The organism is Ruegeria sp. AH7 (genome assembly GCF_056541325.1).
In genome coordinates, this window is the sequence record NZ_JBQFYF010000003.1 from 336,277 (window position 1) to 392,796 (window position 56,520).

The following is a 56,520-nucleotide window of genomic DNA, read 5'->3' on the forward strand; positions in this document are numbered from 1 at the left end:
TCAGAACGGTGTTCTTGCTCGCCACCTCTTTCATGTGAAAGAGCGCATCGCGTTCCGTCATCGCCGGACCCCAGTCCAGCGGCTCTTTCTGGCGGATCGCGGGCGGGACGGTGGCGTCGATCAGCTGGTCCAGCGTCTTGAAGCCGATCACCTTGAGCATGTCGCGCATCTCGGTCGGGCTGGGCCCGATATGGCGGCGGTTGGCGAAGTCATAGGCTTCGTAATCGGTCAGTTTGAAGGCCATGTGGTGCGCTCCTCAAGGATAGATCAGGCCCGACGGAGACGGCAGGAGCCTCCGGCGGGTGTATTTGGAAAAAGATGAAGGGGCGGATCCGCGCAAGGATCCGCCGCTTGAATTACCCGATGAAGGCTTTGTAGCCGGCCTCATCCATCAGATCTTCCAGCTGCGCCGCGTCGGTGATCTTGATCTTGTAGATCCAGGCCTCGCCCTCGGGGTCTTCGTTCAGCGCGCCGGGATTGTCGGCCAGCGCTTCGTTCACTTCCGTGATCTCGCCATCGACCGGCGCATAAAGTTCCGAGGCCGCTTTGACGGATTCGATCACGCCGATCTCGCCGTCTTTCTCGAACTCGTCGCCCACTTCCTGCTGCTCGACAAACACCACCTCGCCCAGCTGTTCAGCCGCGTGTTTGGTGATGCCCAGCGTGGCGGTGTCGCCCTCGACCATCAGCCATTCATGCTCTTCGGAATAATAGGTTGCCATGTCTCTCTCTCCTGGCTTCAACGCTTGTAATTCTGGGTGACAAAGGGCAGCGCCACAATCTGCGCCGGTTGCGCCTTGCCCCGGATGATCAGGTTCACCTTCTCGCCCGGCTCACCGTGACCGGCGGACACGTAGCCCATCGCAACCGGGCCACCCACCGTGGGGCCAAAGCTGCCCGAGGTGATCCGACCGATGGTGTTGCCACTGCTGCACTGGATCTCAACGCCCTGACGCGCCGGGGCGCGGCCATCGGGTTTGATGCCCACCAGCTTGCGCGCGGCACCCTCGGCCAGTTCTTTCTGCACGCGATCGGCACCCGGGAAGCCGCCCTCTTCCTTGCGGCGCTTCTGAATGGCCCAGCCAAGGCTGGCTTCAATCGGCGAGGTGCTCTGGTCAATGTCATTGCCATAGAGGCACAGCCCGGCCTCCAGCCGCAGGCTGTCGCGCGCGCCCAGACCGGCCGGCTCACAATCCTCATGCGCCAGAAACGCCTTGGTGATCTCAATGGCCTTGTCCTCGGGGATCGAGATCTCATACCCGTCCTCACCGGTATAACCCAGCCGCGAGATACGGCATTCGACGCCGTTGATATCCGCCAGGGTGGTTTCCATGAACTTCAGGTCGCGGGCGGCGGGGCAAAGCTCACCCACCACGTCTTCGGCCTTGGGACCCTGCACCGCCACCAGCGCCCGGTCGAAGATCTCGGTCACTTCAACGCCGTCCAGGTTCGCCTGCATATGTGGAATGTCCTGATGCCGCAGCGCCGCGTTCACCACCACAAAATAATGATCCCCCGCGTTCGACACGATCAGGTCATCCATGATCCCACCGTCTTCGTTGGTAAAGAACCCGTACCGCGCCTTGCCTTCCTTCAGCGTCGCATAAGCCTGCGGGCACAAAGCTTCCAGCTTCTCACCCACATTCTCACCCCGCAAAATCACCTGACCCATATGAGACACATCAAACACCGCCGCCTTCTCACGGCACTGCTTATGTTCCCCCATAATCCCCAACGGATACTGAACAGGCATCTCCCAACCAGCAAAATCAACCAGCTTACCCCCCAACTCAACATGCAACGAGTGCAAGGGCGTGCGCTTCAAAGTGGTCATTTCTCTAACCTCTCAATCAACGGGATTGGTCGCGAACGACCATAACGGTGCAATGCGCGTTGCGCACGACACGGGCCAGGTTCGGGCCAATCTCATAATTCGGGAAGTCGCCCTTGGTCGACGCCATGACGATCAGATCAAAGCCTTCCTTGTAGGCAAGCTTCAGGATTTCGCGGTAGACGCTGCCTTCTTCGACGTGAATCGCCACACCGGGGGCGCTGCCGTGATCCAGAATGGCCTGAACCGCATTGCGCACATGGTCCTTGGCGCCTGCACCATAGTTGGCGGGCAGGTTTGGCAGCTGAATGATCTCGGGGATGACGGCCACTGTATGCAGTTCCGCCCCGTAGAACTTCGCCTGTTCTTGCGCCAGTGGCAGGGCGTTTGTCCACGACCGGTCATCGGTGTGATCAATGGGCAGCAGGATTTTCGTCGCCATCACGTCTCTCCTCGTGACTTAGAGTTTTGTTTCGAGGCCGGGGGGTCGGGTTGGCCCCCCGTTTTTCTCAGGGCCGGATTATTCGGCTGGCGAACCGCCCGGTTCTTCCGACTGTCCGCCCGAGGCGAAGAACTCTTTCGTCAGTTTGAAGACGATCGGGCTCAGCAGGGCCAGGGCAATCAGGTTCGGGATGGCCATCATCGCGTTCAGCGTGTCCGCCAGCAGCCAGATGAAGCCCAGATCCGCCGTTGCGCCGAAATAGATCGCAATGATCCACAGCACGCGGTAGGGCAGCAGGGATTTGACACCCAGCAGGAACTCGACACATTTCTCGCCGTAGAAAGACCAGCCCAGAATGGTGGTGAAGGCAAAGATCGACAGCGCGATTGCGATCAGGTGACCACCGCCCGGCAGGGAGTTGGCGAAGGCCAGCGAGGTCAGCGCCGCGCCCGATTCACCGGAAGTCCATGCACCCGAAGAGATGATCGCCAGACCGGTGATCGAGCAAACGATGATGGTGTCGATGAACGTACCCAACATCGCGATCAGGCCCTGGTTGACCGGACCTTTGGTTTCGGCCGCGGCGTGAGCGATCGGGGCGGACCCCAGACCGGCTTCGTTCGAGAAAACACCGCGCGCCACACCAAAGCGGATGGCGGCCCAGACGGCGGCACCCGCGAAACCACCTTCGGCGGCCGAGGGGGTGAAGGCGTGAGTGAAGACCAGCGACAAGGCGTGACCGATATTGCCGATGTTGATCAGCAGAACCAGCAGGCCGGCGATGATGTATGCAATCGCCATGAATGGAACCAGCTTGCCGGCAACCGCACCGATGCGGGTGATGCCGCCCAGAATAACAGCCGCTGTCAGGACCATTAGAACAACGCCAGTGATCGAGGTATTCACGCCGAAATTCGACTCCAGAACCTGTGCCACACCGTTGGCCTGTACGCCATTGCCGATGCCGAAGGCTGCGATTGCGCCGAACAGGGCGAAGGCGACGCCCAGCCAGGCCCATTTCGCGCCCAGACCGTTCTTGATGTAATACATCGGACCGCCGACAAAGTTGCCCAGCTCGTCCTTTTCACGGTATTTCACCGCGCAGACAGCCTCGGCATATTTGGTGGCCATGCCCACCAGGGCGGTCATCCACATCCAGAACAACGCGCCCGGACCGCCCAGGAAGACAGCAGTGGCCACACCGGCGATGTTCCCCGTACCGATGGTCGCCGACAGCGAGGTCATCAGCGCGTTGAACGGGCTGATCTGCCCTTCGCCCTGCCCCTCGCGGCCTTTGAACAACAGGCTGAAGCCCGTGCCAATGCGCAGGATCGGCATGAATTTCAGCCCGACCTGCAAGAAGAAGCCGACGCCAAGGATGAGAACCAGCATCAGCGGCCCCCACACGACGCCATTGATGGCTCCTACGATTGAGTTTAACGCTTCCATGGTATTCCTCCCTAGTGCGTCTGGTTATGCCCCGGCAGCAATTGCCCGCTGGCGGGCTTGCTTGAGGGCGGCAAAGTCTTCGTCCGCATGGAACGACGAACGGGTCAGCGGCGTGGCCGACACGTGCAGAAAGCCCTTGGAGCGCGCGATCTGCTCCAGCTGGGCGAACTCCTCCGGCGACCAGAACCGGTCGATCGGGTGATGTTTCGGGGTCGGTTGCAGGTATTGCCCGACTGTCAGGAAATCGACATTTGCGGCGCGCAGGTCATCCATCACCTGGCGCACGTCACTGAGGCTTTCGCCAAGGCCGACCATCAGGCCGGATTTGGTGAAGATCTCAGGGTTTGCGCGTTTGGCATCGTCCAGCAAGCGCAGCGACGCATAGTAACGGGCACCGGGCCGAACCGTCGGATAAAGATTCGGCACAGTTTCCAGATTGTGGTTGAAAACGTCGGGGGCGGCCGCAAAGACCAGATCGGCCGCATCCCCTTTGCCCAGGAAGTCGGGGGTCAGAACTTCTACCGTCGTGCCGGGATTCTGGTGCTGCACAGCACGGATGGTTTGGGCAATATGGTCAGCACCGCCATCGGCCAGATCATCGCGGTCGACCGAGGTGATCACCACGTGGCGTAGGCCCAGTTTCTTGACGGCGGCGGCAACCCGGCCCGGTTCAAACGGGTCCAGCGCATCAGGTCGACCGGTGGCAACATTGCAGAAGGAACAACCACGGGTGCAGACCTCGCCCATGATCATCATGGTGGCGTGACGTTTGGACCAGCATTCGCCGATATTCGGACAGGCGGCTTCTTCGCAGACCGTGGCGAGGTTATGCTCTCGCATCAAGCGACGGGTCTTATAATACTCGGCGCCATCGCCCTTTTTCTTGCGAATCCACTTAGGCTTGCGCGGAATGACGCTGTCGGCTTTTTTGGCCTTTTCGGGGTGGCGGGGGCGAAGCTGGATGGTCATCTGGTGGCTCCTTCTTACGCGTGGATCGCGCGATCCATGGCGTCGAGGCAGGCTTCTTTGACCGCCTCGCCCATGGCTGGGTGCGCATGACAGGTGGAGGCGACCTCGGACACGGTTGCGCCTTTGGTCATGGCCAGAACCAGTTCGGCAATCAGCTCACCGCCATGGGCACCGCAGATATGCGCACCCAGGATTTTGCCGTTCGGGTCCGCCAAAACCTTGACCGCGCCGTCGGATTCACCTGTCGACCGCGCGCGCGAGTTGGCCATGAACGCGAATTTGCCGACTGCGTATTCGGCACCGGCTTCTTTCAGCGCCTCTTCAGTCACACCGACCGAGGCAACCTCAGGGTCGGTGTAAACGACGCCCGGCACGGTGTTGTAGTCGACATGGCCGCCCTGCCCTGCCAACATCTCAACGCAGGCAACGCCATCTTCCTCGGCCTTATGGGCCAGCATCGGTCCGGGGACGCAGTCCCCGATCGCATAGATGCCGGGAACCGATGTGCGGAAGCTGTTGTCAACTTGAACAAAGCCGCGCGGGTCAAGAGCTATCCCCAATTCTTCCAGCCCCAACCCGCGCGTGACGGGCCGGCGTCCGACGGCGATCAGAACCTTGTCGGCTTCGATCACCTCTTCCTTGTCTTTGCCGACCCGGTCCAGAGTAAGCGTCAATCCGGTTTCAGACTTTTCAATGGCCTTCAGCGCGCGTCCCAACTGGAACTTCAGGCCGCGTTTGATGAGCGCGCGCTGCGCCAGTTTCGCAATCTCGCCGTCGATACCGGGCAGGACACGGTCCAGATACTCAACCACTGTGACCTTGGCTCCAAGACGCGCCCAGACCTGACCCAACTCAAGCCCGATCACCCCTGCCCCGACGACAACCAGATGATCCGGCACCGTGTCCAGCGCCAAGGCATCGGTTGAGCTGAGAACATCCTGCTCATCGATCTCAATACCGTTCAGCGGTGTCGGCTCAGACCCTGTGGCGATCAGGATATTCTTGGCCTCATAGATGTCGTCGCCAACCTGCACCTGCCCGTCGGCGGGAATGCTGGCCCAGCCTTCGATCAGCTCAACGCCGTTCTTCTTGAATAGAAAACCAATGCCTTTGGTCAGATCGCCAACGATCTTGTCCTTGCGCCCCATCATCGCGGGCACGTCGATGCTGGCCCCCTCAACCGCAATGCCATGGGAGGAGAGATGTGCAAGCTCGGCATATTTGGCCGAGGAGGTCAGCAACGCTTTGGAGGGAATGCACCCCACATTCAGACAGGTTCCACCCAGCGCCCCGCGCCCTTCCACGCAAGCCACTTTCATACCCAGTTGAGCCGCGCGGATCGCAGCAACATAACCGCCGGGGCCGCCCCCGATGACGATGAGATCGTAAATGCTCATTGGGTGTTCTTTCAGTAGATTGGATGATTGGCGCAGAGGGCGCGGACTTTTGCGCGGTTCTCGGCTTCGATGGTTGCATCGCCTTCAGAGGACTCACGCAGCGCATCGAGAACATCGCCGATCAAATGGCCAATCCGGGTGAACTCTTCAGGACCAAACCCGCGGCTACATCCAGCGGCTGTTCCCAGCCGGATGCCGCTCGTGATCGTCGGTTTTTCCGGATCACCCGGCACGCTGTTCTTGTTGCAGGTGAACCCGGCCCGCTCCAGCGCGGCCTCGGCGTCTTTTCCGGTCACGCCAATTGGCCTCAGATCGACCAACATCAGGTGGTTTTCCGTGCCGCCCGAAACGATGTCACAACCGCGCGCCATCATCACATTGGCCAGCGCCGCCGCACTGTCCACGACGCGCTGCATATAGTCCTTGAACTCAGGTTTCAGTGCTTCCCCGAATGCGACGGCTTTACCGGCGATCACGTGCATCAGTGGGCCGCCCTGAAGACCCGGAAACACAGCCGAGTTGATTTTTTTGGCCAGTGCTTCGTCATTTGTCAGGATGATGCCGCCGCGTGGGCCGCGCAAGGTCTTGTGCGTCGTCGACGTCACGATATGCGCATGGCCAATGGGCGAAGGATGCAGCCCAGCCGCAACCAGACCCGCGATATGCGCCATATCAGCCAGCAGCCATGCACCAGCTTCGTCGGCAATTTCACGGAACCGCGCGAAATCGATTTTTTGCGAATAGGCCGATGCGCCCGCGATGATGAGCTTCGGCTTTTCCGCCTTGGCCAGTTCAGCGACCTGATCATAGTCGATCAGGCCTTCACCGGTCAGACCATACAGGATCGGGCGGAACCATTTGCCAGACTGCGCGGGTTTCGCGCCATGGGTCAGGTGACCACCTGCGTCCAGCGACATGCCCAGAATGGTGTCGCCGGGTTGCAGCAATGCCAGTTTGAACGCACCATTGGCCTGAGCCCCGGAATGCGGCTGGACATTGGCATATTCGCAGCCGAACAGCCTCTTAAGCCGCTCAATCGCCTCAACCTCGACTTCATCCACATATTCGCAGCCGCCATAGTAGCGACGACCGGGATAGCCTTCGGCATATTTATTCGTCAGCACGGAACCCTGCGCATCGATCACGGCCTGCGAGACGATGTTCTCGGAGGCGATGAGCTCGATCTGCTGAGCCTGGCGCTGGCGCTCGCGATCAATCGAAGCGGCGATGATCGGGTCAGCATCCTTAAGCGATGTTGTGAACATATTTTCCTCTCTCGCGCTCGAATCTCAAGTACGAAACTTTGTTTCCTATAGGGGAATTTTGTAAAAGGTGGCAATACACATCTCAATTTTGTGAAGTTGTGTCAGGTCGTGGAAATCGTTAACCTACGGAAAACCAGGGGGGTTTCTATGGTCGATGACAGCCTGAATGACGCCGTCGGACCGGAGGAAGAGGATGACGGCGCAGCCTTGGGACGCACGATCCGAGACGCACGCCGTGCCAAAGGGTGGACGTTGGAGGAAGCCGGGCGCGCCGCGGGAATCGGTCGTTCGACGCTGTCCAAGATAGAAAACAACCAGACACGGCCAAGTTTTGAAATCGTGCGGCGATTGACTCAGGCGCTGGATATGAGCACCCCGCAATTGTTCCTGCAATCAGGTCAAACTGGGATCGCGGGTCGACGGGATTTCACCCCAAAAGGTGAAGGTGAGATGCGGGACACCCCCACCTATCTGCACGAGCTTTTGTGCCCGGAACTGACCAGCAAACGCATGCTGCCTTACATTGCGACCATCAAAGCCCGCGATGTATCCGAATTCGAGAACTGGATCAGGCACAGTGGGGAAGAGTTCCTGTATGTCATCAGCGGAGAGCTGACCTTTCTGTCCGAACACTATCGCCCCCTGCCGATGAAAGCTGGGGACTCACTGTATTACGACAGCGGCATGGGGCATGGCTGTATCTCGACCAGCGAAGAAGACGCTCGCGTTTTGTGGGTGTCCTTGGAGTAAGCCGCCCGGATCACCCCTGCGATTCAACAAGCACCTTCAGGTTCGACAAACCGCGCTCGTAGTCGCCACCGACCCAACTATCCATCATCAGGCCCATCCAGCGCGACATGGGATTGAGGCCCAGATTAGTTTCAAAACCCCAAGTGACCTGAGTCTGCCCACCTTCGGGCTGCAGGACAAACGCAGCCATTGCCGTCCCCATCGGGCCGAAATCAAGCGCCGTGCGGACGGTTTCGTTTTCAATGCTCTCAACAATCTCCTGCGATCCGGTGCCAACTTGAGGGTGGTCCGAACTCCAGTTCAGGGTGTTGCCAACTCCCGTCTCTGGACCGGAATAGGACAGTTTGGTTTCGGGATCGCGATGCAGCCACGGGGACCATTGTTCGGTCTCTTGCATGGAGTTCACGTAAGGAAAGATCGCCTCAGCCGGGGCGTCGATGGTGATTGAACGAGACACCTCGGCCTTTCCAGGCAGCAGATAAGAGACGCCCACAAGCGCCACGACAATCACAAGCAGAAAGACAAAAAGACGTTTGATAAATCTCATGGGTCCGATCCGATTCCAAAAATACTATTTGACGGGATCATATCAAAAAATGGCCCGGAATCAGAGGTCTGATCCGAGCCATGTTCAATGTTCCTGATGGGACAGCGTCGGAACTACGGCTGATAGGGCAGCGATGAGTGGTGCAAGACAATTCGCAGCACGCCATCGGCGTCTTTCTTGTAACCAAAACTTTTGTCGACCTGCGTCACGTTCCCGTCCTTATCGGTCAGGATGACGGCGCCCATCCACATGGCTACGTCGCCTTCCACAAAACTGGCCGAAGTGACGCTTTCCATCTCGCGCCAGCCTTTGATCCCAAAACCGCCGTCCAACGGGTAAGCGTCGTCATGACCAACGAAATAGGCCAGCGCACCGTGGCGTGTTGGGCGAAAGGTCTGGTCTCCTGATGCAAGTGTCGGCTTGAACAAAACCGGACCAAGATTGTAGCCATAGGCCGCATGCAGAACGGTTTCGGCAACCGGTCGTGCCGCGTCAATGCCACCTTCCTCGTAGGCTTTCGAGATTGCAATCAATCCATCGCCCCAGGCCACGCGGGCAGCAGTCAGTTCGTCAGCAGTGATCGACATAACTCGGTCCTTTTCCGTTGGTTTCGATGGTAAGTGTCAGCATGACGGTTTCATTTCAAGGGTGGCTGCGTCGATTTGCGCGCGCTTATTGCCTCACATCCGGAAACAAGCCTGAATTCACTGAAAATTCGAACCATTCTTGTGGCCTGGGGCAAGGTTTTGCAAAGGAATTCCCGACCAATATCTGGTCTACGCCGTGGGGGCGACAGAAGTAGGGTGAATGTGGTGGAAAAGATACTCACGCTTGAACATACAGAAACGGTGCGGCTGGACCCGGACAGGTTGAGCGGCCTGTACCGGCAATTGGGTGACAAGAACGCACTGGACGTTCTGTGCCGCACGGTCGAGGAACTGGCCGTGCGCCTGTCGAATTGCGAACGGTTCTGGCGGAAACGCGATTGGGACAATCTGCGCAAATGCTCGAAATCGCTGGTGGCGATTGCCGATCAGATCGGGATGACGGCGCTGGCAAGGGTTGCCGGCGATGTTACGCAATCGGTTGATGCCGGGGATGCGGTTGCCGCTGGGGCGACGCTTGGGCGGCTGATCCGCATCGGCGAACGGTCTTTGACCGCGATTTGGGATCAGCAGGACCTGTCTGTCTGACGGGGGTTGCAGGCGGATCGCGGGTGGCTAGTCTGGGCGCAAAGTCAAACAATCGAGACACCCATGCCCCTCAGCTTTGCCGAACCGACCGATCCTTTTGTCCCGCTTCATGTCATCGCCCAACCTGATCTGGACGCGTGGCTGGCGGATCAGCCCGAACATGTCGGCCGCTGGGTCGCGGCAAACGGGTTCACCGCTGCGCTGGGTCAGACATTGTTGGTGCCCGATGACGCAGGCGGGTCCACCTGCGCGCTTGCAGGTTACGGGACCGAGGCGAAACGTGCCCGCAAACGCTTTGCCTTGGCCACCGCAGCCGAGGCATTGCCCGAAGGCACCTATCAGATCGTATCTGGCCTTGATGCTGAGCGGGCTGAAATGGAATGCTTGGGCTGGCTGCTCACCGGCTACACATTCGACCGCTATGCAAGCCAATCCCCCGCCAAAACAAGTCTGATCGCGCCAGAGGGCGTTGATGCCGCGCGTATTGAGGCAATGGCCAATGCCGAGGCTTTGACCCGCGATCTGGTCAACACGCCCGCCTCGGATATGGGACCCGAACATCTGCAACAGGCCATTGAAACACTGGCGGAAGAATTCGGCGCATCCTGCAAGACCATCCTGGGTGATGCGCTGCTGGAACAGAACTTTCCCATGATCCACACTGTGGGGCGCGCAGCGGATCAGGCCCCGCGATTGATCGAGATGAATTGGGGATCGGCTGGCCCAAAGCTAACGCTTGTCGGCAAGGGCGTGTGCTTTGACACGGGTGGGCTGAACCTGAAGCCCGGCGCCTCGATGGGTTTGATGAAAAAGGATATGGGTGGCGCGGCCAATGTCTTGGGTCTTGCCCGGATGATCATGGCGCTGAACCTGCCCCTGCAATTGAGGGTGCTGATTCCGGCGGTCGAGAACGCGGTGGCAGGCAATGCCTTCCGGCCCGGCGACATCCTGAACTCGCGCAAGGGGCTGACGGTTGAGATCAACAATACCGATGCCGAGGGGCGGCTGGTGCTGGCCGAAGCGCTGGCGCTGGCGGATGAGGGCAACCCCGATCTGGTGATCTCGATGGCCACCCTAACCGGAGCAGCGCGCGTTGCATTGGGCCCCGATCTGGCCCCGTTCTATACGGATGACGATCAGACCGCAGCGGCACTGTCGGACGCCGCGCAACGCTCGGCCGATCCGGTCTGGCGGATGCCCTTCCACACGCCGTATGAGGCGATGATCGAACCCGGCATCGCCGATCTGGACAACGCGCCCTCGGGCGGGTTTGCGGGGTCCATCACCGCTGCCCTGTTCCTGCGCCGCTTTGTCGAGAACAGCGCCTACATGCATTTCGACATCTACGCATGGCAGCCTAGCAAATCGCCCGGACGCAGCAAGGGGGGGCTGGGCCAGGGCCCCCGCGCTATCCTCGGCGCACTGCCGGAGATATTGGGCCTATGACCCGGCTGCGCGTCATCCAGCCTGTGATCGACCTGCTGCGCCAGCCAGACGGTCCACGCGACCGGCAGTTGCTGTACGGCGACACGGTCGAGGTTACGGACGAGAAAGACGGGTGGAGCCGGATCACAGCGGATAAGGACAACTATTCCGGCTGGGCCCGCTCAACGCATCTCGGCCCGAATGTCCCGCATACTCATATGATCACAGCCCCCGCAACTCATGCCTATGAGCAGGCGGATATGAAGACGCGCGATTTGACCTCGCTGAGTTTCGGCAGCACTGTGCAAGCCCTGTCAGAAACCGAGAGGTTTGTGGAAACCGAACTGGGGTTCGTACCAGCGGTGCACACCACCCCAATCGCTGAGGTGCAACCCGATCCGGTGGCAGTGGCCGAGCTGTTTCTGGGCACGCCCTACCTATGGGGAGGCAACAGCCGGCTCGGGATCGATTGTTCGGGTCTGGTTCAGGCCGGGTTGCTGGCCTGTGGTATCCCCTGCCCAGGCGACAGCGGGGATCAGGAACAGGCTGTGGGCACTGCTCAGCCAGAGGATACAGAGCCCTTGCGCGGTGACTTGCTGTTTTGGAAAGGCCACGTCGCCTGGGTATCAGGACCCAATACGCTGCTTCATGCGAATGCGTACCATATGGCGGTGGCCTATGAGCCAATGGATCAGGCGATTGCGCGCATTCTGGCGCAAGGCGACGGACCTGTGACCGCTCATAAACGGCTCTAATCCAGAGAAACCGAGCGGATCAACTTACGCTCCAACACACGCAACACCGTACGCAAGTCGTGGCCGCGTTTCAGGATGCGCCCGTCCATACCAACGACAGAATACATCCCCTGTTTCTGCCGCAGGCGCGGGTGTTTTTCGATGCGGTAGATCGGGTGTTCGGCTGTGCGCCGGAAGATCGAGAAGATTGCCGTATCGCGCAGGTTGGATATTCCGTAGTCGCGCCATTCTCCAGCGGCGACCATCCGACCATAGACAGACAGGATATGGGACATCTCGCGCCGGTCGAACGCGACGGGCATCTGGGCCGAGTTTGCAGAGAACCGGCTGGGAGGCTGCATATTCATACTTCAAGCCTTGCCGGAAATCGCGCCCGAATCAAGCCTGATGCGCATCAACGCTGTATTTCCCTATCGCCGCCCGATCTGTCGACAGATCAGGATCACCGGCAACAAGCCAACGGCCAGAATGACCAGCGACGGCACGGCAGCCCCTTCGAGCCGTTCGTCCGAGGCCAAGCGGTAAGCCTGCACCGCCAGTGTATCAAAGTTGAACGGGCGCATGATCAGGGTCGCGGGCAACTCTTTCATCACATCGACGAAGACGATCAGCAAGGCGGTCAGCAATGAAGGCGTCAGAATGGGCAGATGGACCCGCCGTAGCGTTCCCAACGGAGTTTGGCCCAAAGACCGAGCGGCGGCGTCCATATTGGCGTGAACCGTGCTCTGCCCACCTTCATACGCGCCCAGTGCGGCAGCCAGAAACCGCACCATATAGGCCGCGACCAACAGCCAGATAGATCCCGTGACCAACAGACCGGTCGAGATATCAAAGGTTTGGCGCATCCAGGCGTCCAGTGCGTTGTCAAACGCAGCGAAGGGTACAAGCAACCCAACAGCGATCACGCCGCCGGGCACCGCATATCCCAGCCGCGCCAGATACGCCGCACTGGTCGAGGCGCGCCCGGGTCTGAGACGCTGAAAGAATCCAACGCTGACCGCCGCCGCTACAGTAACCAGAGCCGCGGTTCCCGCCAGGATCAATGAGTTCTGGATGAACCCAAGGTACCGGTCCGACAGCAGGTTCTGTTCAGACTCCAATCCCATATCGACCAGAATGAGAACCGGAAACACGAACCCAAACAGAACAGGCACTGCGCAAAGAAGAAACGCTCCAAGGGCGCGCCACCCGGTCAGATGCGCGGCGGGGTGCGCCACATGGTGTTTGCCGCTTTGATGATACTTTGCATTCCCGCGCAACGTCCGTTCGGCCACGGCCAGCATCAAGGCAAACCCCAGCAAACACAGCGCCAGTTGCGCGGCCCCGGCGCGATCACCCAGCGAAAACCAACTGGTGTAAATGCCGGTCGCAAAAGTCTGAACGCCGAAATAAGAGACCGTTCCAAAATCCGCGATGGTCTCCATGATTGCCAGCAGCACCCCGCCCGCAATCGCCGGACGCGCCATGGGCAACGACACACGCCGAAACGCCAGCCACGGATTGTTCCCCAGGGCGCGCGCCGCCAAAAACGCCGTTGCGCTTTGCTGCAGAAACGCGGCGCGGGCCAGCAGGTAGACATAAGGATAAAGTACAAGGATCAGCATCGCCGCCGCACCCTCGGTCGAGCGGATCTCGGGGAACCAATAGTCGCGCGGGCCCCACCCGGTCACATCGCGCAGGGTGGTCTGTACGATGCCTGGGTGATCCAGAACAAAGGTGTAGGCATAGGCAAGCACATAGGCCGGAAAGGCCAACGGCAGGACCAGCGCAATCTCCAGCAACCGTACACCGGGAAACCGAGTCATTGTCACCAGCCAGGCGGCGCCGGTTCCGATGCAGAACGTGCCGATAGCCACCAATATGACCAGAATAATCGTGGTGACTGTGTACCTGGGCAATACCGTCTCGGCCAAATGCGTTATTGCATCGGTCCCACCGGTCAGCGCAGCCAGAACAACCGCGATCATCGGCAACAGGCACGCCCCGGCCACGACGTAGGCCAGCCCGGCCAAAAGCCGGGTCCCGCGCACGCCGCGGTTTCGCGATCCGTTTTCAGAATAGTCGATCTGGGTCATTGCCCTGCTGCGTTGATGCCGAAGACTTCGCCTTTAATCGACCAAAACGCTCGGAAACACCAGTGTGCGGGCAACAAATCTGCGACACATACTGCCGCAGACCTTACTCATAAACCCGCTGGTCCTCGATCACTAAGCCGTCTTTGGGCAGGGAACCGGGCGCGACTACCTCGATCGCGCCTTTCAGCTTCAGCACTTCGGCCACGGATTTGGCATAGGCCATGTCATCGCCACCCGAGCTTTCGATCTGGACAGTCATGGTATCCATCTCTCCCTGCCGCGCGGCAATCACGCGGGCTTTGACGATCTCGTCATGCTTTTCGACCAAAGCGGCGACCTGTTCAGGGCGAACAAACATCCCCTTTATCTTGGTGGTCTGGTCGGCACGACCCATCCAGCCTTTGATCCGCAAATTGGTCCGCCCACAGGGCGAGACACCCGGCATCAGGGCTGACAGATCCCCGGTGGCAAAGCGGATCAGGGGATAGTCGGGGTTCAACGAGGTCACGACCACCTCACCCACCTCACCCATGGACACAGGAATGCCAGTTCCTGGGGTCACAATCTCGACGATCACATGCTCGTCGATGATCATCCCTTCCATCGCGGCGCTTTCATAGGCGACATTGCCCAGATCTGCTGTGGCATAGCATTGCAGGCAGGAAATCCCGCGATCCGCATAGTCCTGACGCAGTGACGGGAACAGCGCACCGCCGCCCACGGCAGCTTTGGAGAACTTGAGTTCGACCCCCATCGCATCAGCCTTGTCCAGGATGACCTTCAGGTAATCGGGGGTGCCCGCATAGGCGGTACATCCGATGTCGCGCGCGGCGGTGACCTGTAGTTCGGTCTGGCCGGTTCCGGCGGGCAGGACGGCGGCACCAACCGCGCGCGCGCCGCTTTCAAAGATCATGCCAGCCGGGGTCAGATGATAGCCAAAGCAGTTCTGAACGATGTCGCCCGCGCCAATGCCAACCGCATTCAGGAAACGACCCATGCGCCACCAGTCGTGATCGGTATTGCCGGGCTCGTAGATTGGCCCCGGCGACTGGAACACGTGATGGAACTGATGCGCTGGCTTCACGGTGAACCCGCCGAATGGCGAATGGGCGGCCTGCGCGCGGGTCAGGTCTGACTTGCGTAGAACCGGCAACAGGGGCAAATCTTCGGCAGAATTGACCTTGTTAGTGTCTATTTCAGCAAGATGCTCCGCAAAACCGGATGCGGATGCCACCTGCACCAGCTGCGCCCGCAAAGCTGCGGCCTGATCCGAGGCGCGCTGATCGGCAGAGCGCGTTTCGAGTGTGTCGAAATAGGTCATCGCCATATCCTCCATCAGATCACAACCACCGCTTGCGGCGACGATAAGACCGCACGTCTCGAAAGCTCTTGCGGCCGTCCTCGGACATGCCGAGGTAGAACTCTTTCACATCGGGATTTTCACGCAGCTCAGCCGCTGGGCCATCCATCACGACGCGACCGGATTCCAGAATGTAGCCATAATGCGCAAAGCGCAGCGCAACATTGGTGTTCTGCTCGGCCAGCAGGAAGGATACGCCTTCTTTCTCGTTCAAATCCTTAACGATGCCGAAAATCTCTTCGACCAGCTGCGGTGCAAGACCCATCGAGGGTTCGTCTAGCAGGATGGTCTCGGGTCGCGACATCAGAGCTCGGCCCATCGCGACCATCTGCTGTTCCCCGCCCGAGGTATAGCCGGCCTGCGACCGGCGACGCTCTTTCAGGCGTGGAAAGTAATTGTAAACAAGTTCCAGATCCTGCTGGATCGCGGCACTCCCGTCCTTGCGGGTATAGGCGCCGGTCAGCAGGTTTTCTTCGACTGTCAGGTGTTCAAAACAGTGGCGGCCTTCCATCACCTGGATAACGCCCTTTTCAACCAGATCAGCCGGATCGCTTTCATGTACGCTTTGACCGCGATACTTGATCGTGCCTTTGGTCACCTCGCCGCGTTCGGAATGCAGCAGGTTCGAAATCGCCTTCAGGGTCGTGGTTTTGCCCGCGCCATTGCCGCCGAGCAAAGCCGTAATTCCGCCCTTGGGCACAGTCAGGCTGACGCCTTTCAACACAAGGATCACATGGTTGTAGATCACCTCGATATTGTTGACCTCAAGCAGGGTTTCCGCCTGTACATCTGTGGTTTGTGCCGCATCCAGCATCAGCGCGTATCCTCATGACTGCCCAGTAAGGGCGGTTCGTGAGGAGCGGCAAGCAACCCGCCGCTCCGTTTGTCTGGGGCGCCCCGAAAAACCCGGGGCGCGCGCTCAGTTTCTTACTCGCAACGCTGCGAGATGTTGTTTTCAGCCGCGTATGCGCCCGAATCTTCTTCGATCAGGGCATTGATCACGTCGGCATCGGTCGGTTTGAAATCCTGAACCGAGTTCCACGTGCCTGCTGCTGCATCCCACTGAACGACGCCGACAAGGCCGGGACCACCGTGGTTTTCACAGCTGACCGAGAATTCGGGGCCGAAACCAGACATGCCCAGCGCTTCCATCTTGGCATTGGTCATCTCCAGCGCTTCCATGCCGTCGCGCATCATCGATGCGTCGATTTCTGCAGTGCCGTGCATGTCCTGTGCGGTTTTCACCGCTTCGGCAGCCAGCATCGCGGCATAAAGACCACGGTTATACTGCACCGTGCCCAGCTGATCACCCGCGCCAGCGGCTTTGCCCGCATCGACAACGTATTTCTGCAGATCGGCATAAACTGGGTAGTCATCGCCCAGACCGGTGAAGGTCAGCGCCTTGTAACCGGTGGCTTTGTCACCCGCAGGCTGCACGTCGAATTCCGCACCGGACCACCAGACGCCAATGAAGTTCTCCATAGGGAAGCGGATGTTGGCGGCCTCTTGCACCGCAACCTGGTTCATCACACCCCAGCCCCACATGATCACATAGTCGGGCTTCTCACGGCGGATTTGTAGCCACTGAGACTTCTGCTCTTGACCGGGGTGGTCGACGGGCAGCAGGGTCAGGTCATAGCCGTGCTTTTCGGCTAGCGTTTCCAGCGTACGGATCGGTTCCTTTCCATAGGCCGAGTTGTGATAGACCAGAGCAATTTTCTTGCCACCAAGATCTCCGCCATTCTGATCCAGCAGATAGTTGATCGCGCCCGAGGCACCGTTCCAGTAGTTGGCGGGGTAGTTGAACACGTGGCTGAACACTTTGCCGTTCGCGGCCGACGTCCGGCCATAACCCATCGTGTGAAGCGGGATACCATCTGCAGTCACTTTGGGGATCAGCTGATAGGTGATACCGGTCGACAGCGGCTGATACACCAACGCGCCTTCGCCCTTGGTGGACTCATAGCATTCCACACCTTTTTCGGTGTTATAGCCGGTTTCACATTCCAGAACGCGGGCCGGAACACCGCCGATCCCACCGTCCCGCTCGTTCAGCAGGGTAAAGTAGTCCGCATAGCCATCCGCAAACGGGATACCGCCCGCCGCATAAGGTCCCGTCCGATAGCTGAGTGACGGGAACACGAGGTCGGCCATGACCGGACCTGCGGCCATCACGGCGCCCAGCGCCAGGGTTGCCAGTTTCTTGTTCATCGGGTGTCTCCTCCCTTGGTTAGTCCGATGTTGGGTTTCGGGCTTGAGCTGCCCGTCTTTTGATTGGGCCGGTCCTTTAGTGCGGGAACGGCCAGAGTCTGAGTTTCTCTTTCGCGACGCGCCACAGCTGTGCCAGCCCGTGCGGTTCCAGGATCAAGAACATGATGATCAGGGCGCCCACGATCACGAGATTGAGGTGCGCCACGATATCGGTGGGCCAACCCAGCAGATCAACGCCAACCAGTTTCAGAACAACAGGCAGCAACACCAGGAACGCGGCCCCGGCAAAGGATCCGAAGATCGAACCCAATCCACCGATGATGACCATGAACAGCACCAGGAATGATTTCTGGATGCCAAAGACTTCGCCGACCTCGACCGCGCCCAGATATACGGCAAAGAACAGCGCTCCGGCCACGCCCACAAAGAACGAGCTGACGGCAAAGGCAGTCAATTTCGCCTTGAGCGGGTTCACACCGATGATCTCAGCCGCGATGTCCATGTCGCGGATCGCCATCCATGTCCGGCCCGTGGTGCCGCGCGTCAGGTTGCGGGCGACAATGGCGCAGACCGTCAGAAAGATTAGGCAGAACAGATAGGTCGCCCATGCGGGCGCGTTCGGCCCGGTGATGATGATGCCAAATACATCGCGCTCCGGCGCATTGATCTGACCCGAAGCTGAGTAGTTGTAGAACCACGGCACCCGGTTGAACAGCCACACCAGAAAGAACTGTGCCGCCAGTGTGGCCACGGCAAGATAGAACCCTTTGATCCGCAGCGAAGGTAGGCCAAACAGCACGCCAACAATCGCGGTTATGCCACCAGCCAGCAGAACATGGATGAACATGCTGACATCGGGGAACGCCGTCATCAGCTTGTAGCAGGCATAGGCCCCTACAGCCATGAAACCCCCGGTCCCCAGGCTGACCTGTCCGCAATAGCCGACCAGAATGTTCAACCCAATCGCAGCAATCGCATAGATCAGGAAGGGCAGCAGCAAGGCATTTGCCCAGTAGTCATTGATGATGAACGGAATGATGCCAAACGCCACCGCCAGCACGACATAGTAGCGATACCGGTCAAACTTGATCGGGAAAGTTTGGCTGTCGGCAATATACGAGGTTTTGAAATCCCCGGCCTCACGATAGAACATGCGTCACTTTCCCCATTGTTCCTGTGCCCGACCCCGGGCAGCAGCATCCAGTTGATTGGACCCTTTGGCATATCCGCTCGCCTCGGACGCGCGGGCCAGTTTCATATAGGCCATGATGCCCGTGACCAGCCCAGCAAAGGCCAGGATCGCCGCCACGACCAGTTGGCGATCGCTCAGATCATCCGAGGTAACGGCGATGTACCCAAAGGCCCAGAACCCGGCCCATGCGATGACGTTGATGATGGCGATCAGCTTGGTCATGCCGGAGCAACTCTGTTTCTGATGTTCAGACAGTGAACCACCCCGGCCAAGGCTGCATAAAAGAACAGCGAATCCACTGCCCGCAAATACCCGGCATAAAGAAGCATCCTCATCTGCCATTCCGTATCTCCGGCCATCGCCATGCTTGAACCGGCTAAATTGATCTCAAAGCACTCGGCCAGCGACCGGGCAAATCCATAGGCCAACAAGGCAATCGGCAAAGCTTTGACCAGGGAACTCAGGTTATCCATCTATACTCTCTCGATAATTTTTTCACCGAAGAGACCTTGGGGCCGAAACACCAGGAAGATCAATGCCAGCACATAAGCAAACCAGTTCTCGGTCGCGCCGCCCAATGCGGGGCCCAGAGCGAACTCGAACAGCTTCTCGCCGACCCCGATGATTAGCCCGCCGACGATGGCACCGGGGATCGAGGTGAACCCACCCAGCATCAGCACCGGCAGCGCCTTGAGCGCGATCAGCGACAGTGAGAACTGCACGCCCGATTTGGTGCCCCACATGATCCCCGCGACCAGAGCGACGAAACCGGCGACCGACCAGACCATGATCCAAATGAAGTTCAGCGAAATGCCAACTGACAGCGCCGCCTGATGGTCATCCGCCACGGCGCGCATCGCCCGACCCTGTTTTGTGTACTGGCTGAACGCGACCAGAGCTGCCACCAAAAGCGCCGCGATGATCGTCGCCACGATGTCCAGATTGTCGATGAAAAAGCCATAGTCGAAAATCTGGAAGGTGGTCTCATCAATCCACAGGTTGATGCCCTGGGGCAGACCCACATCCAGCGTCTTGATCTCAGACCCCCACATCAGGTCGGCCACGCCTTCAAGGAAGTAAGCTAGACCAATAGTGGCCATGAAAAGAATGATCGGCTCCTGCCCGACCAGATGGCGCATGACGAAGCGCTGCACCGCCCAGGCCAGCAACACCATCACCGCCATGGTCAAAAGGATCGCCAAAAGCGCGGGCACGTTCCAGCCAAAGTAGTGGATATGCGTCCCGAAAATCGCGTTGATCAGATGCGCAAAGGGTACTTGCCCCTTCATGATTCCGACCAGTGTCATCGCCGCAAAAAGGGCCATAACCCCTTGGGCATAATTGAAAATCCCCGAGGCCTTGTAGATCAGCACAAAGCCCAGCGCGACCAATGCGTAAAGCACCCCGGCCATCAGACCGTTGAGGATGACCTCCATCGCAAATACGAGTTGTTCAGGCATAGGTGCCTCCCCAATTGACTACCCCGATGTCAGTCATGGCTGACCCCAAGATAGGCGTCGATGACCTCTTGGTTGTTGCGCACCTCGTCGGGTGTGCCGTCGCCAATTTTCTTGCCATAATCCATCACGACGACGCGGTCGCTCAGGTCCATAACCACGCCCATGTCGTGCTCGATCAGCGCAATGGTGGTGCCAAATTCGTCATTCACGTCGAGGATGAAGCGGCTCATGTCCTCTTTTTCTTCGACGTTCATGCCCGCCATGGGTTCATCCAGCAGCAGCAGCTTCGGCTCCGCCGCCAGAGCACGCGCTAGTTCCACGCGTTTCTTCAACCCGTAAGGCAAGCGCGACACAGGCGTCTTGCGGATGTGCTGGATCTCGAGGAAGTCGATGATCCGCTCAACCGCCTCACGATTCTCGGTCTCTTCGGCTTCGGCCTTCCCCTTCCACCACGCCTGTTGAAGGATATTGGTCTTCATAAAGCTCAGGCGCCCGGTCATGACGTTGTCCAGAACGCTCATGCCTTCGAACAGGGCGATGTTCTGGAAGGTCCGCGCAATCCCCTGCTGCGCTACCTCAAACGGCCGCATTTGCGGGCGCTTGGAGCCGTGGAACCAGACCTCGCCCTCCTGAGGGACATAAAACCCTGAGATCACATTCAGCATTGAGGACTTGCCTGCCCCGTTTGGCCCGATAATGGCGCGGATTTCGCCCTCTCGAATATCGAACGAGATATCCTTGATCGCCACCACGCCACCAAAACGCAGGGTGATGTTCTTCATCTCCATCACCACACCGCCGATCTTGCGGCCGTCTTCGGTGACATATCCTTCGGAATGATCCAGCATCAGCCTCTCCCAGACTTACGCAAAAACGGGACGGCGGGCGGGGCGATGACCGCAGGTCGAGCGGCGCTCGAACGGCCCATCATTCCGCCGCAACCTTGTGCCGTGCCACCGACACAACCGGCGCATCAACGATCTCAAGCGTCGCAGAAATCGACCCCTTGCGCCCATCCTCATAGGTCACTTCGGTGGTCGTCGAAACGCTCGAGGACCCGTCATAAAGAGCGGCAATAATGTCGTGGAACTTGTCCTCGACAAAGCCACGACGCACCTTGCGGGTCCTGGTCATCTCGCCGTCATCGGCATCCAGTTCCTTGTGCAGAACCACAAAACGATGCACCTGACAGCCCGACAGCATCTCATCCGCTGCGACCGACTTATTTACCTCTTCCACGTGGGCCTTAATCGTCTCTAATACACGCGGATGTCCCGCGAGTTCCTGGTAAGACGCGTAAGCTACGTTGTTGCGCTCCGCCCAGTTTCCGACTGCCGTCAGGTCGATATTGATGAAGGCCACGCAGCGATCCTTGCTGTTGCCGAACAGCACGACCTCAAGAATGTCAGGATAGAATTTCAGCTTGTTCTCGACATATTTCGGCGCGAACATCGACCCATCGGCCATCTTGCCCACGTCCTTGGCGCGGTCGATGATCCGCAAATGGCCCGAGGTTTCTTCGATGAACCCGGCATCCCCGGTGGCCACCCAACCCTCAGCATCCTTGGTGGAAGCGGTCGAATCCGGGTTGTTGTAATACTCAACAAACACACCGGGCGAGCGGTAGTGGATCTCGCCACTGTCGTCGATTTTCAACTCGACCGCAGGGGCCGGAACACCGACCGTATCTGCCCTCACCTCGCCATCCGGCTGTTGGGTGATAAAGACGGTTGCTTCGGTCTGACCATAGAGTTGCTTTAGGTTGATGCCCAAAGAGCGATAGAAATCAAAGATTTCCGGCCCGATGGCCTCACCCGCCGTGTAGCCTACGCGGAACCGTCCGTAGCCAAGCGTATCCTTCAACGGGCCGTAAACCAGCATATTGCCCAACGCATATTTAAGCTTGTCGCCAAAGCCCACCGGCTTGCCGTCCAGCAACAGCCCACCGACCTTCTTGGCATGCGCCATGAAGTGATGGAACATATTGCGCTTCAGCTTGCCCGCATCCTCCATCCGGATCATCACGTTGGTCAGCTGGGTTTCGAACACGCGCGGTGGGGCAAAAAAGTACGTCGGACCGATCTCCCGCAGGTCGGTCATCATTGTGTCGGCGCTCTCGGGACAGTTCACGCAGAACCCACACCAATAGGCCTGACCGATCGAGAAGATGAAATCTCCCACCCAGGCCATGGGCAGATAAGAGAGAATATCCTCATCTCGAGTCAGATGATCGAATTCAGCCGAGTTCTTTGCGCTTTCAATGACATTCCGGTTCGACAGCACCACGCCTTTGGGCTTACCCGTCGTACCCGAGGTATAAAGCATCACGCAGGTATCGTCATAGGTGATCGCTGCGATGCGCTTGTCCAACTCGGTATCGAACCGCGCATGCCCAGCGCTACCTTCGGCCATAATGTCCTCAAGCGCGTTCATCTGGGAGTGGTCATACTTCCGCATCCCGCGCTTATCGGTATAGAGGATGTGTTTGACCTGATGCAGGTTTTCCTGAATCTCGACGACCTTGTCGACCTGCTCCTGATCGCCACAGACGACATACTTCGCGCCGCAGTGTTCTAGCACATAGGCCATCTCTTCAGCGACCGAGTCCTGATACAGAGGCACCGGAACCGCGCCCACCATCTGCGCGGCCACCATTGACCAGTAATGCGCCGGGCGGTTGCGGCCTATGACAGCAATGTGGTCGCCTTTTTCAACGCCCAACTCCAGAAAACCCAGCGCGATGGCGCGGATTTCCTTGGCCGCTTCTACCCAGGTCCAGCATTGCCAGATCCCGAATTCCTTTTCCCGATAGGCCGGGGCATCCCCGAACTGGGTCGCATTGCGGTGTAACAGCGCCGGAAGGGACTGCATCCCTTCAGCGCCCGACTGCGTCTGAGCCAATCTTTCTCTCCTCCCCATCCGACCCCTCCCTGGGCCGGAACCGACAGGCCGGGACCACGCCCCGAATGCCGATGCCCCGATAAGGGACGCACGAAAGATCGACGTCAAGTTTTGCCTGATGTTTTCTCAATTCTTACGAATTGTAACAGGAGTGCACCGCAAACCGTCCCTGCCCTAAAGCCTCTTCTTTTCAAGACGTGTCCGCGATGCTATGGGGGCTGTCACACACTCTGGCGATGGCGTCGCCGGGCGCTAGCCGTGTTCACCCCACATCCTGTACGCCGGGACTTTCAATCACGGGATTGAGGGCCCGCCCCGATCTCCGCCATTACAGGAGGCACTCATGGCCTGGTCGCCAGACAAAACCGAAGTCAAAAGCTGGAACGAATGGGACACCCTGCGCCACGTCATCGTGGGCCGTGCAGATGATTGCCACATTCCGCCTGAAGAACCCGCGCTGGACGCCAAGGTGCCTGAAGACAGCGACATGCGCGGCCAGTGGGGCCGGCGCCCGCAAGAGACGATCGACCGCGCCAACGAATTGCTCGACAATTTCGCCGATCAGCTGCGCAAACGTGGTATCCGCGTGGATCGCCCTACGTCCATCGACCATTCTCAACCGGCCACCACACCGGATTTTCACACCGACAGCCAGTTTGGCTGCATGCCCCCGCGCGATGTGCTGCTGACCGTTGGACACGAAATCCTCGAAGCGACTATGTCCTACCGGTGCCGCTGGTTCGAATACCTGAACTATCGCCCGCTAATGCAACAATATTGGGATGAAGACCCCAATTTCCGGCACGAGGCCGCGCCCAAGCCGCGCCTGACCGATGCGGATTACCATCCAGATTATCTGAGCGACAAAATCGGCGTTGAAAAGCGCCTGCAATGGGCGGCCGAGAAGTTCTTTGTCACCACCGAGGAAGAGCCTCTGTTTGACGCCGCCGATGTGCTGCGCTTTGGCCGTGATCTGGTGGTCCAGCATGGATTTACGACGAACCTGAAAGGGATCGAGTGGCTGCGCCGTCACTTCCCCGATCACCGCGTCCACACGGTGAACTTCCCCGGTGACCCCTATCCGATCCATATCGACGCGACGTTTACCCCGCTGCGACCCGGCTTAATCCTCAACAACCCGCAGCGCCGCCTGCCCGAAGATCAGCGCGGCATGTTCGAGAAAAACGGGTGGGAGATCGTGGACGCCGCCCAACCGGCCCATAACACACCGCCGCCGCTCTGCTATTCCTCGACCTGGCTGTCGATGAACGTGCTGGTGCTGGACCCGAAAACCGTCTGTGTCGAGAAGTCCGAGGTCTATCAGGCCGAGCAGATGGACAAGCTGGGCATGGAAGTGGTCGAAGTCGAGCTGCGCGACGCTTATGCCTTTGGAGGCGGTCTGCATTGCTGTACGGCGGATGTGTATCGTGACGGTGAATGCGAGGATTACTTCCCGAATATGTAGGGTTTTCGGGTTGAAAACAGGGTGTCCGGGGTATGCTCGGGCATCAGCATACAGTCTCTGAAGACGGTGTTGCTTTGGTGTTGTGGGGCTGGCGGCTATAAGGCCAAAATTCCCGCAAAGTTGAAGAGGTCACTTACCAGAAATCCAACAGCCATCCTTACCAAAAGGGAACGTTGTGAATGTCGCGGGTGCGAGAAATGGATCGGGTTTTATGTCAACATTTACCAGGTAGACTGCGCCGCTGGGAGCGGAGTGATTAAGCAGATCGCCATCGCTTTCACTTTGCTCTGTATAGTGGAAGCCTTGAGCTTCAGCTGCTTCAATCACAACCTCTTTTTTCAAACATACTTGCTTGGCTGCATCCTCATAGAATTGCCTGTACGCCTGATTGTAGTCTCGGTCGTGCTTTAGCTTCACGATGGAGAACCATTGATAACAAAGCAGCAGGATTAGGCAAAGAAGCAATAGAACAACGGCATTTCTTTTCATCAGACTGACTTACTCAACGCACCAAAGATGGGCAAGTGGAGTTGTCAGCTCGGGCGAAATTCGAACGTCAGCAAAGTCCAAAATCCAGACAGGTCACCACAACGTGGTGTCAATCCGCAGCTACAACCAATCCCGCAAGATCGGGATCAACGGCACATCTGCCGCAGGCATGGGATAGTTGCGCAGATCATTCCCACGCACCCATTTCAAAGCCTGCCCTTCCTTAGACTGCGGAATCCCCTCCCATTTGCGGCACGCAAACAGAGGCATCAGCAGGTGGAAATCGTCATAGCTGTGGCTGGCAAAGGTCAGCGGTGCGAGGCAGGAGGCCCAGGTGTTGATGCCCAGCTCCTCTTCCAACTCGCGGATCAGCGCAGCTTCGGGGGTTTCGCCAAGTTCGATTTTGCCGCCGGGGAATTCCCACAGACCGGCCATGGATTTGCCCGCGGGGCGTTGGGCCAGCAGGACGCGGCCCTCGATGTCGATCAGGGCGACAGCGGATACCAGAACCGTTTTCACGAGCGATAATCCGCGTTGATCTCGATATAGCCATGGGTCAGATCGCAAGTCAAGACGGTGGATTGCCCCTCGCCCAGCCCCAGATCGACGGCGACTATCAGGTCCTGACCTTTCATATACGCGGCGGCGTCTTCTTCGCGATAATCGGGACTGACCCAGCCTTTTTCGGCCACTAGGATATCTCCGAACGAGATACTCAGGCGGTCGCGGTCGGCTGCGGCGCCGGATTTGCCGATGGCCATAACCACGCGGCCCCAGTTCGGGTCCTCACCCGCAATGGCGGTTTTGACCAGCGGGGAATTGGCGATGGCCAGCCCGTGGATCTTGGCATCTGCATCGGTGGCCGCGCCGGTCACGCGGATTTCCACAAATTTCGTGGCCCCTTCGCCGTCGCGCACCACTTGCTGCGCAAGGTTTAGCATCACTGCTTCAAGCGCTTCGGCAAACGCTGCGTTTCCAGTCGCATCGACGCCAGAGGCCCCGGTGGCGCACAACAACAGGCTATCCGAGGTCGAGGTATCGCTGTCCACAGTGATGCAGTTGAACGTCCGGTCCGTCTGCGCGCCCAGCATCGCTTGCAGCGCGGATTGGTCCACCTGCGCATCGGTGAAGATGTAGACCAGCATCGTTGCCATATCCGGCGCGATCATGCCAGAACCCTTGGCAATCCCTGCAATAGAGACTGTTTTACCGTCGATCTCGACCTGCGCACTCGCCCCTTTCGGGAAGGTATCGGTGGTCATGATGGCGCGCGCTGCGTCTTCGATTGCATGGCGGCTGAGGCCTGATTTCAACGCCTCAAGCTGCACAACGATCTTGTCATGCGGCAGCGGCTCACCAATCACGCCAGTGGAGGAGGTAAAGACGCGCTCAACCGGTACTCCGGTTGCTTTGGACACGGCCTGCGTGACCTCGGCCACCGAGGTCTGGCCGTAGTGACCAGTAAAGGCATTGGCGTTGCCCGAATTCACCAAGATCGCCGCCGGGCCGTCACTTGACCCGCCGATCTTGTCCTGACAATCCAGCACAGGCGCGGCGCGGGTGGCGGATCGGGTGAAAACCCCGGCGACCGAGGTGCCGGGGTCCAGAACAGCCAGCATGACGTCCGTCCGACCCTGATACCGCACCCCGGCTTCAACGGTGGCGAACCGCACACCGTCGATTGCGGGCAGGTCAGGGAATCCGGCGGGGGCCAGCGGCGAAACCTTGGTGATCGTGGCCACGCAGATTACTCCTGAATCAGGTCCAGCTGGCGGATGATCTCGGGGCCTGCCCCTTCCAACGGCGAGCGTTCGATCTGCGCCTGCTGGGTCAGTTCATCGATACGCGCCTGAATCGCGTCCTGCTGAAGGGTCTGAGTAAGCTCATCGCGAACCGCCTCCAGTGCGGGGGCTTCGGATTTGCGTTTGTCGTTCAGGATCACCAGATGCCAGCCGAACTGGGTTTGAACGGGGTCCGAGATCTGGCCCTTTTCCAGACCAACGACAGCGTTTTCGAATTCTGGCACCATCTGACCCTTGCCGAACCAACCCAGCGATCCGCCATTGGGACCGGACGGACCGGTGGAATGCTCGCGCGCCATCTCCGCAAAATCTGCGCCATCATCCAACTGTGCTTTGATCACCTTGGCCTCGTCTTCGCTTTCAACCAGAATGTGGCTGGCGTCGAACTCGTCTTCACCTTCGAACTCGGCATATTGCGCGTCATAGGCGGCCTGAATGGCTTCATCCGTTACAACCGAGTCGGTCAGGGCACCTACCGTCTGCACCGCCAGCAAGGACCGCTTTTCGTTGTCCAGAGTCAGCGCGTTCTGCGACGTCAGCTCTTGTTGCTGTTGGCCCAGCAACTGTTGCTGAATCAGCTGTTCCAGCACGAAGTCAAACAGAACGTCGTCTTCGATCTGCGTGTATTGTGGCGGCAGCACTGCGACAGTGGCGATGATGTGACCCAATGTGATCTCATCGCCATTAACCCGCGCCATTACAGTGCTGGCGTCAGACTTGGTTTCGGCGGCCAACGGCAGCGCCATCACGGCAGTCAAAGCCAGCGATGGCAGAAAAGTGAGGCCTTTGGGCATGGAATCATCCTATTTCTTTGCCGCGACAGGGCGCGGCGTTGACACTTCAGAACCTGCCGCTTACATCGCTTTGAAGCCTTGGACAGGGCCGCCTTTCACCCCCCGTATCTATGGGTTGCGCGCAAGGTGGGCAAGCCTGTCGCAACCAAGACAAGAACAGATCCGCTGGAGTGAACATGCTGGGATTCGGAACGCTCGCCAAAAAGGTCTTCGGAACGCCGAACGACCGCAAGATCAAGGCGACCCGCCCGCTGGTCGAAAAGATCAATGCGCTGGAGCCCGAGTTCGAACAACTCTCTGACGATGGTCTGAAGAAAAAGACTGAGGAATTGCGCAAACGCGCGCTGGAGGGCGAAAGCCTGGATGCGTTGCTGCCCGAAGCTTTTGCCAATGTCCGTGAAGGGGCGCGGCGCGCGCTGGGTCTGCGTGCCTTTGACGTGCAGTTGATGGGCGGCGCCTTCCTACATCAGGGCAATATCTCGGAAATGAAAACGGGTGAGGGCAAGACGCTTGTCGCCACGTTCCCGGCCTATCTGAACGCGTTGACCGGCAAAGGCGTGCATGTCGTTACTGTGAACGAATACCTCGCCAAGCGGGATGCGGAATGGATGGGCAAAGTGTTTGCGGCCCTGGGCATGACAACCGGTGTGATCTGGTCGGGCCAGCCCGATCCAGACAAAAAAGCCGCCTATGCCTGCGATGTGACCTACGCCACTAATAACGAGCTGGGTTTCGACTATCTGCGCGACAACATGAAGGCCGATCTGGGCGAGATTTATCAAAAGCACCACAATTTCGCGATTGTGGATGAGGTCGATTCGATCCTGATTGATGAGGCGCGGACACCACTGATCATCTCGGGGCCGTCACAAGATCGCTCGGACCTCTATACCGCGATTGACGCCCTGATCCCGTCGCTGAGCGATGAGCATTTCACGCTGGACGAAAAGTCCCGCAACGTGACCTTCACCGATGAAGGCAACGAATTCCTGGAACAGCAACTGATCGAGGCAGGCCTGATCCCCGAAGGACATTCCCTGTATGATCCCGAAAGCACGACCGTGGTGCACCATGTGAACCAGGGTCTGCGCGCGCATAAACTGTTTCAGCGCGACAAGGATTACATCGTCCGCGATGGCAATGTGGTTCTGATCGACGAATTCACCGGCCGGATGATGCCGGGCCGCCGCCTGTCAGAAGGCTTGCACCAAGCCATCGAAGCCAAGGAAGGCGCACCGATCCAGCCCGAGAACGTGACCTTGGCCAGTGTCACTTTCCAGAACTACTTCCGCCTCTATGGCAAATTGGGCGGCATGACCGGTACCGCTCTGACCGAAGCCGAAGAGTTCGCTGAAATCTATGGCCTTGGTGTCGTCGAAGTGCCGACCAACAAGCCGATTGCGCGACTGGACGAAGACGATCAGGTCTATCGCACAGCAATGGAAAAATACGGCGCGATCATCAAAGAAGCGAAAGAGGCCAGTGAAAAAGGCCAGCCGGTTCTGATCGGCACCACCTCGATTGAGAAATCCGAAGTTCTCAGCCAAATGCTGGGTAAGGAAAAGATCGAGCATAATGTTCTGAATGCCCGCCAGCACGAACAAGAGGCGCAGATCGTGGCCGATGCGGGCCGCTATGGCGCGGTGACCATCGCCACCAACATGGCCGGTCGCGGCACCGACATTCAGCTGGGCGGCAATGTGGAAATGAAGGTTCTGCAGGCACTGGCCGAGAACCCCGAAGCCGACCCGGCCGAATTGCGTACGGCAGAAGAGGCCAAGCACGCAGAAGAAAAGCAAAAGGTTCTGGATGCGGGCGGTCTGTATGTTATGGCGTCCGAGCGCCACGAAAGCCGCCGCATCGACAATCAGCTGCGTGGTCGTTCAGGCCGTCAGGGTGACCCGGGCCGCACCGTGTTCTACCTGAGCCTCGAAGACGATCTGATGCGCATCTTCGGCTCGGAACGGCTGGACAAGGTGCTGACCACATTGGGCATGAAAGAAGGCGAAGCCATCATTCACCCCTGGGTCAACAAATCTCTGGAGCGCGCGCAATCCAAAGTCGAAGGCCGCAACTTTGACATGCGCAAGAACGTTCTGAAATTCGACGATGTGATGAACGACCAGCGGAAGGTGGTCTTTAGCCAGCGCCGCGAGATCATGTCGGCAGACGACCTGTCCGAGATCGTCTCGGACATGCGCGAGCAGGTGATTGACGATCTGATCGACGAATACATGCCGCCGAAATCCTATGCGGATCAGTGGGATACTGAGGGTCTGCATGAGGCCATCAAAGACAAGCTGACCATCGACGCGCCGGTTCAGGACTGGGCCGCCGAGGAAGGCGTGGATGATGAACAGGTGCGCGAACGCTTGATCAAATCCGCCGATGAAATGATGGCGCAGAAGGCCGTTGCCTTTGGCCCCGAAAACATGCGCAACATCGAAAAGCAGGTGCTGCTACAAACCATCGACAGCAAGTGGCGCGAGCATCTGCTGACGCTGGAACATCTGCGCTCGGTCGTTGGGTTCCGGGGCTACGCACAGCGCGATCCGCTGAACGAATACAAAACCGAAAGTTTCCAACTGTTCGAAGGCATGCTGGATTCCCTGCGCGAAACCGTGACACAGCAGCTTTCACGCGTTCGTCCGCTGACCGAAGAAGAGCAGAAAGAGATGCTGGCGCAGATGGCGGCACAGCAGGCTCAGACGCAAGCTGCGGTGGATCAGGCAACAGATCGCGCCGAGGCCAAAGCCGAAGCTGCCGCGTCAGGTGACGCGCTGCCGGGCTTTGACGAAACCGATCCGTCGACCTGGGGTAACCCGTCGCGAAACGACCCTTGCCCCTGCGGATCTGGCAAGAAGTTCAAACATTGCCATGGCAGGTTAACCTAACGTCATCGACATCCTGATCACAATGAGTCCGTTTCGAGGACACAAATAAGCCTCGATTCAGGATCAGTGTGCGACTCGCTCCTTCAACTGGGGAGGGTGTCTTGTTTGTTGTAAGAAACTACGTGACCATGTGCGGCACAGTCGCCTGTGCCCTGGGCATTGGTTACCTGATGCAATATGGAACAGCTGCGCAGCCAAGCGATGCGCAGAACCAAGTTGCTGCGGCTACGCAAACAAATCAAACGTCGGTTCTGGCAGGGTTGGATAGCATCGTACTGACCTCAGCCTCAGCAACCGCATCTGGCGCTGACGACGCTGTTGTTGCGCCCAAAACCACCCGTGTCGAACCCCGACAGAAGCCCACACAGAAATCCTGTAACCTAAGCGCCCGCGCTGTTGCCGTGCCCGGCGCGCAGGCCCGCCTGACCATCAAATCTCCGTGTCGCGGCAATGAGCGGATCAGCATTCACCACAGCGGCCTGACCCTGACGCAGGTCACCGATCAGAACGGCACGCTCAGGGTAACCATCCCGGCGCTGTCTGAATATGCGATCTTTCTGATCTCATTCCCGGATCAAACCGGGACCGTCGCCACGACCCATGTCCCTGATCTGCAGGAATATGATCGTGTGGCACTGCAGTGGAAGGGCGACAAAGCGTTGCAAATTCACGCACTGGAATTCGGCGCCAGCTATGGTGGCGATGGTCACGTCTGGTCGAACAGCGCCACAGCAGGCGCTGGCAGTGTTGTTAGCCTGGGCCATTCAGGACTAACAGACGCCCAAAATATCGAAGTATATTCGTTTCCGGCGGGCCAGTCTCAGCAATCGGGAACCATCGACCTGACCGTCGAAGCGGAAGTGACCGAAAGCAATTGCGGTCACACCTTGAACGTTCAGTCTATTGAGCTGCGGGCCAACACAGGCCTACGCTCACGTGATCTGAGTGTGGCCGTACCGGACTGCACACAATTGGGCGAGTTTCTGGTGTTGAATAATCTTCTCCAAGACCTGACAATCGCGGCAAAGTAACCCGCAGACAGGCTCGACTCTCTGATGACATTTTTCCGTGTGGCAGTGGCCGCGCTGATCTCAGCAACACTTGGAACAAGTGCTGTGGCGCAGGACATCACCCTCACTTCGCATGACGGCCAGGTCGAGATCACGGGCGACCTGCTGGGTTTTGATGGCGAATTCTACCGCGTCGACACACAATTCGGAGAGCTGACAGTCGACGGCTCGGGCGTCACCTGTGATGGCCCCGCCTGCCCGAATCTGACGGATTTCGTGGCCGAGGTCTGGTTTTCGGGCTCGTCGGTCATGGCCGAAACCGTTTTGCCCGCTCTGATCATTGGTTTCGCGCGGCAAGAGGGGCTGACCGCAACGCCGAAACGGGTGGATGAACGCAGCTTTGCCTATGAACTGTTTCAGTCGGGGCGAACGGCGCCACTTGCGCGATTGTTCTTTCGCGTCGGAAACACGGATCAGGGATTTTCCGATCTGATCGCAAATGATGCCGACATCGTCATGGCCCTGCGTGAAATCCGCGAGGCTGAGCAGACGGCAGCGGCAGAGGCTGGGTTGGGCGATCTGACCCGCCCCCGCCGGTCGCGGGTGATTGCCCTGGACGCCATGGTCCCGGTTGTTGCCCCGGACAATATCACCGGTCAAATCTCGCCCGCCGATCTGGCACGTGTTCTGTCCGGTGAGGTCACAAACTGGGTGGATCTGGGTGGACCTGATGCGCCTATCGCGCTGCATATGCCAGATGCGGGGTCGGGTTTGGCCCAAGCTGTCGAGGATCAGCTGTTGGCCCCGGCAGATGTGGAGCTGTCTTCTGATGCCATACGCCACGGGCGCAACAGCGATCTGGTACAGGCCGTGGCGAAGGATTCCTACGCGATTGGGATAGCCAGCCATGCCTCGGCCGATATCACGCGCGCCCTGCCTCTGACCGGCGGGTGCGGGCATGCGCTCGCCGCATCACGTGACGCCATCAAGACCGAAGATTATCCGCTGACGCTGCCGATGTTCCTCTACCTGCCGGAACGCCGCCTACCCCGGATCGCGCGGCAACTGCTGGCCTATAGCTTGGGCGCTGATGCCCAATTGGCCATCCGTCAGGCCGGGTTTGTTGATCAGACACCGGAAAGAACACGAATTGGTCTGCAAGGCGACCGGCTGTCCAACGCCATTGTGTCCGGTGGGGCAGAGGTCGGATTGGAAGAGGTTCAGCGCATGGTCGACACCCTGCGCCCGATGGCACGTCTGTCTCTTTCGGTTCGGTTCGAGCCGGGTTCATCGCGACCCGACGCGCAATCGCGGTCGAACATCCAATACCTCGCTCAGGCGCTTGAGACCGGAACGCTGAATGCCCGCAAACTGCTGTTTGTCGGGTTCAGCGACGGGGACGGGCCCGCCAGCACCAACGCCCGCATCGCCCTGCGCCGCGCGCAAACCGTCCGGAACTCGGTGCTGGGCGCCGTAGAGACCGAGATACCCGACAGTATCGAGATCGCGGTCGAAGGGTTTGGCGAGGCGATGCCGATGGCCTGCGACGACACCGAATGGGGCCGCAAAGTAAACCGCCGCGTTGAAATCTGGGTCGAGTGACCGGCTACAGATATCCTTCGGACCGAAAACTCAGCTCGGTCGATTTGCCGATTATCAGATGGTCATGCAGGGTCAGGCTCAGCGCGGTGCAGGCGTCTTGAATGCGGTTGGTCATATCGATATCGGATTGTGAAGGTGTCGGATCGCCTGACGGGTGATTATGCACCAGGATCAGGGCCGAGGCGTTCAGTTCAAGTGCGCGCTTCGCCACCTCGCGCGGATAGACCGGTACGTGATCGACGGTGCCCTTGGCCTGTTCCTCATCCGCGATCAGCACGTTCTTGCGATCCAGATAGAAAACGCGAAACTGTTCAGTCTCGCGATGGGCCATGGTGGTATGGCAATAGTCCAGCAGCGCATCCCAGCCTGAGATGACATGCCGCTGCATCACCCGTGCGCGGGCCATACGATGGGCGCAGGCCTCAAGGATTTTCAGGTCGGTGATCACCGTATCCCCAACACCCTTAATCTGCCGAAGCCGTTCTTCGGGCGCGGTCAGAACGCGGTTGAAATCCCCAAACGTATCCATCAGCGCGCGGGCCAATGGTTTCACGTCTTGCCGGGGGATGGAGCGGAACAGGGCCAGTTCCAACAGCTCGTAATCCGGCATCGCAGCTGAGCCGCCCGCCATGAACCGTTCGCGCAACCGCTTGCGATGGTCTTTGATGTAGGAGGGTAACCGACCCGTCGGCAGCGGCTGCGCTGGCGCTTCGTCCGTATCGAAGAGCATGGGGGCTTCGGCAAAGGCGTCCTGTGTCATGATCTGACACTGGCGCAGAATCGGTTTCTGAATGGTTAACGCATCTCACCCGCCATACGCGCCGTGGCGCGTCGGACGACCATGTGTAGAACAATCGAGAACACGCCCAGCGTCAGCATTGCGGCAAACATCAGATCGGTTTTGGCGCGACCATTGGCCAGCAGCATCAGATAGCCCAAACCTTGTGACGACCCGACCCATTCGCCGATCACCGCCCCAATCGGCGCATAGACCGCCGCCAACCGCATCCCCGAGGCCAGCGAAGGTAGCGCCGCCGGTATTCGAATATGCCAGAGCACAGATCGCTTGCTGGCCTGCATGGTGCGCGCAAGGTCCAGATACCCTGACGGCGTGCGCATTAACCCGTCAAAGAAAGACGAGGTGATCGGGAAATAGATGATCAGAACCGCCATCGCGACCTTGGACCAGAGACCGTAGCCCAGCCACAGTGTCAGCAGCGGCGCCAGCGCAAAGACAGGCAGCGCCTGCGTGAACACCAGCATCGGCTGCACCAATACACGTGCGGCGCGGGAATTGGCCAGTTGCAGCGCGGTGACGACGCCCAGAACGGTTCCCACCGCCAGGCCGATCACGACCTCAACCGCTGTGATCCAGGTATGTTCCGCAATCAACCAGCGGTTCTGCCACCAGGTCTCGGCCACGATCGCAGGTCCGGGCAGGATGAATTTCGGCAGACCGGTGATCGAGACAATGGCTTGCCAGATGGCCACGGCAAACACCGTCGCGGCGAGGGCAGAGAGGTATTTCATGACGCCTCTCTCAACAGTTTGAGCAGCGCGCCCTGAGTCTCGAGTGTCTCAATGTCGTCCACATGGCGCGGCGCCGGGGCCTTGGGTGGAGTGCAGGGCGTCAGACCATCCTGTGTCATGACGGTGATGGATTGGCCCAGACGCGCGGCCTCCGCCGGATCATGGGTAACCAGTAGAACGGTTCGCCCTTGCAAAACCTCAGCGGCCAGATCCTGCATATCCGCACGGGTGCGGGCGTCGAGGGCCGAAAACGGCTCATCCAGCAGGACAATGGGGCGATCTTCCATCAACGTGCGGGCCAAAGCCACGCGCTGGCGTTGGCCGCCCGACAGTTCCGACGGTTTCTTGGTCATGTGATCTTGCAAGCGCATCCGTTCGATCAGACGGTCGCGACGGTCCAGATCGGGCTTTTCGACCCGCAGCCGCGCACCAAGCGAGACGTTCTGCGCCACACTTGCCCAAGGCAGCAGCAGATCGTCCTGCGCCATATAGGCGACACGATCCGGCACCGGCTGTCCGTCACTAGCTGTGATCTGGCCCGTGAAGACTGCCCCGGTCTCCAGCCCTGCAATCAGCCGAAGGACCGTGGTTTTACCAACGCCCGATCCGCCCAACAGACACGTCCACGACCCGGCCCCAAGGGTCAAGGTCAACGGCGCGAACAAAGGCACGCCGTCGATGGTGGCAGCGCCGCTGATGGTCAGATCAGGCGCTGGGGTCACGGTGTCAGACCCATTTGCCAGAAATTGACCTCAAGCTGCGTCGCCATCTCAAAGGTTTTGCAAAGGTTTGACCAGATTGGCAGAGCTGCATAGTCCGGGCCAAGCCGTCGAACCAAAGCGCCATCCATCAGCGCGCCGATGTCATGGGAATAGCTTTGGTACTGATCACCCGCATAAGTATCAATCCAGGGGCGATAGCTCTCGGATGTTGCCTCTTGCGTCAAACGCGCACCGATCTCGGCATAGCCAATGACGCATGGCAACAGAGCAGCCAGCAGGTTCAGATAATCACCTGAATAGCCAGATTCGAGCACAAAGCGGGTATAGGCGAGGTTTTCAGGCCGCTCAGGCGTCGCCGTCAAATCCTCACGAGAAATGCCCTCAGCTTCGCAAACGCCAATATGCAGCATCATCTCTTCATGCATCAGCCCGTTTACCGTTGCGGCGGCCACCTGCATTTCCTCATGCGTCTGTGCCTTGACCACGGCCAGCGCCCAAGCGCGGGAAAAATGAGTGAGGAACACATAATCCTGCCGCAGATAGTGCAGGAACGCGTCGCGCGGCAGGGTTCCATCCTTCAGGCCCTCGACAAAGGCATGGCGGGTATACTCCTGCCACGACCCCTGTGCCGCATCGCGCATCAGCGCGAAGGCTGTACCATATCCGCTCATTGCGCGGTCACATCAATTGTGATGTCGCCAACCGGGTTGATGCTGTCGATCATGCCGCTGTCTTTCAGGAACTGCTCGAACCGCGCATACCGACCCGCGTCAAAACCGGCAGGGCGCAAAGCAAAGCGGGGCAGTGTGTCAACCCAAGCACGCGCGTTCAGCTCATCCTGCAACTCTGGCGAAGTGGAGGCAAAAATTTCCCAGCTTTTTTCGGGATTGTTGATGATATACTGTGTCGCCTTTTCGGTCGCGGCCAGAAAACGCGCGATCATGTCGGCGTCCATCGTGTCGGGATTGGCGACATAGATCAGCTCGTCATAAGGCGGCACGCCTTCTTCCTCGATGTAAAAGCAGGTGCCGGGGACACCTTCGATATCCATTTGGTTCAGTTCGAAGTTCCGATAGGCACCGATCACCGCGTCCACTTGACCGGTCATCAGCGACGGCGAGAGTGAGAAGTTCACGTTGATCAATTCAACATCGTCCAGAGTCACGCCATATTTACCCAGTACGGTGGTCAGAACAGCCTCTTCCACGCCCGCGACCGAGAAACCGATTTTCTTGCCCTTCAGGTCCGCAGGCGACTTGATCGGGCCGTCTTCCAGAACCAGTAAGCAGTTCAGAGGGGTCGCAACCAGCGTACCAACACGCTTCAACGGCAGGCCCTCGTGGATCTGCAGGTGCAACTGCGGCTGATAAGATACGGCCAGTTCGGCTTGACCAGCAGCCACCAGACGCGGCGGGGCGGACGGGTCGGCGGGGGGAACAATTTCAACCTCAAGGCCCTGCTCGGCGAAGTAGCCGTTTTCCTGCGCCACGATGATGGGCCCATGATCGGGGTTGATGAACCAATCCAGCAGAACGGTCATCTTGTCTTCGGCCCATGCCGGCGCAGCGGCTAGAAGGGCGATGGCTGTCATCAGCTTTTTCATGTCTCGCGTTTCCTTTTCACTCACGAGGTTGAGGCCGCAACGAGGACAATCTCGCCCGGCCAATCCGGTTCAATCTGTTCGGCTGCGCGCCAGGCGCGCAGACCAGTTGCACAGCACAAAGCCAGTCGTTTTGCTTTGTTAGGCTCTGATTTCAGGTGTTCCACGCTTAGGCGGCGTGCCAGGGGATGGATGGGTTGAGGAGCTTCATCCTCGTCCCGAAGCTCAACAATCACATCTTCTGAAGACAGCTGCGAGGCGGCAACAAAAGCGAAGGGCTGTTCAGGCTCAGGCGCTGCGTCAAAGCGGAAGCTGGAGATGCGGAAGGTCTGGGCATCCACCTGCACCATCTGGCCAAGGGGCGACGGGTCGAGGCCCAGTATCAAAGCCAACGCCATCTGCGCCTGCATCGCGCCGATCATCCCCACGACCGGTCCCAACACACCTGCCGTGGCACAGCTCGCTCCGCTGGTTGGGGCGTCGGGGAACACGGCCCGCAGTGAGGGTGCGCCACTGCAGAACGCACCAACATAGCCAGACAGGCCCAGCACCGACGCGCTGACCAGAGGTTTGCCCAAGGTCAGGCAGATATCCGATAAGGTGTAACTGACGGCATAGCTGTCCGCACAGTCGAGGATCAGATCGGCCTGTGAAACAAAACGAGCAGAATTATAACTTGTTAGAGCCTGATTCACCGCCACGACGTCGATATCAGAATTCAAAGCACGACAACGATCAGCTGCAACTCCGGCTTTTGGGCGCCCGCAATCGGCTTCGGCAAACAGCGTCTGTCGATGCAGGTTCGACTGGGCGACGTCATCCGCATCAAGTATCGTCAGATGGCCAACGCCGGCCCCTGCCAGCAAAGGCAGAACCGGAGCCGCCAATCCGCCCGCCCCGACAATCAAAACCCGCGCCTTGGACAGGCGCGCCTGCCCTTCGGCCCCGACCTCTGGCAGAATCATCTGGCGAGCGTAGCGGCTCATCTGGTGGCCTCGATCCATTGGCGCACCCGCGCCTCGGGGTCGGCGTGCAGGGTGATGTCCGTAACGACCGAGACAATGTCGGCACCCGCTTCAAGCACGCCGGGCGCACGTTCGACGCTCATACCGCCGATCCCGACCAGAGGGATATCGCCCACACGGGCCTTCCACTCTGTGACTCGCGGCAAGCCCTGCTGCTCCCACTTCATCTTTTTCAGGATCGTCGGATAGACCGGCCCTAGCGCGACATAGTCGGGGTCCATGGCCAGAACGCGCTCTAGCTCATCATCGTCATGGGTGGAAACGCCCAGCTTTAGACCCGCTTTTCGGATCGCCTCGAGGTCGGCGTCATCCAGATCTTCCTGCCCCAGATGAATCCAGTCGCAGCGCGCATCTATCGCGGCCTGCCAATAGTCGTTCACCACCAAAGCCGCGCCCTGCTGATTGCACAGATCCCGAGAGGTCGCGATCTCGGCCCGGACAACATCGTCCGGCTGATCCTTCATACGCAGCTGCACCAGCTTTACACCCAAGGGCAGCATCCGCCGCAGCCAGTCCGAGTGGTCAAAGATCGGGTAAAAACGGTCCAAACTCATGACAGGAACGCCTTTCCGACGACAGGGGTTGAGGGTTCGGCCATATCCCGGGCCTCAATCGGATCGGCCTGATGGGCCAGCTGCCCGGCCTCAACCGCACGCATCATTGCCTTTGCCATCAACGCCGGATCACCAGCACGGGCGACGGCTGTGTTCAGCAAGACGGCATCATATCCCAGCTCCATCGCGTGGGCCGCATGGCTGGGCAGGCCGATCCCGGCATCAATCACCAGCGGCACATCCGGGAACTCGGCCCGCATTGCACGCAGGGCGTATTCATTGTTCAGCCCCCGACCCGAGCCGATGGGCGCACCCCAGGGCATCAGAACCTCGCACCCGGCCTCCAGCAGCCGCTCACCCACGATCAAATCGTCGGTGGTGTAAGGGAAGACCTCGAACCCGTCCTCGGTCAGGATGCGCGCGGCCTCAACCAGTTGGAAGACGTCTGGCTGCAGACTGTCGGTATGGCCGATCAGCTCCAACTTGATCCATTTGGTTTCAAAGACCTCGCGGGCCATATGCGCGGTGGTCACCGCCTCTTTCACCGTATGACACCCGGCCGTATTGGGCAGCACCAGCACGCCCAGATCGCGGATCATCTGCCAAAAGGTCTGACCGGCCCCCGCTTCCCGCCGCAAAGAGACCGTCGCCACACCTGCGCCGCTGTCGCGGAACGCCTGTTCGAGGATAGCAGGGCTGGGATATTGCGCGGTGCCCAGCATCAGCGGATTGGGCAGATCGACACCATAGAAGCTTTTCATCCTCACCCTCCTTGCATCGGCGACAGGATTTCGACTCGGTCACCTTCGGACAGGGCGTGGGCAATGCGCAGGCTGGAGGGCACGAATTCCTCGTTTACCGCGGTTGCGACACGGCCCGAGAAACCGCATTGCTCTAGCAGCTCTGCCAAGGTAGAGGCCTTTACCTCCTTGGGGTCGCCATTAAGCACGATCTTCATCGACCATCTCCGAATGTTTGTTCTCAAGCGCCAGATCAGCCACGCCCTGTGCCAAGGCAGGCGCCAACAGGTAGCCATGGCGGTAGAGGCCATTGGCATAGATCGTCCGGCCCAAACGCCGAATACGCGGCAGGTTGTCAGGAAAGGCAGGGCGCAGATCGACGCCAATTTCCAGCACCTCAGCCTCACCAAAGGCCGGATTCAAAGCGTAGGCCGCACTGAGCAGTTCCAGCATTGAGCGCGCGGTGATCCGGCTGCTGTCTTCGCTCTCGATCATGGTCGCGCCCAGCATGTAGATGCCCTCGCCACGCGGCACGATGTAGAGCGGCATCCGCGGATGCAGAAGGCGCACAGGACGGTTCAGCGTCACGTCTGGGCAGCGCACAACCAGCATCTCGCCCTTCACGCCCCGCAAATCAGGCAAAGCATCCCGCGCTTGAAGCCCCCTGCAATCGATCGCTCTCTCCAACTGCGCGGGCGCGGGCTTGTGGTGAAACACCACACCTTGGCCTTCCAAGTCCTTATACAGATCACTCAGCGCTTGCCTTGGATCAAGATGCGCCTCTTGTCTGAAGTACAGCCCCTTGCTGAATCCATGCAAATCAGGCTCTAATACGGCGATTTTTTCCCTATCTGCCTCGCAAAACGCTTCGGTCCTGCGCGCGAAACGTCGCAAGTCAGGCACATCCCGAGCGTTGGCAACAACCAGTGTACCGCACCGGCTGACGCAGGTACGATTCCCCCACCAAGTGATGGCTTCCTGGCCCAGTCGCAAAACCGGTTCTTCGGCATTTTCATATTCACACCAAGGCGCCAACATGCCCCCTGCCCACCAGGAACACCCATGCGGGCCAGGCAGGCCTTTGGGATCGAATACCTGCACCTTTGCCCCGCGCGCGGTCAGCTCGCTGGCGACGGCCAGCCCCGCCACACCGGCCCCTATGACGGACCAGATCGTCACGCAGACCACATCCGGTAGAAGTGATGCACCGGGCCGTGACCCGCTCCTACCCTTAGTGTATCTGCCTGTGCAATCGCGCCTTGCAGATACCCATGCGCTTCACGTGTCGAATCGATCAGGGACAGTCCTTTGGCCAAACCAGCAGCAATCGAGGACGACAACGTGCAGCCGGTTCCGTGCGTATTCTTAGTGTTCTGCCGCGGGGCTTGAAACTCGGAAATTACGCCCGTTTCATCGACCAGAAGATCGTGACAGATGTCACCCGCGCCATGCCCACCCTTCATCAAAACCGCCCCAGCGCCGAGTGTACACAGCGCTTTACCTTGAGTGGCCATCTCTGCGGGTGAGGCCGCGCCACCCTGCCCCAGCAGACACGCCGCCTCTGGCAGGTTCGGGGTCAGGATCGTCACACGCGGAACCAGAACCTCGCGCAAAGTTTGAACCGCCTCTTGCGCCAACAAAGCGTCACCGGATTTTGCCACCATAACCGGGTCGAGTACGACAGGTCCGCCATATCTTGAAATCCTGTCCGCCACCGTCTGGATGATCTCAGGCGTGGCCAACATTCCAATCTTGATGGCCCGTACATCCAAATCACTCAGAACAGCGTCGATCTGAGCGGCAATCACATCCAGCGGAATACCATGTACAGCCGTAACAGCCTGCGTGTTTTGCGCTGTAACGGCGGTGATCACGCTGCAGCCAAACACTCCCAATGCTGACATGGCCTTGAGATCGGCCTGAATGCCCGCCCCGCCCCCGCTATCAGATCCCGCAATGGTCAAGGCAATTGGTACCACGTCGTTGCTCCACTTACTTGGGCAACGGGGTATGGAAAACGTCTGTTTGTGTTAGACCGTTCCCTCCGCCGGTATTGCCCGGATCAGGTTCGATGGGTTGACGTACGCGCCTCTCAGCCCTGAATTCAGGGCACCCCAACGGTTGATTGGGACAATCTCAGGACAGGTCTCGGAAATCAAGCATCAATCTGCGGGTCATAAGGCCACATCCAACAAGGAAATAAGACCAATTCAGGTTGAATACGTGCGAGGCTCTGCCTCGCGCTCCGGGATATTTCTGGCCAGATGAAGCAGGGGATCCAAACTTCATCTGGCTCTAGATATCCCGGGGGAGACGCCCGTAGGGCGGCGGGGGCAGAGCCCCCAATGCAAAAGGCCGCCCCATTTTGGAGCGGCCTGTTTCTTGCTCTAGCTTTTCATCCCATCCCAGAAAGATTTGACGGACGAGAAAAAACTTTTTGATTCCGGATGGTTATCTTCACCCAGATCATCGAATTCTCGAAGCAGCTCTTTCTGGCGGCTGGTCAGATTAACCGGCGTTTCCACAGCCAGCTCGATAAACATGTCTCCAACACCACCGCCACGAAGGGCTGGCATGCCTTTGCTGCGCAGACGCATCTGGCGGCCCGACTGACTGCCAGCTGGTATTTGCACGCGGCCGCGACCACCATCAATCGTAGGTACTTCGATGGACCCACCCAGCGCGGCCTTGGCCATACTGACCGGCACGCGGCAATAGAGGTTTACGCTATCGCGCTCGAACAGCTTATGTTCGGAGACCTCGACAAAGATATAGAGATCGCCGGGAGGGCCACCGCGCATTCCCGCCTCGCCTTCGCCAGCCAGACGAATGCGAGTTCCGGTTTCAACGCCTGCGGGGATGTTCACCGACAGGGCGCGTTCTTTTTCCACCCGGCCAGAGCCGCTGCAAACCTTGCAGGGGTTTTTGATGATCTGACCCAGCCCGGAACAGGTGGGGCAGGTGCGCTCAACGGTGAAAAACCCTTGCTGCGCGCGTACTTTGCCCATGCCGGAACAGGTGGGGCAGGTAATCGGCTCGGCGCCGCCCTCGGCCCCGGTTCCGTCACAAGACGAACAGGCCACAGCAGCAGGGACATTGATGGTTTTTTGTAGGCCTGCATAGGCCTCTTCCAGCGTCACGCGCAGGTTGTAGCGCAGGTCTGATCCGCGTGCGGCCCGGCGTCCACCGCCGCCGCCACGCTGGCCACCCATAAAATCGCCAAACAGATCATCGAATACATCCGAAAATGCACTAGAGAAATCACCCTGCCCAAAGCCACCGCCAGGTCGACCGCCACCACCCATGCCGTTTTCAAAGGCGGCATGGCCAAACCGGTCATAAGCGGCCTTGCGGTCCGCGTCCTTCAGCACGTCATAGGCTTCGTTCGCTTCTTTGAACTGCGCCTCGGCATCCGGGTTGTCTTTGTTGCGATCGGGATGCAACTCTTTGGCTTTCTTGCGAAAACCCTTTTTGATCTCGTCCGCCGATGCGCCCTTGGTCACGCCGAGCACATCGTAATAGTCGCGTTTTGACATCAGTGTTTCCTTCTGCCTCAACGTAATCGGGCCGGCCCGGCGAGCGGACCGGCCCAAATTGGCCCGGTTACCCGTTACTTACGTTTGTCGTCGTCCAGATCTTCGAACTCGGCATCGACAATGTCATCTTCGGCTGGCGCTTCGTCAGCTGCCGCAGGCTCATCTTCGCCCTCTTCGGCTTGCGCCTTGTAGATGGCTTCACCCAGCTTCATGGCCGCTTCAGTGACGTTCTGGATGCCCGACTTGATCTTGTCGGCGTTCTCGGTTTCCAGCTCGTCCTTCAGCGCGGCAATCGCCAGCTCGATGGCTTCGATAGTGGTCGGGTCGACCTTGTCGGAATGCTCTTCCATCGACTTCTCGGTCGAGTGGATGAGGCTTTCTGCCTGGTTCTTGGCGTCGACCAGCTCGCGGCGTTCCTTGTCGGCTTCCGCGTTCTCTTCGGCGTCCTTGACCATCTTTTCGATGTCCTCATCGGACAGACCGCCCGAGGCCTGGATGGTGATCTTCTGCTCTTTGCCGGTGCCTTTGTCCTTGGCCGAAACCGAGACAATGCCGTTGGCGTCGATGTCAAAAGTCACCTCGATCTGAGGCATACCGCGCGGCGCCGGCGGGATGTCTTCGAGGTTGAACTGACCCAGGATCTTGTTGTCCGCAGCCATTTCACGCTCACCCTGGAACACGCGGATGGTCACGGCGTTCTGGTTGTCTTCGGCGGTCGAGAAGACCTGAGACTTTTTGGTCGGGATGGTGGTGTTGCGGTCGATTAGACGGGTGAACACGCCACCCAGCGTTTCAATGCCCAGCGATAGCGGGGTCACGTCCAGCAGAACCACGTCTTTGACGTCGCCCTGCAGAACACCGGCCTGAATGGCGGCGCCCATGGCAACAACTTCGTCCGGGTTCACGCCCTTGTGGGGTTCTTTGCCAAAGAACTTGGTGACCTCTTCGATCACTTTCGGCATCCGGGTCATACCACCAACCAGAACAACTTCGTCTACGTCAGCAGCCGACAGACCGGCGTCTTTCAGGGCTGCCTGGCAGGGCTTCATCGACTTCTTGATCAGGTCCGCAACCAGCGATTCCAGCTTGGCACGGGTCAGCTTCATGACCATGTGCAGCGGCTGACCGTTGGAACCCATCGAGATGAACGGCTGGTTGATCTCGGTCTGCGAGGTCGAGCTGAGTTCGATCTTGGCTTTCTCGGCGGCTTCTTTCAGACGTTGCAGGGCCATCTTGTCAGCAGACAGATCGACACCGTGTTCCTTTTTGAACTCATTCGCCAGGTAGTTGACGATGCGCATGTCAAAGTCTTCACCACCCAGGAAGGTGTCACCATTGGTCGACTTAACTTCGAACAGGCCGTCGTCGATTTCCAGAATGGTCACGTCGAAGGTACCGCCACCAAGGTCATAGACCGCGATGGTTTGGGTTTCTTCTTTGTCCAGACCATAAGCCAGAGCAGCCGCTGTCGGTTCGTTGATGATCCGCAGCACTTCCAGGCCGGCGATTTTACCGGCGTCTTTGGTGGCCTGACGCTGCGCGTCGTTGAAATAGGCCGGAACGGTGATAACCGCCTGCGTGACTTCCTCACCCAGATAGCTCTCGGCGGTTTCCTTCATCTTGCCCAGAGTGAAGGCCGAGATCTGGCTTGGGGAGTACTTTTCACCACGGGCTTCCACCCATGCGTCACCATTGCCGCCATCGACGATGGCATAGGGCACCATTTTCTTGTCTTTTTCGACTTCAGCATCATCCACACGACGACCGATCAGACGCTTGACGCCGAAAATCGTGTTGTCGGGGTTGGTGACCGCCTGACGTTTTGCAGGCTGACCGACCAGTCGCTCATCTTCGGTGAAGGCGACGATCGAGGGCGTGGTCCGCGCCCCTTCTGCGTTTTCGATGACCTTCGGCTGCGAGCCGTCCATGATGGCAACGCACGAGTTTGTGGTACCAAGATCAATGCCGATTACTTTTCCCATAATTTTGATCCCTTTCAATTTAAGGCGATGTCCCGAGGGCCGGACCCGTTATGGCATCCTGTCCCCGATCTGATGTGCGCGACAGCACTACACCATCGCGCGTCCCGGCGTATATAAGGTCCGGACCAATGGCCTGCAAGCACTCTGAATCGCAGGTTTTCGGGAATCTGCAGCCTTTTTTGGCAAGGATTTGGTAAGGAATGGGGAATCAGGTATGGCGCAGCTGCTTTTGCGGGGGTTCGATATCAGGAAAGGGTATCTGGACAGTGCCGCCCAGACCCGACTGATCGAGGCATTGCGCCCGATTCTGAAAGCCGCGCCATTGGTGCGGCCTGTGACACCATCAGGCAAGGAGATGTCGGTGCGCATGACCTCGGCTGGGGCGCTGGGTTGGGTCACCGATAGATCAGGCTATCGTTATCAGGATCACCGCCCCAAAGGTGAAAGATGGCCCGCGATTCCCGAGGCGATCTTGACCATTTGGCAAGATTTGGTCAGCGCCGAACGTGAACCGGATTGTTGCCTGATCAACTACTATGACGAGAGCGCCAAGATGGGCCTGCATCAGGATAAGGACGAGGCAGATTTTTCCTGGCCAGTACTTTCAATCTCGCTAGGCGATGACGCCCTGTTTCGCATTGGCAATACAACGCGCGGCGGCAAAACGGAATCTGTTTGGCTAAGCTCGGGCGATGTGGTGATCATGGGCGGCCCGGCTCGGCTGACCTATCACGGCGTTGATCGGATCAGGCCCGGATCATCCCGCCTGTTGCCCAAGGGCGGACGGATCAACCTGACCCTGCGCGTGGCAAGTTAACGTCGAGCGTTCCAGCTTTGGGACATGTGCTTGCGCGAGAAGAAATCGCCCAACAAGCCAATCATTGTCAGAGCGATCCCGACCCAAAGTGCATACTCCCAGTCGGAGTTGCGTGGATAATAGTTGCGGAACACAAACCCTCGGCACTGATCAATAAGATGAAACAAAGGGTTCCACGCAAACATCATCAAAACACTTCCACCCAATGCGTTTCCCAGAAACATTTTGCCTGAAAACACCATGTTCAGCCGCCGATAGATGGTGCTCAGCATTGTAGCGGTTGTTGGAAACCACGGCTTAAGCGCCATAAACACCAAACCAATCGAACACCCGGTGAACCACGCCAGTATCAGCATCCCAAAGGCTCCACCCGGGTCCTGAATTTCAAGAGGCGCCACTGCGACGCTGTAGACGAACAAGATCACGGTAATCGACATGATCTGCTTGTAAAGCGCACCAAATGCCGAGGCGAGCAACATGACCATGGCGTTCATCGGAGAATGCTGCATCATTGGATTGTTTTTTCCACCTAACTTGGACATGGCTGCAATCGACTGGGTATGCATCATGAAAAGAAACACACCCGACAGCAGATACAGGATGAATTCACCCCTGATCTTGGCCACGCGCGGGCCCATGAAGGTCATAAGTAGATAAAAAACCATAGCGATCAGAAGAATCTGCAGGATATTGATCAAGATCGCGATCACGGCATTTGAGTGTTGTGTGCGCACGTCACGCACCACACCGTGGAACACCAGTTCTGCGATGGTAAAGGCGCTGCCCAGCATCGATTGACTGCGCTTGAAGTAAAACACGCGAGGGGTCTTTCCTGTTTTGTTGCCCTCAAACTGGCACGAATACCTTGCCGTTCGGTAACCGGCACATCATAAGTCCGTCAGAGATTTGGATCAACAAACCACGTAAACGGAGCATTTTTGTGACCTACGATGCGCTTATCCCCGTCATCCGGCGTCTGGCCCTGGAAGCTGGCGACAAGATCATGGAGATCTACCAGGCGGATGATTTCGACGTGAAGGTCAAATCAGATGCAAGCCCCGTGACCGAGGCGGACGAAGCTGCCGACGCCCTGATTTCTGAAGGGCTGCGCGCAGCTTTCCCGGATATCCTGCTTGTGACCGAGGAACAGGCCGCGTCGCATTCGACCAAGGGGGAAACATTCCTGATCGTTGATCCGCTGGATGGCACCAAGGAGTTCATCAACCGGCGCGGCGATTTCACTGTCAATATCGCATTGGTCGAAAATGGCGTTCCTACGCGCGGTGTCGTCTACGCCCCGGCGCGCGGTCGCATGTTCTATACGCAAGCTGACGGGCAGGCGGTGGAAGAAACAGGCACATTGGACAAAGTTCAAGCTGGTGAGGTCACGCCCATCTCGGTCTCAGACCCCGACAATTCGGCGCTCTTGGTGGTGGCGTCGAAATCGCACCGCGATCAGGCCACGGATGACTACATCAACAAATACAAAGTGCAAGACAGCAAAAGCGCGGGCTCGTCGCTGAAATTCTGCCTGGTCGCAACGGGTGAGGCCGATATCTATCCGCGCGTCGGTCGCACCATGGAGTGGGACACCGCCGCCGGTCACGCCGTTCTGGCTGGCGCAGGCGGAAAGGTCGTGCGGTTTGACGACCACACACCTCTGACCTATGGCAAGGACGGCTATGCAAACCCGTTCTTCATCGCATACGCTCCGGGTGTTGAGCTGAAGGACGCCTGATGTCTGTTCTGATCGCCATCCCCGCCCGCTATGCCTCGACCCGGTATCCCGGCAAACCTCTGGTGCCGCTGACCGGTGCGACGGGCAAAGCGATGACGCTGATTGAACGATCCTGGCGGGCAGCCTGTTCGGTTTCGGGTGTCGATAAGGTGGTTGTGGCCACCGATGATGACCGCATCCGCGACGCCGCTGAGGGGTTCGGAGCCGAAGTCGTGATGACCTCGGAAACCTGCCAGAACGGCACCGAACGCTGCGCCGAGGCACATGCCGTTCTGGGCGGCGGGTATGACATCATCGTCAACCTGCAAGGCGACGCCCCCCTGACCCCGCATTGGTTTGTCGAAGACCTGATCGCAGGCCTGCGCGCCGCACCTGATGCGGGTGTGGCGACCCCGGTTTTGCGCTGTGACGGTGACGCACTGAACAGCCTGTTGAACGACCGCAAACACGGGCGCGTCGGTGGAACCACGGCGGTGTTCACCCACGACAAAAGCGCGATGTATTTCTCGAAGGAAGTGGTTCCCTTCACCTCAGACACATTCGCTGGTGATGCGCCTACACCGGTTTTTCACCACGTCGGCGTCTATGCCTACCGGCCGGACGCTCTGGCCGCTTATCCCGGCTGGCCAACCGGCCCGCTAGAACAGTTGGAGGGCCTGGAACAGCTGCGCTTTCTGGAAAACGGTCGCAAGGTCCTGTGTGTCGAGGTCGAAGCCAAAGGTCGCCAGTTCTGGGAACTCAACAACCCCGAGGACGTGCCGAAGATCGAAGAAATGATGGCCTCTATGGGTCTGGAGTGAACTCTTTTCCCCCTGACCCCTAACCCAAGATGGCGTAGGAACGCCCAACCCTGACCCCATGGATCACATATGAAAACTGTTCTTGTCACCGGTGGCGCTGGCTATATCGGATCCCATGCCTGCAAGGCGTTGTCACAGGCGGGGTATGTTCCCGTGACCTATGACAACCTGATCACCGGCTGGCAGGATGCAGTCAAGTTCGGCCCGTTCGAACAAGGTGATCTGCTGGATCGCGCCCGTTTGGATGAAGTGTTCGCCAAACACCAGCCTGTGGCGGTGATGCATTTCGCAGCGCTGAGTCAGGTGGGTGAGGCGATGAAAGAGCCTGGGAAATACTGGTCCAACAATGTCACCGGTTCCCTGACGCTGATCGAGGCCGCGGTTGCGGCGGGGTGTCTGGATTTTGTGTTCTCATCGACCTGCGCCACCTATGGCGAACATGACAACGTGGTTCTGGATGAAAAAACATCGCAGCGCCCGCTGAACGCTTATGGCGCGTCCAAGCGCGCGATCGAAGATATCCTACGCGATTTTGAGGCAGCCCATGGCCTGCGCCATGTGATCTTCCGCTATTTCAACGTGGCAGGTGCAGACCCCGAGGGCGAAGTGGGCGAGTTCCACCGCCCCGAAACCCATCTGGTCCCGCTTATGCTGGATGCCATCGACGGAAAGCGGGATGGGCTGACGGTGTTTGGCACGGACTACGACACGCCGGACGGCACCTGTATCCGCGACTACGTGCATGTCTGCGATCTGGTCGACGCCCATGTGCTTGGGTTGAACTGGCTAGAGCAGGGCAAGAGCAGTCAGGTTTTCAACCTGGGCACCGGCTCAGGCTTTTCGGTTCTTGAGGTGATTGAACATTCCAAAGCCGTGACCAACCGGGCTGTGCCTTACACCGTTGGTGCTCGGCGCGAAGGTGATTGCACCAAGCTGGTATCAGGCTCAGTCCGCGCCGAGGCTGAACTGGGCTGGAAGCCCAAAAGATCCACATTGGAGACGATGATTGCCGATGCCTGGCGCTGGCATCAGAACGGGCATTACGACCAATGAGGCCGGATTGAGCGGCGCTTCGCTGCAGACCCTGCCCCGGATCGGATGGGCCGAGGCGTACCGCCTGCGCTGGAAACGCCGCCGACTGTTGCTGCGATCCTGGCGCAGCCGCCATCAACTGACCAACCTGAACGACCAGACGCACAAAATCAAACCGGGCAACATCCTGGCCTTTACCACGCTGCGGAATGAAATCACCCGGCTCCCTTGGTTTCTACAGCACTATCGACAGCTAGGTGTTAATCATTTTCTGATCGTCGACAATGGCAGCGACGATCGCTCGACCGAGCTGCTGCTGGATCAGCCTGATGTCTCGCTTTGGCAAACTCATGCCAGCTATCGCGCGTCGCGCTACGGGTTGGACTGGCTGACCTGGCTGCAAATGCGGCACGGTCATGGGCATTGGTGCCTGATGGTGGATGCGGATGAGCTATTGATCTACGCCCATCACCAGACACAAACACTGCATGACCTGACCGCGTGGCTGGACCAATCTGGGCGCCGGGCCTATGGGGCGCTGATGTTAGACCTTTATCCAAAGGGCGCATTAGGGGATCAAGGTTATGACCCCGCAACTGACCCTACCGACGTGCTGAACTGGTTCGACGCAGCGCCGTACCGCGCCCAGCGCCAAAGCCCTCTGGGTAACCTTTGGGTTCAGGGCGGGGCGCGCGAGCGCATGTTCTTTGCAAAAACACGCCAACGGTCACCAACATTGAACAAGATCCCTTTGGTGCGCTGGTCCCGACACTATGCCTACGTGAATTCCTGCCACTCGGCCCTGCCGCGGCGGCTGAACGCGGCCTATGACGGGCCCGGTGGGGAAACACCATCGGGCGTTTTGCTCCACACCAAGTTCCTGCCTGAAATCATCCAGAAATCTCGGATCGAAAAGCAGCGCCGCCAGCACTTTCACGACCCCGACCAGTTCGGATCGTACTATAACGGGATCATCGATGGCCCGACACTTTGGAATGCTCAGTCGATGCCGTTTGAAGGGTGGGAACAGCTAGAGCAACTTGGGCTAATGAATGCCGGAGGATGGCAGCCATGACAAATACATACACATATATGTCATGTTTTCTGCTAACCGGTTCTAAATCCATTGCCCTGCAATATGCAAAGATGACATAACTTGGCATAATCCCGGCCCTTTTTCTGAAAGGGGCGGTGAATGCTCGCGTCACAATAAGGGTAGGCTAAACGCGTGAGCCTGTTGGATTCGTATCGGATGAGATTGCGGCGCAAGCGCCGTATACTGCGCTGTGTGCGACGCCGACGCGAACTTGAACCCGTCAGCGACAACACCGCCGCAATTCGGCGCGACGACATCCTGTTGATGAGCGTTGTGCGCAACGAAAAAATCCGCCTACCCTTTTTTCTGGAATACTACCGGAAGCTAGGCATCGATCATTTTCTGTTTGTCGACAACGACAGCGATGACGGCAGCTTTGAATTCCTACGGGCACAGCCGGATGTCTCGGTCTGGCGCACAAGAACCAGCTATAAACGTGCGGGTTTCGGTCTGGATTGGTCAAACTACCTGCTGCGCAAATATGCCCACAAACACTGGGTTCTGACCGTCGATCCGGATGAATTCTTTATCTACCCGTTCTGCGATACCCGCCCGATCCGGGCCCTGACCGATTGGCTGGATGGCAGCGCTGTGCGCAGTTTCGGCACCATGCTGATTGATATGTACCCCCAAGGCCCCGTCCAGGATGAACCCTATCGCGAAGGTCAGGATCCGTTCGAGATTGCGCGCTGGTTCGATGCGGGCAACTACATGATCACCAAGAATCCAGAATATAAAAACCTCTGGATTCAAGGTGGTGCGCGGGCGCGCGTGTTCTTTGGCGACAACCCGTCGAAAGCGCCAGCTTTGAACAAAATCCCCCTGGTGAAATGGGACCGGCGCTATGTCTATGTCAGTTCGACCCATTCTTTGCTGCCACGCGGGCTGAACCAGGTTTACGACGAATGGGGCGGTGAAAAGACCAGCGGCGCTCTGCTACATGCCAAATTGATCAACACGCTAGGCGACAAAGCACGCGAAGAGCTGCAGCGCGGCCAGCATTATCGCGGGTCCGGCGAATACAAAGCCTATGCCCAACAATTGGATGAAAAGCCTGTATTCTGGTGCGATTTCTCTGAAACCTATATCAATTGGCGGCAGCTTGAAATTCTGGGCCTCATGTCAAAAGGAAACTGGGCATGAGCTCTTTGGGCGTTGTTATGCTGGTCCATACGGCCTTGGATCGCGCCGAACAGGTGGCACGGCATTGGACCGCAGCGGGCTGCCCGGTTGTGATCCATGTGGACCAGAAAGTCCCTGATCAGGTGTGTTCGGAATTCATCGCCTCTTGCGCCGACAACCCCCTGATCACGTTTTGCAATCGCCACAAATGCGACTGGGGTGGCTGGGGTATAGTTGCCGGAACACAGGCTGCATCCGAACAAATGCTAAAGAAATTTCCGGAAGTGCGGCATGTATTTCTGTCATCGGGGTCCTGCCTGCCCCTGCGCCCGGTGCAAGAGCTTGTAAGCTACCTGTCCGATCGCCCCCGTGTGGACTTTATCGAAAGTGCAACCACCGCTGATGTCAGCTGGACCATTGGTGGGCTGGATCATGAGCGTTTCACGCTGCGTTTTCCGTTTTCCTGGCGCAAGCACCGAAAGCTGTTCGACACCTATGTCAGGCTGCAGCGCGCCCTGGGTTTGCGCCGCCAAATCCCCGATGGCCTAATGCCCCATATGGGCAGCCAGTGGTGGTGCCTGACCCGCCAGACACTCTCTGCAATTCTGCAGGACCCTAAACGTAAAACCTATGATCGTTATTTCCGGCATGTCTGGATACCGGATGAAAGCTATTTTCAAACGTTGGCGCGGCTCTATTCGACCCATATCGAAAGTCGCTCGCTGACGTTGTCGAAATTCGACTATCAGGGGCGTCCACACATCTTCTACGACGACCACCTGCAATTGCTGCGCCGCTCAGACTGCTTTGTGGCGCGCAAGATCTGGTGGCGCGCAGATCGTCTGTATCAGACCTTTCTCACAGATCAGTCCGGCGCACTGCGACCGGCAGAGCCCAACCCCGGCAAGATCGACCGGGTCTTTGCCAAGGCGGTCGAACGTCGAACCCATGGTCGCGATGGGCTGTATATGCAAAGCCGCTTTCCCAAACATGGCAGCGAAAATGGCCTGACCTCATCGGCCTACTCGATGTTTCAGGGCTTTAGTGAGTTATTTGAGGGCTTTGAGGCCTGGCTGGAAACTACAACTGGCGCTCGGGTGCATGGTCATCTGTTTGGCCCTGATCGTGCTGAATTTTCCAAAGACCAGACCATCACGAATGGTGCGCTCAGCGATTGCGCGACATTGCGCGACTATAATCCCACGGCGTTTCTGTCGAACCTGGTCTGGAACACACGGGGTGAGCGTCAATGCTTTCAATTCGGACCTAACGACACCCAAGACATCAACTGGTTCATGGCGCGGGACCGAAATGCGCAAATCTCGGTCATTACTGGTGCCTGGGCGGTTCCGCTATTCCGGTCAAACCTAAACTTCGCCGATATCCGGTTTGAGGCTGCGCGCCTGCAACAGATTGAAACCAAACAGATCGAGGTTCTAACTTCGGTCTGGACCAAGGCTAATGTGCGCAGCTGGACCTTGTCGGACTTTGTCGAAGCGCCAATGGAGCCGCTGCAAACCATCATTGACGAGATCGGCACGCAAATGCCCAGCCATCTGACCGAAGCACCCACGATGGTTGATCTGTCCGGCTTTGGCCAGTTTCTGCAAAACCTGAAGAACCAAGGAATGCACCCGAAACTTATGGGTGATTTCCCCGCCGATGACGTGTTTGGAACCCAGACCAAACCGTTCCGAAAGCCCTATCTGGTTCAGTGATGGCCGATGACGCGACCGTTTGACTACTTCATTATACTGGCCGCCATGCGCACAGGCTCGAACCTGCTTGAGGCCAATCTGAACGCACTCGAGAGCATCACCTGTCATGGAGAAGCCTTCAACCCGCATTTCATCGGTCGCGTCAAAGCGCAGGATGTATTGGGCATAACCTTGGAACAAAGGGATAAGGATCCCGCACAGCTGATAGAGGCGATGCGCTCTGACGCAAATGCGTTGAACGGCTTTCGGTATTTTCAGGACCATGATTCCCGGGTGCTGGAATCGGCCCTGAAAGATCCACGTTGTGCCAAGATCATTCTGACCCGCAATCCGCTGGACAGCTATCTGTCGCTCAAGATTGTGCGCAAAACCAAGCAGTGGCAGCTAAAGAACATCAAACGACGGCTTGAGGCCCAAGTTGACTTCGACGGGCCCGAATTCTCTGACTATCTGGATGGGCACTATGGGTTTCAGTCCCGCCTGCGTGCCCATCTGCAACGCACTGGTCAGGCCGCGTTCTACATTGACTACAACGACCTGACCGATCTGAGCATTCTGAACGGCCTTGCCGCCTGGCTTGGGGTTTCGTCAAGGCTGGGCCAATTGGATGACCAGTTGAAACCGCAGAACCCGACACCGGCCCTGTCCAAAGTTACCAACCCGGATGAAATGCAAAAAACACTGTCCGGGCTGGACCTTCTGTCCATTTCGCGCAGCCCGAATTTTGAACCCAAACGTGACCCTGCGGTGGATGGATATATCATCGCGGCCGAAACACCGCTGATCTATATGCCCCTGCGTGGGGGTATCGAACCGATCGTGCGCCAATGGATGACCGCACTGGACGGTGGTGATGCCGGTGCATTGCGCACTGAACTGACGCCCGAAATGGTTCGCGATTGGATGCGATCTTCGCCCGGTCATCGCAAATTCACGGTGCTACGCCATCCCTTGGCGCGCGCGCATAGCGCGTTCTGCACCCATATCCTGAACAAAGGGCCGGAGTGTTATGAAGACCTCCGCACGCAATTACGCAATCGGTTCAAACTGCCGATCCCCGGTCAGGTGCGCGAAAAGAACTATTCCAAAGACCAGCATTATGAAGCATTTTCCGCCTTCCTGACCTTCCTGCGTCACAACCTTGCGGGCCAAACCCCAATTCGCGTGGATGCAAGCTGGTGCACCCAGGCACAAGCGCTGGAGGGGATATCAGCCTTCGCGATGCCAGACCTGATCCTGCGCGAGGATGAGTTGCCAACCACCCTGCCCGATCTGGCGCGGATCATGGGCCATGACAATCCGCCAGCGCCGGGTACCAGCGCAGCGGAAACTCCGTTTTCACTGAATCAGATCTGCGATGACGCGCTGCAGGCGCTGGCAGCTGAAACCTACCAGCGCGACTTTGATCAATTCGGGTTTGGCGAATGGCGCCCGGTCAGGCCCGCAGGGTGATCAACGTCCCCCGATTGACCATCGCGTAGATCTCTTCCATCTCGTCATTCTTGACCGCGATGCAGCCCGCCGTCCAATCCGGCGTCTTTTTCGCGCGCTTGAATTCTGACCGCAGGTTCGGCTGGCCGTGGATAAAGATATCCCCGCCCGGATCGACTCCGGCGGCTTTGGCCTTGGCGATATCAGCCGAGTTTGGATAGGAAATCCCCAGCGACAGATGATACCGGCTGCGCGGGTTACGGCGGTCGATCAGATATGTGCCCTCGGGCGTGCGCCCATCGCCACGCTTGGTTTTGGTACCTCTGGGCGCAAAGCCCAGATCGACATCATATTGTCGAAGTATCTGTTCGTTGTGCAGAAGATACAGCTTCCGCGCACCCTTGTTGACGACCAAAGAGGTCACCTCGGGCCCATTGTAAGATAGAATTCTAGGGCTGGCTGAGGCACAAGCCGAAAGGCTTAGCGTAGCCATCGCACCCAATCCAAATGCTCGACGATCCATGTTTCACTGCCTGCTACTCTGGTTTTTTTTGGCTATTATGCCAAAAAATCAAAAAACTGAAATCACTTTTTGATGTTCGATTGCTCAATTAAGCGGCGTTCGATGGCTTCCAGCCGCTCAAGTACCTCATCACGGTAGGCATCGGTTTTGACCTCATCCTCGGCATGATGCGCATCCTGCATCGAGTTTACGATCAGACCAACCAGCAGGTTCACCACCGCGAAGGTCGTCACCATGATGAACGGAACAAAGAAAAGCCATGCGTAGGGATACACTTCCATCACGGGGCGGACGATGCCCATGGACCAGCTTTCCAGCGTCATGATCTGGAACAATGTATAGGCTGACAGGCCCAGATCGCCGAACCAGTTTGGGAAGCTTTCCGAGAAGAGCTTGGTCGAGATCACCGAGCCGATATAGAACAGGATCGCCATCAGCAGGAACACACTGGCCATACCCGGTAAGGCCGAGATGAAGCCTTCGACCACCCGCCGCAGCCGTGGCGCAACTGAAATCACGCGCAACACCCGCAGGATCCGCAGCGCTCGCAGAACCGACAAGCTGCCGGCACTGGGCACCAAAGCGATCCCCACGATCACGAAGTCGAACAGATTCCAACCGCTTTTGAAGAAGTTCCGCCCTGTCGCCACCAGTTTCATCGCAATCTCAGCAACGAAAATGGCAAGGCAAAGCTTATCAAGCGTCACAATCAGCGGGCCTGCGATCTCCATCAAGGTCGGAGAGGTTTCCGTACCTAGCAGCACGGCGTTGAACATGATCACACCCGTGATGAAACGCCCAAACATGGGTGTTTCGATGATGTGCTGCAATCGCTGTCGAAAGCCCATGTTCGCTGTCTCCTCAGGATGCGGGGTTCAACACAAACCGCGCGGCCAGTTCCGTATGTGACGACCACCGAAATTGGTCAACAACCTGTACCCATTCAAGGGTGTAGCCTGCATTAACAAGCATTTTTGCATCGCGCGCGAAGGTCACCGGATTACAGGACACATAAGCGATGACCGGGCGCAGCGCCTGAGCCAGTTCAGCCACTTGCGCCTCGCCCCCGGCACGTGGTGGGTCCAGCACGACCGCATCAAAGGCCTTCAACTCATCGGGCATCAATGGGCGGCGAAACAGATCGCGCGTCTCGGTCGTGACGCGTCTCAATCCCGTCGCCCTGCGCCAGCCTTGATCCAGCGCTTGGGTCATCGCGGCTTCGCCCTCAACGGCATGAACCTCGGCCGCCTGAGCCAGTGGTAACGAAAACGTACCG

Annotated in this window: 58 protein-coding genes and 1 riboswitch (2 of these 59 cut by a window edge); of the genes, 16 read left to right on the forward strand and 42 right to left on the reverse strand. The window is 58.4% G+C overall.

Annotation, left to right across the window (positions count from 1 at the left end):
* The 8 genes from gcvP to glyA form a co-directional block, all read right to left on the reverse strand.
* Window positions 1-244: the 5' portion of an aminomethyl-transferring glycine dehydrogenase gene (gene gcvP, locus ACR0JX_RS09895; RefSeq protein WP_480543583.1), read on the reverse strand. Its footprint begins 2,612 nt before the window's first position; 244 of the gene's 2,856 nt are visible here — the first part of the coding sequence; the start codon lies at window positions 242-244; its stop codon lies beyond the left edge, outside the window.
* A gap of 112 nt (window positions 245-356) precedes the next feature.
* Complete coding sequence (gene gcvH, locus ACR0JX_RS09900; protein ID WP_480543272.1) at window positions 357-722, reverse strand: glycine cleavage system protein GcvH; 366 nt, start codon at window positions 720-722, stop codon at window positions 357-359.
* 17 nt (window positions 723-739) lie between these two features.
* Complete coding sequence (gene gcvT / locus ACR0JX_RS09905) at window positions 740-1,834, reverse strand: glycine cleavage system aminomethyltransferase GcvT (protein WP_480543585.1); 1,095 nt, start codon at window positions 1,832-1,834, stop codon at window positions 740-742.
* Window positions 1,835-1,850: 16 nt separating this feature from the next.
* The gene (locus tag ACR0JX_RS09910) at window positions 1,851-2,273 is read right to left on the reverse strand and encodes a universal stress protein (protein WP_480543587.1); all 423 of its coding nucleotides are present in this window, start codon (window positions 2,271-2,273) and stop codon (window positions 1,851-1,853) included.
* A 78-nt stretch (window positions 2,274-2,351) separates the two neighbouring features.
* Window positions 2,352-3,722 carry an alanine/glycine:cation symporter family protein gene (locus ACR0JX_RS09915; RefSeq protein WP_480543589.1) on the reverse strand — a complete coding sequence of 457 codons (1,371 nt, stop codon included), beginning with the start codon at window positions 3,720-3,722 and terminating at the stop codon, window positions 2,352-2,354.
* 24 nt (window positions 3,723-3,746) lie between these two features.
* Entirely contained in the window at window positions 3,747-4,691 is a 945-nt protein-coding gene (gene lipA, locus ACR0JX_RS09920) for a lipoyl synthase (protein WP_480543590.1), read from the reverse strand.
* A gap of 14 nt (window positions 4,692-4,705) precedes the next feature.
* On the reverse strand, window positions 4,706-6,088 hold the full coding sequence (gene lpdA, locus ACR0JX_RS09925; RefSeq protein WP_480543592.1) for a dihydrolipoyl dehydrogenase: 1,383 nt from the start codon (window positions 6,086-6,088) through the stop codon (window positions 4,706-4,708).
* An 11-nt stretch (window positions 6,089-6,099) separates the two neighbouring features.
* The gene (gene glyA / locus ACR0JX_RS09930; protein ID WP_480543594.1) at window positions 6,100-7,353 is read right to left on the reverse strand and encodes a serine hydroxymethyltransferase; all 1,254 of its coding nucleotides are present in this window, start codon (window positions 7,351-7,353) and stop codon (window positions 6,100-6,102) included.
* 147 nt (window positions 7,354-7,500) lie between these two features.
* On the opposite strand from glyA, the gene ACR0JX_RS09935 reads away from it, so the two are divergent.
* A complete protein-coding gene (locus ACR0JX_RS09935; RefSeq protein WP_480543596.1) occupies window positions 7,501-8,103 on the forward strand; it encodes a helix-turn-helix domain-containing protein in 603 nt (200 codons plus the stop codon).
* Between the two features lie 10 nt (window positions 8,104-8,113).
* Here ACR0JX_RS09935 and ACR0JX_RS09940 read toward each other — a convergent pair whose 3' ends face one another.
* Both ACR0JX_RS09940 and ACR0JX_RS09945 read right to left on the reverse strand, forming a co-directional pair.
* Complete coding sequence (locus ACR0JX_RS09940) at window positions 8,114-8,650, reverse strand: SRPBCC family protein (protein WP_480543598.1); 537 nt, start codon at window positions 8,648-8,650, stop codon at window positions 8,114-8,116.
* A gap of 113 nt (window positions 8,651-8,763) precedes the next feature.
* Window positions 8,764-9,237: a phosphoribosyl-AMP cyclohydrolase gene (locus ACR0JX_RS09945; protein WP_480543600.1), complete on the reverse strand. Its 474-nt coding sequence runs from the start codon at window positions 9,235-9,237 to the stop codon at window positions 8,764-8,766.
* Window positions 9,238-9,453: 216 nt separating this feature from the next.
* Here ACR0JX_RS09945 and ACR0JX_RS09950 point away from each other — a divergent pair, with 216 nt between their 5' ends.
* The 3 genes from ACR0JX_RS09950 (at window position 9,454) to ACR0JX_RS09960 (ending at window position 12,023) form a co-directional block, all read left to right on the forward strand.
* Entirely contained in the window at window positions 9,454-9,843 is a 390-nt protein-coding gene (locus tag ACR0JX_RS09950; RefSeq protein ID WP_480543602.1) for a hypothetical protein, read from the forward strand.
* Window positions 9,844-9,906: 63 nt separating this feature from the next.
* On the forward strand, window positions 9,907-11,289 hold the full coding sequence (locus ACR0JX_RS09955) for a leucyl aminopeptidase family protein (protein ID WP_480543604.1): 1,383 nt from the start codon (window positions 9,907-9,909) through the stop codon (window positions 11,287-11,289).
* On the forward strand, window positions 11,286-12,023 hold the full coding sequence (locus tag ACR0JX_RS09960; RefSeq protein ID WP_480543606.1) for a C40 family peptidase: 738 nt from the start codon (window positions 11,286-11,288) through the stop codon (window positions 12,021-12,023). The genes ACR0JX_RS09955 and ACR0JX_RS09960 overlap by 4 nt, the downstream gene beginning before the upstream one ends.
* Here the strand turns inward: ACR0JX_RS09960 and ACR0JX_RS09965 are convergent.
* The 11 genes from ACR0JX_RS09965 to ACR0JX_RS10015 all read right to left on the reverse strand — a co-directional run bounded on the left by ACR0JX_RS09965 (window position 12,020) and on the right by ACR0JX_RS10015 (window position 23,192).
* The gene (locus ACR0JX_RS09965; protein ID WP_480543608.1) at window positions 12,020-12,370 is read right to left on the reverse strand and encodes a DUF2794 domain-containing protein; all 351 of its coding nucleotides are present in this window, start codon (window positions 12,368-12,370) and stop codon (window positions 12,020-12,022) included. The two genes, ACR0JX_RS09960 and ACR0JX_RS09965, sit on opposite strands and share 4 nt — an antisense overlap.
* Before the next feature lie 63 nt (window positions 12,371-12,433).
* Complete coding sequence (locus ACR0JX_RS09970; protein WP_480543610.1) at window positions 12,434-14,098, reverse strand: ABC transporter permease; 1,665 nt, start codon at window positions 14,096-14,098, stop codon at window positions 12,434-12,436.
* A 103-nt stretch (window positions 14,099-14,201) separates the two neighbouring features.
* On the reverse strand, window positions 14,202-15,419 hold the full coding sequence (locus ACR0JX_RS09975) for a phenylacetate--CoA ligase family protein (RefSeq protein WP_480543612.1): 1,218 nt from the start codon (window positions 15,417-15,419) through the stop codon (window positions 14,202-14,204).
* 19 nt (window positions 15,420-15,438) lie between these two features.
* The gene (locus ACR0JX_RS09980; RefSeq protein ID WP_170534149.1) at window positions 15,439-16,272 is read right to left on the reverse strand and encodes an ABC transporter ATP-binding protein; all 834 of its coding nucleotides are present in this window, start codon (window positions 16,270-16,272) and stop codon (window positions 15,439-15,441) included.
* Between the two features lie 113 nt (window positions 16,273-16,385).
* Window positions 16,386-17,669, reverse strand: a complete 1,284-nt coding sequence (locus tag ACR0JX_RS09985) for an ABC transporter substrate-binding protein (RefSeq protein WP_170534151.1) — start codon at window positions 17,667-17,669, stop codon at window positions 16,386-16,388.
* 76 nt (window positions 17,670-17,745) lie between these two features.
* Window positions 17,746-18,822, reverse strand: a complete 1,077-nt coding sequence (locus tag ACR0JX_RS09990) for a branched-chain amino acid ABC transporter permease (protein WP_480500931.1) — start codon at window positions 18,820-18,822, stop codon at window positions 17,746-17,748.
* Window positions 18,823-18,825: 3 nt separating this feature from the next.
* A complete protein-coding gene (locus tag ACR0JX_RS09995; RefSeq protein WP_480543615.1) occupies window positions 18,826-19,083 on the reverse strand; it encodes a hypothetical protein in 258 nt (85 codons plus the stop codon).
* Window positions 19,080-19,334 (reverse strand): hypothetical protein, encoded by a 255-nt coding sequence (locus ACR0JX_RS10000; RefSeq protein WP_480543617.1) that lies wholly within the window; start codon window positions 19,332-19,334, stop codon window positions 19,080-19,082. Before ACR0JX_RS10000 ends, ACR0JX_RS09995 begins: the two co-directional genes overlap by 4 nt.
* Window positions 19,335-20,321: a branched-chain amino acid ABC transporter permease gene (locus ACR0JX_RS10005; protein ID WP_480543619.1), complete on the reverse strand. Its 987-nt coding sequence runs from the start codon at window positions 20,319-20,321 to the stop codon at window positions 19,335-19,337.
* Window positions 20,322-20,350: 29 nt separating this feature from the next.
* Entirely contained in the window at window positions 20,351-21,169 is an 819-nt protein-coding gene (locus ACR0JX_RS10010; RefSeq protein ID WP_480543621.1) for an ABC transporter ATP-binding protein, read from the reverse strand.
* 79 nt (window positions 21,170-21,248) lie between these two features.
* A complete protein-coding gene (locus ACR0JX_RS10015) occupies window positions 21,249-23,192 on the reverse strand; it encodes an AMP-binding protein (protein WP_480543755.1) in 1,944 nt (647 codons plus the stop codon).
* Between the two features lie 373 nt (window positions 23,193-23,565).
* Here ACR0JX_RS10015 and ACR0JX_RS10020 point away from each other — a divergent pair, with 373 nt between their 5' ends.
* A complete protein-coding gene (locus ACR0JX_RS10020) occupies window positions 23,566-24,687 on the forward strand; it encodes a serine/threonine protein kinase (protein WP_480543623.1) in 1,122 nt (373 codons plus the stop codon).
* A 129-nt stretch (window positions 24,688-24,816) separates the two neighbouring features.
* Here ACR0JX_RS10020 and ACR0JX_RS10025 read toward each other — a convergent pair whose 3' ends face one another.
* The 4 genes from ACR0JX_RS10025 to ACR0JX_RS10040 all read right to left on the reverse strand — a co-directional run bounded on the left by ACR0JX_RS10025 (window position 24,817) and on the right by ACR0JX_RS10040 (window position 27,772).
* Complete coding sequence (locus ACR0JX_RS10025) at window positions 24,817-25,176, reverse strand: hypothetical protein (RefSeq protein WP_480543625.1); 360 nt, start codon at window positions 25,174-25,176, stop codon at window positions 24,817-24,819.
* Window positions 25,177-25,296: 120 nt separating this feature from the next.
* Window positions 25,297-25,695 carry an 8-oxo-dGTP diphosphatase MutT gene (gene mutT, locus ACR0JX_RS10030; RefSeq protein WP_480543627.1) on the reverse strand — a complete coding sequence of 133 codons (399 nt, stop codon included), beginning with the start codon at window positions 25,693-25,695 and terminating at the stop codon, window positions 25,297-25,299.
* Window positions 25,692-26,918, reverse strand: coding sequence for a bifunctional glutamate N-acetyltransferase/amino-acid acetyltransferase ArgJ (gene argJ / locus ACR0JX_RS10035; protein WP_480543629.1), 1,227 nt, complete (start codon window positions 26,916-26,918; stop codon window positions 25,692-25,694). Before argJ ends, mutT begins: the two co-directional genes overlap by 4 nt.
* A gap of 5 nt (window positions 26,919-26,923) precedes the next feature.
* The gene (locus tag ACR0JX_RS10040; protein WP_480543631.1) at window positions 26,924-27,772 is read right to left on the reverse strand and encodes a peptidylprolyl isomerase; all 849 of its coding nucleotides are present in this window, start codon (window positions 27,770-27,772) and stop codon (window positions 26,924-26,926) included.
* 176 nt (window positions 27,773-27,948) lie between these two features.
* On the opposite strand from ACR0JX_RS10040, the gene secA reads away from it, so the two are divergent.
* The 3 genes from secA to ACR0JX_RS10055 all read left to right on the forward strand — a co-directional run bounded on the left by secA (window position 27,949) and on the right by ACR0JX_RS10055 (window position 33,278).
* Window positions 27,949-30,666 (forward strand): preprotein translocase subunit SecA, encoded by a 2,718-nt coding sequence (gene secA, locus ACR0JX_RS10045; RefSeq protein WP_480543633.1) that lies wholly within the window; start codon window positions 27,949-27,951, stop codon window positions 30,664-30,666.
* A gap of 101 nt (window positions 30,667-30,767) precedes the next feature.
* On the forward strand, window positions 30,768-31,697 hold the full coding sequence (locus ACR0JX_RS10050; protein ID WP_480543635.1) for a hypothetical protein: 930 nt from the start codon (window positions 30,768-30,770) through the stop codon (window positions 31,695-31,697).
* 24 nt (window positions 31,698-31,721) lie between these two features.
* Entirely contained in the window at window positions 31,722-33,278 is a 1,557-nt protein-coding gene (locus ACR0JX_RS10055) for a phosphate ABC transporter substrate-binding/OmpA family protein (protein ID WP_480543637.1), read from the forward strand.
* Between the two features lie 4 nt (window positions 33,279-33,282).
* Here the strand turns inward: ACR0JX_RS10055 and radC are convergent, their stop codons facing one another.
* From radC to dnaK, 13 genes are all read right to left on the reverse strand, one after another.
* A complete protein-coding gene (gene radC / locus ACR0JX_RS10060) occupies window positions 33,283-34,038 on the reverse strand; it encodes a RadC family protein (protein ID WP_480543639.1) in 756 nt (251 codons plus the stop codon).
* A gap of 35 nt (window positions 34,039-34,073) precedes the next feature.
* Window positions 34,074-34,808, reverse strand: a complete 735-nt coding sequence (locus ACR0JX_RS10065; protein WP_480543641.1) for an ABC transporter permease — start codon at window positions 34,806-34,808, stop codon at window positions 34,074-34,076.
* A complete protein-coding gene (locus ACR0JX_RS10070) occupies window positions 34,805-35,530 on the reverse strand; it encodes an ABC transporter ATP-binding protein (protein ID WP_480543643.1) in 726 nt (241 codons plus the stop codon). The genes ACR0JX_RS10065 and ACR0JX_RS10070 overlap by 4 nt, the downstream gene beginning before the upstream one ends.
* Window positions 35,527-36,201 (reverse strand): thiaminase II, encoded by a 675-nt coding sequence (tenA, locus tag ACR0JX_RS10075; protein WP_480543645.1) that lies wholly within the window; start codon window positions 36,199-36,201, stop codon window positions 35,527-35,529. The genes ACR0JX_RS10070 and tenA overlap by 4 nt, the downstream gene beginning before the upstream one ends.
* Window positions 36,198-37,133 carry an ABC transporter substrate-binding protein gene (locus ACR0JX_RS10080; protein ID WP_480543647.1) on the reverse strand — a complete coding sequence of 312 codons (936 nt, stop codon included), beginning with the start codon at window positions 37,131-37,133 and terminating at the stop codon, window positions 36,198-36,200. Before ACR0JX_RS10080 ends, tenA begins: the two co-directional genes overlap by 4 nt.
* A 20-nt stretch (window positions 37,134-37,153) precedes the next feature.
* Window positions 37,154-38,116 carry a HesA/MoeB/ThiF family protein gene (locus tag ACR0JX_RS10085; RefSeq protein WP_480543649.1) on the reverse strand — a complete coding sequence of 321 codons (963 nt, stop codon included), beginning with the start codon at window positions 38,114-38,116 and terminating at the stop codon, window positions 37,154-37,156.
* Window positions 38,113-38,709 carry a thiamine phosphate synthase gene (locus tag ACR0JX_RS10090; RefSeq protein WP_480543651.1) on the reverse strand — a complete coding sequence of 199 codons (597 nt, stop codon included), beginning with the start codon at window positions 38,707-38,709 and terminating at the stop codon, window positions 38,113-38,115. Before ACR0JX_RS10090 ends, ACR0JX_RS10085 begins: the two co-directional genes overlap by 4 nt.
* Complete coding sequence (locus tag ACR0JX_RS10095; protein ID WP_480543653.1) at window positions 38,706-39,470, reverse strand: thiazole synthase; 765 nt, start codon at window positions 39,468-39,470, stop codon at window positions 38,706-38,708. Before ACR0JX_RS10095 ends, ACR0JX_RS10090 begins: the two co-directional genes overlap by 4 nt.
* A 2-nt stretch (window positions 39,471-39,472) precedes the next feature.
* Window positions 39,473-39,667 (reverse strand): sulfur carrier protein ThiS, encoded by a 195-nt coding sequence (gene thiS, locus ACR0JX_RS10100; RefSeq protein ID WP_480543655.1) that lies wholly within the window; start codon window positions 39,665-39,667, stop codon window positions 39,473-39,475.
* Window positions 39,651-40,628 (reverse strand): FAD-dependent oxidoreductase, encoded by a 978-nt coding sequence (locus tag ACR0JX_RS10105; RefSeq protein WP_480543657.1) that lies wholly within the window; start codon window positions 40,626-40,628, stop codon window positions 39,651-39,653. Before ACR0JX_RS10105 ends, thiS begins: the two co-directional genes overlap by 17 nt.
* Window positions 40,625-41,428 (reverse strand): bifunctional hydroxymethylpyrimidine kinase/phosphomethylpyrimidine kinase, encoded by an 804-nt coding sequence (thiD, locus tag ACR0JX_RS10110; protein WP_480543659.1) that lies wholly within the window; start codon window positions 41,426-41,428, stop codon window positions 40,625-40,627. Before thiD ends, ACR0JX_RS10105 begins: the two co-directional genes overlap by 4 nt.
* 43 nt (window positions 41,429-41,471) lie before the next feature.
* A riboswitch (TPP riboswitch) is annotated at window positions 41,472-41,576 on the reverse strand.
* 260 nt (window positions 41,577-41,836) lie between these two features.
* On the reverse strand, window positions 41,837-42,985 hold the full coding sequence (gene dnaJ, locus ACR0JX_RS10115) for a molecular chaperone DnaJ (RefSeq protein WP_480543661.1): 1,149 nt from the start codon (window positions 42,983-42,985) through the stop codon (window positions 41,837-41,839).
* A 74-nt stretch (window positions 42,986-43,059) separates the two neighbouring features.
* The gene (dnaK, locus tag ACR0JX_RS10120) at window positions 43,060-44,967 is read right to left on the reverse strand and encodes a molecular chaperone DnaK (RefSeq protein ID WP_480543662.1); all 1,908 of its coding nucleotides are present in this window, start codon (window positions 44,965-44,967) and stop codon (window positions 43,060-43,062) included.
* A gap of 214 nt (window positions 44,968-45,181) precedes the next feature.
* On the opposite strand from dnaK, the gene ACR0JX_RS10125 reads away from it, so the two are divergent.
* The gene (locus ACR0JX_RS10125; RefSeq protein ID WP_480543664.1) at window positions 45,182-45,784 is read left to right on the forward strand and encodes an alpha-ketoglutarate-dependent dioxygenase AlkB family protein; all 603 of its coding nucleotides are present in this window, start codon (window positions 45,182-45,184) and stop codon (window positions 45,782-45,784) included.
* Here the strand turns inward: ACR0JX_RS10125 and ACR0JX_RS10130 are convergent.
* Window positions 45,781-46,602, reverse strand: a complete 822-nt coding sequence (locus ACR0JX_RS10130) for an ABC transporter permease (RefSeq protein ID WP_480543666.1) — start codon at window positions 46,600-46,602, stop codon at window positions 45,781-45,783. The genes ACR0JX_RS10125 and ACR0JX_RS10130 overlap by 4 nt on opposite strands.
* 122 nt (window positions 46,603-46,724) lie before the next feature.
* On the opposite strand from ACR0JX_RS10130, the gene cysQ reads away from it, so the two are divergent.
* The 7 genes from cysQ (at window position 46,725) to ACR0JX_RS10165 (ending at window position 54,742) form a co-directional block, all read left to right on the forward strand.
* Window positions 46,725-47,522 (forward strand): 3'(2'),5'-bisphosphate nucleotidase CysQ, encoded by a 798-nt coding sequence (gene cysQ / locus ACR0JX_RS10135; protein WP_480543668.1) that lies wholly within the window; start codon window positions 46,725-46,727, stop codon window positions 47,520-47,522.
* Complete coding sequence (locus ACR0JX_RS10140; RefSeq protein WP_480543670.1) at window positions 47,522-48,322, forward strand: 3-deoxy-manno-octulosonate cytidylyltransferase family protein; 801 nt, start codon at window positions 47,522-47,524, stop codon at window positions 48,320-48,322. Before cysQ ends, ACR0JX_RS10140 begins: the two co-directional genes overlap by 1 nt.
* A 69-nt stretch (window positions 48,323-48,391) precedes the next feature.
* A complete protein-coding gene (galE, locus tag ACR0JX_RS10145; protein WP_480543672.1) occupies window positions 48,392-49,375 on the forward strand; it encodes a UDP-glucose 4-epimerase GalE in 984 nt (327 codons plus the stop codon).
* Window positions 49,376-49,382: 7 nt separating this feature from the next.
* Window positions 49,383-50,429 carry a glycosyltransferase family 2 protein gene (locus ACR0JX_RS10150; protein WP_480543674.1) on the forward strand — a complete coding sequence of 349 codons (1,047 nt, stop codon included), beginning with the start codon at window positions 49,383-49,385 and terminating at the stop codon, window positions 50,427-50,429.
* Between the two features lie 177 nt (window positions 50,430-50,606).
* Window positions 50,607-51,593, forward strand: coding sequence for a glycosyltransferase family 2 protein (locus tag ACR0JX_RS10155; protein ID WP_480543756.1), 987 nt, complete (start codon window positions 50,607-50,609; stop codon window positions 51,591-51,593).
* Window positions 51,590-53,290, forward strand: coding sequence for a DUF5927 domain-containing protein (locus tag ACR0JX_RS10160; RefSeq protein WP_480543676.1), 1,701 nt, complete (start codon window positions 51,590-51,592; stop codon window positions 53,288-53,290). Before ACR0JX_RS10155 ends, ACR0JX_RS10160 begins: the two co-directional genes overlap by 4 nt.
* Before the next feature lie 6 nt (window positions 53,291-53,296).
* Window positions 53,297-54,742 (forward strand): sulfotransferase family 2 domain-containing protein, encoded by a 1,446-nt coding sequence (locus ACR0JX_RS10165; RefSeq protein WP_480543678.1) that lies wholly within the window; start codon window positions 53,297-53,299, stop codon window positions 54,740-54,742.
* Here the strand turns inward: ACR0JX_RS10165 and ACR0JX_RS10170 are convergent.
* The 3 genes from ACR0JX_RS10170 to ACR0JX_RS10180 form a co-directional block, all read right to left on the reverse strand.
* On the reverse strand, window positions 54,726-55,244 hold the full coding sequence (locus ACR0JX_RS10170) for a L,D-transpeptidase family protein (protein WP_480543680.1): 519 nt from the start codon (window positions 55,242-55,244) through the stop codon (window positions 54,726-54,728). The two genes, ACR0JX_RS10165 and ACR0JX_RS10170, sit on opposite strands and share 17 nt — an antisense overlap.
* A gap of 62 nt (window positions 55,245-55,306) precedes the next feature.
* The gene (locus ACR0JX_RS10175; RefSeq protein ID WP_480543682.1) at window positions 55,307-56,092 is read right to left on the reverse strand and encodes an ion transporter; all 786 of its coding nucleotides are present in this window, start codon (window positions 56,090-56,092) and stop codon (window positions 55,307-55,309) included.
* Between the two features lie 13 nt (window positions 56,093-56,105).
* Window positions 56,106-56,520, reverse strand: the end of a protein-coding gene (locus ACR0JX_RS10180; protein ID WP_480543684.1) for a class I SAM-dependent RNA methyltransferase. 815 nt of this gene lie beyond the right edge of the window; 415 of the gene's 1,230 nt are visible here — the last part of the coding sequence; its start codon lies off the right edge, out of view — the gene reads right to left on this strand; its stop codon occupies window positions 56,106-56,108.

Excerpts from the sequence above, each read along its gene's own strand:
- dnaK (WP_480543662.1), bottom strand. The coding sequence starts at position 44,967 with ATGGGAAAAGTAATCGGCATTGATCTTGGTACCACAAACTCGTGCGTT.
- ACR0JX_RS09910 (WP_480543587.1), bottom strand. The coding sequence starts at position 2,273 with ATGGCGACGAAAATCCTGCTGCCCATTGATCACACCGATGACCGGTCG.
- ACR0JX_RS10140 (WP_480543670.1), top strand. The coding sequence starts at position 47,522 with ATGTCTGTTCTGATCGCCATCCCCGCCCGCTATGCCTCGACCCGGTAT.
- ACR0JX_RS10175 (WP_480543682.1), bottom strand. The coding sequence starts at position 56,092 with ATGGGCTTTCGACAGCGATTGCAGCACATCATCGAAACACCCATGTTT.
- ACR0JX_RS10165 (WP_480543678.1), top strand. The coding sequence starts at position 53,297 with ATGACGCGACCGTTTGACTACTTCATTATACTGGCCGCCATGCGCACA.
- ACR0JX_RS10125 (WP_480543664.1), top strand. The coding sequence starts at position 45,182 with ATGGCGCAGCTGCTTTTGCGGGGGTTCGATATCAGGAAAGGGTATCTG.
- radC (WP_480543639.1), bottom strand. The coding sequence starts at position 34,038 with ATGACACAGGACGCCTTTGCCGAAGCCCCCATGCTCTTCGATACGGAC.
- ACR0JX_RS10040 (WP_480543631.1), bottom strand. The coding sequence starts at position 27,772 with ATGCCCAAAGGCCTCACTTTTCTGCCATCGCTGGCTTTGACTGCCGTG.
- ACR0JX_RS10000 (WP_480543617.1), bottom strand. The coding sequence starts at position 19,334 with ATGGATAACCTGAGTTCCCTGGTCAAAGCTTTGCCGATTGCCTTGTTG.
- glyA (WP_480543594.1), bottom strand. The coding sequence starts at position 7,353 with ATGTTCACAACATCGCTTAAGGATGCTGACCCGATCATCGCCGCTTCG.
- ACR0JX_RS10020 (WP_480543623.1), top strand. The coding sequence starts at position 23,566 with ATGGCCTGGTCGCCAGACAAAACCGAAGTCAAAAGCTGGAACGAATGG.
- ACR0JX_RS09915 (WP_480543589.1), bottom strand. The coding sequence starts at position 3,722 with ATGGAAGCGTTAAACTCAATCGTAGGAGCCATCAATGGCGTCGTGTGG.
- ACR0JX_RS10170 (WP_480543680.1), bottom strand. The coding sequence starts at position 55,244 with ATGGATCGTCGAGCATTTGGATTGGGTGCGATGGCTACGCTAAGCCTT.
- thiS (WP_480543655.1), bottom strand. The coding sequence starts at position 39,667 with ATGAAGATCGTGCTTAATGGCGACCCCAAGGAGGTAAAGGCCTCTACC.
- ACR0JX_RS10010 (WP_480543621.1), bottom strand. The coding sequence starts at position 21,169 with ATGCTGGATCATTCCGAAGGATATGTCACCGAAGACGGCCGCAAGATC.
- galE (WP_480543672.1), top strand. The coding sequence starts at position 48,392 with ATGAAAACTGTTCTTGTCACCGGTGGCGCTGGCTATATCGGATCCCAT.
- ACR0JX_RS09940 (WP_480543598.1), bottom strand. The coding sequence starts at position 8,650 with ATGAGATTTATCAAACGTCTTTTTGTCTTTCTGCTTGTGATTGTCGTG.
- ACR0JX_RS10015 (WP_480543755.1), bottom strand. The coding sequence starts at position 23,192 with ATGCAGTCCCTTCCGGCGCTGTTACACCGCAATGCGACCCAGTTCGGG.
- gcvH (WP_480543272.1), bottom strand. The coding sequence starts at position 722 with ATGGCAACCTATTATTCCGAAGAGCATGAATGGCTGATGGTCGAGGGC.
- ACR0JX_RS09975 (WP_480543612.1), bottom strand. The coding sequence starts at position 15,419 with ATGACCTATTTCGACACACTCGAAACGCGCTCTGCCGATCAGCGCGCC.
- ACR0JX_RS09935 (WP_480543596.1), top strand. The coding sequence starts at position 7,501 with ATGGTCGATGACAGCCTGAATGACGCCGTCGGACCGGAGGAAGAGGAT.
- ACR0JX_RS10085 (WP_480543649.1), bottom strand. The coding sequence starts at position 38,116 with ATGAGCCGCTACGCTCGCCAGATGATTCTGCCAGAGGTCGGGGCCGAA.
- ACR0JX_RS10155 (WP_480543756.1), top strand. The coding sequence starts at position 50,607 with ATGAGATTGCGGCGCAAGCGCCGTATACTGCGCTGTGTGCGACGCCGA.
- ACR0JX_RS10080 (WP_480543647.1), bottom strand. The coding sequence starts at position 37,133 with ATGAAAAAGCTGATGACAGCCATCGCCCTTCTAGCCGCTGCGCCGGCA.
- tenA (WP_480543645.1), bottom strand. The coding sequence starts at position 36,201 with ATGAGCGGATATGGTACAGCCTTCGCGCTGATGCGCGATGCGGCACAG.
- secA (WP_480543633.1), top strand. The coding sequence starts at position 27,949 with ATGCTGGGATTCGGAACGCTCGCCAAAAAGGTCTTCGGAACGCCGAAC.
- ACR0JX_RS10055 (WP_480543637.1), top strand. The coding sequence starts at position 31,722 with ATGACATTTTTCCGTGTGGCAGTGGCCGCGCTGATCTCAGCAACACTT.
- ACR0JX_RS09960 (WP_480543606.1), top strand. The coding sequence starts at position 11,286 with ATGACCCGGCTGCGCGTCATCCAGCCTGTGATCGACCTGCTGCGCCAG.
- ACR0JX_RS09945 (WP_480543600.1), bottom strand. The coding sequence starts at position 9,237 with ATGTCGATCACTGCTGACGAACTGACTGCTGCCCGCGTGGCCTGGGGC.
- ACR0JX_RS10065 (WP_480543641.1), bottom strand. The coding sequence starts at position 34,808 with ATGAAATACCTCTCTGCCCTCGCCGCGACGGTGTTTGCCGTGGCCATC.
- ACR0JX_RS10005 (WP_480543619.1), bottom strand. The coding sequence starts at position 20,321 with ATGCCTGAACAACTCGTATTTGCGATGGAGGTCATCCTCAACGGTCTG.
- ACR0JX_RS10090 (WP_480543651.1), bottom strand. The coding sequence starts at position 38,709 with ATGAGTTTGGACCGTTTTTACCCGATCTTTGACCACTCGGACTGGCTG.
- ACR0JX_RS09970 (WP_480543610.1), bottom strand. The coding sequence starts at position 14,098 with ATGACCCAGATCGACTATTCTGAAAACGGATCGCGAAACCGCGGCGTG.
- ACR0JX_RS09985 (WP_170534151.1), bottom strand. The coding sequence starts at position 17,669 with ATGAACAAGAAACTGGCAACCCTGGCGCTGGGCGCCGTGATGGCCGCA.
- dnaJ (WP_480543661.1), bottom strand. The coding sequence starts at position 42,985 with ATGTCAAAACGCGACTATTACGATGTGCTCGGCGTGACCAAGGGCGCA.
- ACR0JX_RS09990 (WP_480500931.1), bottom strand. The coding sequence starts at position 18,822 with ATGTTCTATCGTGAGGCCGGGGATTTCAAAACCTCGTATATTGCCGAC.
- ACR0JX_RS10160 (WP_480543676.1), top strand. The coding sequence starts at position 51,590 with ATGAGCTCTTTGGGCGTTGTTATGCTGGTCCATACGGCCTTGGATCGC.
- ACR0JX_RS09955 (WP_480543604.1), top strand. The coding sequence starts at position 9,907 with ATGCCCCTCAGCTTTGCCGAACCGACCGATCCTTTTGTCCCGCTTCAT.
- lipA (WP_480543590.1), bottom strand. The coding sequence starts at position 4,691 with ATGACCATCCAGCTTCGCCCCCGCCACCCCGAAAAGGCCAAAAAAGCC.
- ACR0JX_RS10095 (WP_480543653.1), bottom strand. The coding sequence starts at position 39,470 with ATGAAAAGCTTCTATGGTGTCGATCTGCCCAATCCGCTGATGCTGGGC.
- ACR0JX_RS09995 (WP_480543615.1), bottom strand. The coding sequence starts at position 19,083 with ATGACCAAGCTGATCGCCATCATCAACGTCATCGCATGGGCCGGGTTC.
- lpdA (WP_480543592.1), bottom strand. The coding sequence starts at position 6,088 with ATGAGCATTTACGATCTCATCGTCATCGGGGGCGGCCCCGGCGGTTAT.
- ACR0JX_RS09980 (WP_170534149.1), bottom strand. The coding sequence starts at position 16,272 with ATGCTGGATGCGGCACAAACCACAGATGTACAGGCGGAAACCCTGCTT.
- ACR0JX_RS09965 (WP_480543608.1), bottom strand. The coding sequence starts at position 12,370 with ATGAATATGCAGCCTCCCAGCCGGTTCTCTGCAAACTCGGCCCAGATG.
- gcvT (WP_480543585.1), bottom strand. The coding sequence starts at position 1,834 with ATGACCACTTTGAAGCGCACGCCCTTGCACTCGTTGCATGTTGAGTTG.
- ACR0JX_RS10025 (WP_480543625.1), bottom strand. The coding sequence starts at position 25,176 with ATGAAAAGAAATGCCGTTGTTCTATTGCTTCTTTGCCTAATCCTGCTG.